Here is a 57,544-nt window from a genome sequence, read left to right on the forward strand (position 1 = left end):
CCCCGAGTACGCGAAGAAGCTCGGCGTCGACATCGACAACCTGATCCTGTCCCAGCCGGACAACGGCGAGCAGGCGCTCGAGATCGTGGACATGCTGGTCCGCTCCGGCGCTCTCGACCTCATCGTCATCGACTCCGTCGCCGCGCTCGTCCCGCGCGCGGAGATCGAGGGCGAGATGGGCGACAGCCACGTCGGTCTCCAGGCCCGTCTGATGAGCCAGGCCCTGCGGAAGATCACCAGCGCGCTCAACCAGTCCAAGACCACGGCGATCTTCATCAACCAGCTCCGCGAGAAGATCGGCGTGATGTTCGGCTCCCCGGAGACCACGACCGGTGGCCGGGCGCTGAAGTTCTACGCCTCGGTGCGCATCGACATCCGCCGCATCGAGACCCTGAAGGACGGCACGGAGGCGGTCGGCAACCGCACCCGCTGCAAGGTCGTGAAGAACAAGGTGGCGCCGCCCTTCAAGCAGGCCGAGTTCGACATCCTCTACGGCCATGGCATCTCCCGCGAGGGCGGCCTGATCGACATGGGCGTGGAGCACGGCTTCGTCCGCAAGGCCGGTGCCTGGTACACGTACGAGGGCGACCAGCTCGGCCAGGGCAAGGAGAACGCCCGCAACTTCCTGAAGGACAACCCCGACCTCGCCAACGAGATCGAGAAGAAGATCAAGGAGAAGCTGGGCGTCGGCGTGCGCCCGGAGGAGCCCGCCGCCGAGCCCGGCGCGGACGCCGCTGCCGCCACCCCCGCGGACGACGCCGCGAAGTCGGTGCCCGCTCCGGCAGCGGCCAAGGCAGCCAAGACCAAGGCCACGGCTGCCAAGAGCTGATCCGTGACACGGCGAACGGACTGGGCCGAGTACACCGACCACCCGGAGGCCCCGCGCGGGTGGGGGAGAGCCGACGAGGGCTCCTCCGGGACGGGCGGGTACACCCCCGCCGGGGACCCGGCCCATGACGCGGTCGGCGGGATCGACAGCGGGGCCCAGAGGGAGGGCGGCACGGCGTACGACGGTGCCGCTGCCTTTGGGGGAGGCTCCCGCCGCGGACGGAACCGCGGCGGGGCATGGGGTTCGGACGGCCCTGAAGGTCCGCGCGGGCGACGCCGGCGCGGACGTACGGAGCCGTCCGGTGAGGACGGTGGCGCCACTTCCTCGTCGAGGGCCGAGGAGGGGACGCCTCCGGGGGACCCGGTCGAGCGGGCACGGGCGATCTGCCTGCGCCTGCTCACCGGGACTCCGCGCACGCGCAAGCAGCTCGCCGACGCCCTGCGCAAGCGGGAGATCCCGGACGCCGCCGCCGAGGAGGTGCTGTCGCGGTTCGAGGAGGTCGGGCTCATCGACGACAGCGCGTTCGCGGACGCCTGGGTGGAGTCCCGGCACCACGGCCGGGGGCTCGCCCGGCGGGCACTCGCCAGGGAGCTGCGCACCAAGGGCGTGGACTCCGCGCTGATCGACGAGGCCGTCTCCCAGCTCGACTCCGAGCAGGAGGAGGCGACCGCCCGCGAACTCGTCGCGCGCAAGCTGCGTTCCACACGCGGACTCGACCGCGACAAGCGCCTGCGCCGCCTCGCGGGCATGCTCGCCCGCAAGGGCTACCCCGAGGGCATGGCCCTGCGGGTGATCCGGCAAGCCCTGGAGGAGGAGGGCGAGGACACCGACTTCCTCGGGGACGCGGGGGCCTGAGGCGAGGCCCGGTGGGACCCCTGACATGCCGGACACGGTGGACGCGCGGGGGCGCCCATCGCGTTCGGGTTCGCGTCCGGCTTCAGGAATCGCCCGGGAGCCGGCCCCGGAGCCGGCCGGGCCGAGGACTCAGGAAGGGCCCTGACCGTCCGCGCCCGGCGTCACCGGCAGCCCCGCCGCGCGCCAGGCCTGGAAGCCGCCGACCAGGTCGGTGGCCCGGTGCAGCCCCAGGCGGTGCAGCGACTCGGCCGCCAGGCTCGACGCGTAGCCCTCGTTGCAGAGCACCACGACCCGCAGGTCGTGGCCCGTGGCCTCGGGGACGCGATGGCTGCCCTGGGGGTCGAGCCGCCACTCCAGCTCGTTGCGCTCGATGATCAGCGCGCCCGGGATCAGACCGTCCCGCTCGCGCAGGGCCGCGTAACGGATGTCGACCAGCAGGGCCTCACCGTCCTCGGCGGCCGCGTAGGCGTCCCGCGGTTCGATCCGCTCGTAGCCGGCGCGCACCCGCTCCAGCAACGTGTCGATACCGACAGGCCGTTCACCCGCGTTCTCCGTACCGCTCATCGTCGTTCGCCTCCGCTCCGCACTCGCTCACTGCCAGTCTTCGGGCTGCTCGACCTGTTCCAGGCGCAGGACCGGGCCGCTGCGGCTGAACCGGCGGATGAGCGGGAGGGGCGGGTAGTAGGCGTGTACGGAGACCGCGTGCCGCTCGGTCGACTCGTTGAGGACCTCGTGCACATGGTGACGGCCGAAGCCGCGGCCCTTGCCGGCCGGCAGCCGGCGTGAGCGGTCCACGTCGTCGGCCAGTTCCAGCGTCTTCCAGCCGCCGGCCGGCAGCCGGACGGCCAGCGAGTGCTCGGTGAGCTCACCGGACGCGGTGACGAACGCCCCGACCGACTCGGCGTGGTCGTGCCAGCCGGTGCCGGTGCCGGGAGGCCAGCCGATCAGCCAGGCCTCGCTGCCACCGGGACCTTCGAGCCGTACCCAGGTGCGGCCCTCGGGATCGAGCGGGAGCGAGGCGATCAACGCGGTGTCGGCGGCGGCGCGCCGGACGAAGTCGAGCAGGTCCGCCTGCGTCGGAGCGGAGGCCGAGGAGGAGGCGTCGGCCGCGGGGTTCTGCCGCGAGGAGGCAACGGCGGCACGGGAGACAGACAAGGAGCACCGTCCTGGAAGGAGTTCGCGAAGAGCGCGCGGCAGCACGAGCGAAGGTCGCGGCGCACGCGGAAGGAGAAGAGGCGAAGTCAGCAGGACGGACGACACACGCAGCCCGCATAGCGGACGAGGTCCATATGGACCCGCCGCCACAGGCGCACACAGGTGTCGGTCACGTTCGGGAGTACACCACGCCGGTCGGGGCCGGTCAACTCACCGTCACTATGCGGACCCGACAGTGACGGTGGGTGTCGCCCCCATGCACGAAGCCGGCATGGCCGAGGATGACTGCGGGACGGCTGAGGCAAGGTTTCAGCGCGAGGCGGCTCCGGCCCGTTCCGCCCCGGCCTGCGTTGGTGCCTGGGCGGTGACCGGTCCGCCCAGGGCCGCCTCGGCCGCCGCGTAGAGATCCGCGGGCCGCACCCCGCCGAGGGCGGTCACGAGATACCCGTCGGGGCGCACCAGCAGGACCGAGTGCGCGGCCGCGCCCGGATAGCTCTCCGCGACCAGCAACTCGGCCCGGTACGGCAACGCCGTCACCGCCGCCGCCAGGCGCGGCATGATGCCGGCGGTCGCCCAGTGCTTGCGGTCCCACACACCCGTGCCCGGCGCGATGAGGACGACCAGCAGCGCACCGCGCCCGAGCCGGTCCCGGAGCCGGGCGAAGGAGCCGTCCTCGGCGGTGACCCGCACGTCCGCGACGGGAGCGCCGCGCGGCGTGTCGACGGGGACCTCGCCCTCCAGCCGGCCTGGGGCGAGCGGGGAGTCGGCGTACGTCCCCGGCGCTCCGACGGGGCCCTGGCCGAGGTGCCCGTCCGTCAGCAGGGCCTCGTGGCCCCGGGCCGAGCCGGGGACGAGCGTCCGCAGGCCGCCACCGGAGCGCAGCAGCGGAAGCGCCTGGTCGGCGGCCCGCAGCCGGGCGGCGACGACCGCGCGCCGCTCGGTCTGGTAGGAGTCGAGCAGCGCCTCGTGTGTGCCGTGGTGCCAGGCCGGTGCCAGTTTCCAGGCGAGGTTGTCGGCGTCGCGCAGCCCCTCGTCGAGGCCGTGGGTGCCGAGGGTGCCGAGGCAGTGCGCGGCGTCGCCCGCGAGGAAGACGCGGCCGGCGCGCCACCGGCGGGCGAGCCGGTGATGGACCGTGTGCACACCGGTGTCGAGCAGGTCGTACGGCGGTGTCGCGCCGTCGCACCAGCCGGCGAGGGTCTCCCGGATGTGCGTCACCAGCAGTTCGGGGGTGACGAGGTCCTTGCCCGGCGGCAGCAGCCAGTCCAGGCGCCACACGCCGTCGGGGAGCGGGCGTCCGGTGATCTCGCCGGCCGACGGGCCGGACATCCGCCAGCGCGGCATCCGGTGGAGCAACGCGCGGCCCTCCCAGGGGAGTTCCACGCGCAGGGCGGCCACGGCGTGCCGTTCGACGGCGGTACGGCCGGGGAAGCGGATGTCCTGGAGCTTGCGGACGGTCGAGCGGGGGCCGTCGCAGCCGACGACGTAACTGCCGCGCCACCAGGTGCCCTGGGGGCCGCGGGTGTGCACGGTGACGCCGGAGGGCTCCTGTTCCATCGCGTCCAGGCGGCTGTCCACGGCGAGCTTGACGAGGGGTTCGTTCGCGAGGGCGGTGCGCAGGGCACCGGTCAGGGCGTGCTGGGCGATGTGCAGCGGGGCGGGGTTCGGGTGGCCCTCGGACGGAGCGGCGGCGTCCTCGAACGAGACCTCGCGCGTCACCTGCTTGCGCCGCATCGACCGCCATCCGGCCCAGCGGGTGCCGAGCGCGCCGAGCGGGGCGCCGGTCAGGCGTTCCACGAGGGCGGTGGTGTCCTCCCGCAGGACGACGGTGCGGGCGAGACGGGGTTCGTCCTTGCCGGGGCCCTCGTCGAGGACGACGCAGGGCACCTCCTGACGGGCCAGTGCCAGGGCGAGGGTGAGCCCGACGGGCCCCGCGCCGACGATGATCACAGGGTCCACGGCGCGGCGCCCCCTGCCCGCAACGGTGTCCCGAGGGACGCGAGTGAACAAGAAGATGGAGCAGGGTGCACGATCACAGAACGTATGCAACCCATTGCCAGTGTTTGCGTCAAGTGACGGAAGGCTGTGGCGATCATGTCATCGCACCCGGGGTGGTTCGGGTGTGGCGCCAGGGTGCGGGAGAGCGGAGAGGGCAGTGGCGATCAAGCCACTGCCCTCTCCGGTACGCCTTGGGCCGGCTAGTGCTCGGCCCCGGTCCCGAAGGTGCCGCCCGTGGCGGCCGGGTTCAGCTCCTCCGTGTCCTCCGCGCTGAGGACCGCGCCCGTGCTCTTCTTGCTGCGCCGGAGCCTGCGCTCCAGCCAGCTCGCGAACGTCGTCAGGGCGAAGTTGATAGCGATGAAGATCAGGGCCACCACAGTGAAGCTGGCGATCGTGTTCGCGCCGTAGTAGGAGCTCATCGGGCTCACGGCCGCGATCAGATCCGGGAAGGTGAGAACGGCGCCGCCGAGCGCGGTGTCCTTCACGATCACGACGAGCTGGCTGACGATTGCCGGCAGCATCGCGGTGACGGCCTGCGGGAGCAGGATGGACGTCATCGTCTGGGTCTTGCGGAGACCGATGGCGTGCGCGGCCTCCGTCTGTCCCTTGGGGAGGGCGAGGATGCCGGCCCGTACGATCTCGGCGAGCACCGAGGCGTTGTAGAGCACCAGACCGGTGATCACCGCGTAGAGCGGACGATCGTCGGAGTTGACGTTGGTGTACGCCGAGTATAGGGCCAGCCCGAAGATCATGAGGATCAGGACCGGAAGGGCCCTGAAGAACTCGACGACGACTGCCGCGGGGACGCGCACCCAGGCGTGGTCCGAAAGGCGGGCGATACCGAGGACGGCGCCGAGCGGGAGTGCGATGATCATGGACAGGGCGGCCGCGATCAACGTGTTCTTCAGGCCGGGCAGGAGGTACGTGGTCCACGCCTCGCTGCCGAAGAAGGGCTTCCACTTCTCCCAGTCCAGCTGGGCCTTCTCCTCGAGGTTCGTGTAGACCCACCAGACGATCGCGGCGAGGGCGACCACGAACAGCACCGTGAAGAGGATGTTGCGCCGCTTGGCGCGCGGTCCCTGGGCGTCGTACAGGACGGAGCTCATCGCTTCACCGCCACCTTCTTGCCCACCCAGCCGAGTATCAGGCCGGTCGGCAGGGTCAGGCACAGGAAGCCGAAGGCGAAGACCGCGGAGATCAGCAGGAGTTGTGCCTCGTTCTCGATCATCTTCTTCATCAGCAGCGCGGCTTCGGCCACACCGATCGCGGCGGCGACCGTGGTGTTCTTGGTGAGCGCGATCAGGACGTTGGCCAGCGGACCGACGACCGAGCGGAACGCCTGCGGCAGCACGATGAGGGTCAGGACCTGTATGAAGCTCAGACCGATGGCGCGGGCCGCCTCCGCCTGGCCGACGGGGACCGTGTTGATCCCGGAGCGGATCGCCTCACAGACGAATGCCGAGGTGTACGCGATCAGGCCGAGTACCGCGAGCCGGAAGTTGATGGTCTCGAAATTGTCCGCGCCCAGCGTGATCTGGAGGGTCTGGTTGAGTCCCAGCGAGGTGAACAGGATGATCACCGTCAGCGGGACGTTCCGTACCACGTTCACGTACGCGGTGCCGAAGCCCCGCATCAGAGGGACTGGGCCGACACGCATGGCGGCCAGAAGAGTTCCCCAAACCAGGGAGCCGGCGGCGGACAGCAGGGTGAGCTGCACCGTCACCCAAAAGGCCCCCAGCAGGTCATAACCTTCAAGAAAGTCGAACACGATCTCCCGCGCTTCCGCGTGTGGACTGGGACCGATGCGCCGCCCTCGCGGGCGGCGCACACGTCATCAGCTCTTGATGTCGCCGATCGCCGGCGCAGGCTCGTTCTGGTAGTTCGCGGGGCCGAAGTTCTTCTTCACGGCCGCGTCCCAGGACTTGTCGGAGACCATGTCCTCGAGGGCCTTGTTGATCTTGCCCTTGAGGTCGCTGCCCTTCTTCACGCCGATGCCGTAGTTCTCGTTGGTCATCTTGAAGCCACCGAGCTTGAACTTGCCCTTGAACTGCTCCTGCGAGGCGTAGCCGGCGAGGATCGAGTCGTCGGTGGTCAGGGCGTCGATGGCCTTGTTCTGCAGACCGGTCAGACACGCGGAGTAGGTGGGGTACTGCTGCAGGTCGGCCTTGGGGGCCAGCTTGTCCTTGACGTTCTGGGCGGACGTCGAGCCCGTCACGGAGCACAGCTTCTTGCTGTTGAGGTCCGAGGGGGACTTGATCGAGGCGTCGTCGGCACGGACCAGCACGTCCTGGTGCGCCAGCAGGTACGGGCCGGCGAAGTCGACCTTCTCCTGACGCTCCGGGGTGATCGAGTAGGAGGCGGCGATGAAGTCGACGTCACCACGCTGGAGCATGGTCTCGCGGTCGGCGCTCTTCGCCTCCTTCCACTCGATCTGGTCCTCGGTGTAACCGAGCTTCTTCGCGACGTAGGTGGCGACGTCGACGTCGAAGCCCGAGTAGCCCTGCGGCGTCTTCTGGCCGATGCCGGGCTGGTCGAACTTGATACCGACGGTGATCTTCTTGTCCCCACCGGAGCCCGACCCGCCGTCACTGTCCCCGTCGCCGCCGCAAGCGGTGGCGGTGAGGGTGAGGACGAGTGCCGTGGCGGCCGCGGCGGAGACCTTGCGGAGCTTCATGTGAACATCCTTTGTGTGGTGAAGAGACACGTGCCCTAGACGGGCCGGCGGGTGACGCGGGGCGTCGGCTGCGGGGCGCAGTCCGTCAGTGGTGCAGGATCTTGGACAGGAAGTCCTTCGCGCGGTCGCTGCGCGGGGCGCTGAAGAACTGGTCGGGCACGGCCTCCTCGACGATCTTGCCGTCGGCCATGAAGACCACCCGGTTGGCCGCCGAACGCGCGAAGCCCATCTCGTGGGTGACCACGATCATGGTCATGCCGTCGCGGGCCAGCTGCTGCATGACCTCCAGGACCTCGTTGATCATCTCCGGGTCGAGCGCCGACGTGGGCTCGTCGAAGAGCATGACCTTGGGGTCCATGGCCAGGGCCCGGGCGATGGCGACCCGCTGCTGCTGACCGCCGGAGAGCTGCGCGGGGTACTTGTCCGCCTGGGTTCCCACGCCCACGCGGTCCAGCAGCTGCCGGGCCTTCTCCTCGGCCTTCTTCTTGTCCGCCTTGCGGACCTTGATCTGCCCCAGCATCACGTTCTCGAGCACGGTCTTGTGCGCGAAGAGGTTGAAGCTCTGGAAGACCATGCCGACGTCGGCGCGCAGCCGGGCCAGCTCCTTGCCCTCCTGGGGCAGCGGCTTGCCGTCGATGGTGATCGAGCCGGAGTCGATCGTCTCGAGGCGGTTGATGGTGCGGCACAGGGTGGACTTGCCGGACCCTGAGGGCCCGATGACGACGACGACCTCGCCACGGGCGATCGTCAGATCGATGTCCTGGAGCACGTGCAACGCGCCGAAGTGCTTGTTCACATCTTTCAGGACCACAAGGTCGCCGGACGCGGCCACGTCGTCCTTGGCCACCGATACTTCGGTCATCGCTCTCAGGCTCCGTCCTCCTCGGTTTCGGAGGACAGTAGTGACCGTTCCCGACCTGCGTCATTACTTCTGAGGTGAATCTGAGCATCACGATCCGATAGCGATCGGACACGTGTCGTAGTACCGGCGAAGGTGCGCGTACCGGCTGCATAACGGAAACAGCGAGCAACCGGAACCCTCTTGACGGCGTCCTCGTCCATCAGCGTGACTGCCATGTGCACGCGCGCGTGCACAACCAGCACCGCGGGTCCGCCCCACAGTCGTATCTGCCCGAACCGTACGCCCGGTGAACCGAAGGAGGCACGGATGAGACTGCTTCTCGTCGAGGACGACAACCACGTCGCCGCCGCGCTGTCCGCGGTCCTCGCCCGGCACGGTTTCGACGTCACGCACGCCCGCAGCGGCGAGGAGGCCCTGCAGGCGTTGGTCCCGGAGGGCAACGGCTTCGGCGTCGTCCTGCTCGACCTCGGCCTGCCCGACCAGGACGGCTACGAGGTCTGCGGCAAGATCCGCAAACGCACCAGCACCCCGGTGATCATGGTGACGGCGCGTTCCGACGTCCGCTCCCGCATCCACGGGCTGAACCTCGGCGCCGACGACTACGTGGTGAAGCCGTACGACACCGGGGAACTGCTCGCCCGGATCCACGCCGTCAGCCGGCGCAGCGTTCCGGAGGACGCCGCGACGGGCGGCGAGGGCGTGCTGCGCCTGGGCGCCGTGCACATAGAGCTGCCCACCCGCCAGGTCAGCGTGGACGGCTCGGTCGTCCAGCTCACGCGCAAGGAGTTCGACCTGCTCGCCCTGCTCGCGCAGCGCCCCGGCGTGGTCTTCCGCCGCGAGCAGATCATCAGCGAGGTCTGGCGGACGAGCTGGGAGGGGACCGGGCGCACCCTCGAGGTGCACGTGGCGTCCCTGCGGGCCAAGCTGCGGATGCCGGCGCTGATCGAGACCGTGCGCGGGGTCGGGTACCGGCTCGTGGCCCCGGCGGCGTAGCGGGCCAGGGTGCGTACTCGGCTTCTCCCGCTGCTGATCGTCCTGATGGCGGCCGTGCTGCTCGCGCTCGGCGTGCCGCTCGCGGTGAGCCTGGCCGCCGCCCAGCAGCAGAAGGTCGTCGTCGACAGGATCGACGACACGGCGTACTTCGCGGCCATCGCGCGCCCCGCCACCGACGCCGCCACGGGCTCCCGCGACGTCCTGCGCGTCCTCAGCCGGGAACTGGAGAACTACTACGAGGTCTACGGCGTCCGCGCCGGCGTCTTCCTGCCCAACGACACCCCGCTGGCCAGCGGCCCGAGCACCTGGTTCCTGCCCGGGACCGGCGAGGTGCGCGACGCCTTCGAGGAGTCACTGCTGAGCCGGCGCAGCCACGACCCGGAGCAGGTCTGGCCCTGGCAGCGCGGCCGGCTGGTCGTCGCCTCGCCGGTGATCCGGGACGGTGACGTCGTCGCCGTCGTGGTCACCGACTCGCCCACCGGGCCGATGCGGTCCCGGATCCTGCACGGCTGGCTGATCATCGGCGCCGGTCTGACCGTGGCCATGCTGGTGGCCGTCTCAGCCGCGCTCCGGCTGACCGGCTGGGTGCTCCGACCGGTGCGGGTCCTGGACGTGACCACGCACGAGATAGCGAGCGGACGCCTGAAGTCCAGGGTCGCGGTGGCCAGCGGCCCGCCGGAACTGCGGCGGCTGGCCCGGTCGTTCAACGAGATGGCCGACAACGTCGAGGACGTCCTGGAACAGCAGCGCGCGTTCGTCGCCGACGCCTCCCACCAGCTGCGCAACCCGCTCGCCGCGCTGCTGCTGCGCATCGAACTGCTCGCCTTCGAACTGCCCGAGGGCAACGAGGAGATCGCCTCGGTCCAGGCCGAGGGCCGGCGTCTGGCGCAGGTCCTCGACGACCTGCTCGACCTGGCCCTGGCCGAGCACACCGAGGCCGACGTCCGGCTGACCGACATCGGCGCGCTGACCGCCGAGCGCGTCGCGGCCTGGGCGCCGACCGCCGAGGCGAAGGGCGTACGGCTGCGGGGGACCTGCCCGGCCACCACCGCCTGGGCCGACCCGGTGGCCCTGTCGAGCGCGCTGGACGCCGTGATCGACAACGCGGTGAAGTTCACACCGCGGGACGAGAAGGTCGAGGTGACCGTCGCGTCCGACGGCGACACGTCGACGATCGAGGTGGCCGACCGCGGACCCGGCCTCACCGACGAGGAGCTCGCCCGCATCGGCGACCGCTTCTGGCGCAGCGGACGCCACCAGAACGTCAAGGGCTCGGGCCTCGGCCTGTCGATCTCGCGGGCCCTGCTCGCCGCGGGCGGCGGCACGATCGCGTACGCCCACCACGAGCCGCACGGCCTGCGGGTGACGGTGACGCTGCCCAGGACCGGCCCGGCCGCGTAGCGACACGGGCGCACGCGCGGGGATGCCCTACGGCTTGACCGACCGGTAGTACCGCCGCGCGCCCTCATGGAGGCCCAGCGGGTCCGTGTAGATCGCCGTGCGCAGGTCCACGAGCTGCGCGGAGTGCACATGCGCGCCGATGCCGTCCCGGCTCTTGATCACCGTCCGGGTCAGCCACTCGGTGAGCCGGGGGTCCATGTCCTCGCGGGTGATCAGCAGGTTGGAGACGGCGATGGTCGGCACCGTGCTGCCGTTCTGGACGGTGGGGTAGGCCGACTCCGGCATGTTCGTCGCCCGGTAGAAGTGGGCCGCGTCGCCCTGGGCGTGCACCTTGGCGACCAGGTCGGCGTCGATGGGCACGAAACGGAACGAGGACGTCTCCGCGATCTTCGCCAGGCCGTCCGTGGGCACCCCGCTCGACCAGAAGAACGCGTCGAGCTCGTGCCCGAGCCGCTCGGGGCCGGTGTCGATGCCGTCCGAGCGGGGCGTGATGTCCTTCGCCGGGTCGATGCCCGCCGCCTCCAGCACCCGGGTGGCGATCAGCCGGACCCCGGAGTCCGGCAGCCCTATGGCCACCCGCTTGCCCTTGAGGTCGGCCACGGAGCGGATGTCCGAGTCCGGCGGCACGACGAGCTGGACGTAGTCGTCGTAGAGGCGGGCCACCCCGCGCAGCCGGTCCATGACGGGCCTGCCGCCGATCCGGAGCGTGTCCACGGCATCGGCGGCGGCGATCGTGAAGTCGGCCTGGCCGGTCGCCACCCGCTGCACGTTCTCCTGCGACCCGTCGCTCGTCAGCAGCCGCACCTTCAGCTGGGGCATGTCCTTGGCCAGCTCCTCGCGCAGCAGCTCGCCGTACTCCTGGTAGACACCGGCGCGCGTGCCCGTGCTGAACGTGATCGTCCCGCTCGGCGGGTCCTCGCCCAGGGGTAGCACCCACCACAGCAGCAGCCCGAGGGCCACGACGCCGGCGGCCGCGCCCTGGAGGGCCCGGCGCCTGCTGATGCGGGTGAGTGCTGAGGACATGTCCGCGATCCTGCCAGCCGGTGCACCCGCTGACCAGCGCCGGGTCCCGGGCGGGGCCCGGATCGGTGCCGGCCGCTCGCTACAGTCGGCCGCATGAGTCCCTCTCCCGCCGACCTGGTCCGCGCGTTCCACCTGGCCTTCGGGCTCGACGCCCGCACCACCCCGACGGAGGTGGCGCCGGAGCTCGCCGCCCACCGGGGAGAGCTGCTCGCCGAGGAGGCCGCGGAGGTCGCCGAGGTCTCGGTCACCGGCCCCCTCGACCGGCTCGCGCACGAACTGGCGGACGTCGTGTACGTGGCCTACGGCACCGCCCTCGTGCACGGCATCGACCTGGACGCCGTCCTGGCCGAGATCCACCGCTCGAACATGACCAAGCTCGGCCTGGACGGCCAGGTCGCCCGCCGGGCCGACGGCAAGGTCCTCAAGGGCGACCACTACGAGGCGCCGGACGTGGGCGCCGTGCTGCGCCGCCAGGGATGGACGCCCGGCCCCCTTGGGGACACCGCACCCGGGGACGGCGGAAAGGGGGGTCCGCACGAGCGCATACCCTTGTCCCATGAGCAGCAGTGACCGGAGCCAGGCCGTGGGCGTCAGGACGTATGAGGTACGCACCTACGGGTGCCAGATGAACGTCCATGATTCCGAGCGATTGTCCGGTCTGCTGGAGGACGCCGGGTACGTCCGCGCGCCCGAGGGCTCCGACGGCGACGCCGACGTCGTCGTCTTCAACACCTGCGCCGTCCGCGAGAACGCCGACAACAAGCTGTACGGCAACCTCGGTCACCTCGCTCCGAAGAAGGCGAGCCGGCCCGGCATGCAGATCGCCGTCGGCGGCTGCCTCGCCCAGAAGGACCGCGAGACCATCGTCAAGCGGGCCCCCTGGGTCGACGTGGTCTTCGGCACGCACAACATCGGCAAGCTGCCCGTCCTGCTGGAGCGCGCGCGTGTGCAGGAGGAGGCGCAGGTCGAGATCGCCGAGTCGCTGGAGGAGTTCCCCTCCACGCTGCCCACCCGGCGCGAGAGCGCCTACGCGGCCTGGGTGTCGATCTCCGTCGGCTGCAACAACACCTGCACCTTCTGCATCGTCCCGGCCCTGCGCGGCAAGGAGAAGGACCGCCGCCCCGGCGACATCCTCGCCGAGGTCGAGGCGCTGGTCGCCGAGGGCGTCAGCGAGATCACGCTGCTCGGGCAGAACGTCAACGCGTACGGCTCGGACATCGGCGACCGCGAGGCGTTCAGCAAGCTGCTGCGGGCCTGCGGGAAGATCGAGGGTCTGGAGCGCGTCCGCTTCACCTCGCCGCACCCCCGCGACTTCACCGACGACGTGATCGCCGCCATGGCCGAGACGCCGAACGTGATGCCGCAGCTGCACATGCCGCTCCAGTCCGGCTCGGACACCGTCCTGAAGGCGATGCGCCGCTCCTACCGCCAGGAGCGCTACCTCGGGATCATCGACAAGGTCCGGGCCGCCATCCCGCACGCCGCCATCACCACGGACATCATCGTGGGCTTCCCCGGTGAGACCGAGGAGGACTTCGAGCAGACGCTGCACGTGGTGCGCGAGGCGCGCTTCGCGCAGGCGTTCACGTTCCAGTACTCCAAGCGGCCCGGCACCCCGGCGGCCACGATGGACGGCCAGATCCCGAAGAAGGTCGTCCAGGAGCGCTACCAGCGGCTGGTCGCCCTCCAGGAGGAGATCTCCTGGGAGGAGAACAAGAAGCAGGTCGGCCGCACCCTGGAGCTGATGGTCGCCGAGGGCGAGGGCCGCAAGGACGGCGCCACGCACCGCCTGTCCGGCCGCGCCCCCGACAACCGCCTCGTGCACTTCACCAAGCCCGACCAGGAGGTCCGCCCCGGTGACGTGGTGACCGTCGAGATCACCTACGCCGCCCCGCACCACCTCCTCGCCGAGGGCCCCGTCCTCGACGTGCGCCGCACGCGCGCGGGCGACGCCTGGGAGAAGCGCAACGCCGCCGCGCAGGCCGAGCCGGCCGGTGTGCTGCTGGGCCTGCCCAAGGTGGGCGTGCCCGAGCCGCTGCCGGTGGTCACCGGGGGCTGCGCGATCGACTGACGGCAGCCCGCGGAAGCCGTCCCCGGCCGCCGTGCGGCCCCGCAGTAGGCTGCCGATCATGCTTGTCGCCGCCGCAGTCTGCCCGTGCCCGCCCCTCCTCGTGCCCGAGGTCGCGGAGGGCGCCGCTCCCGAGCTGGACGCCGCGCGCGCCGCGTGTGCCGACGCGCTCGGGGTGCTCGCCGCCGCCCGGCCCGATCTGCTGCTGGTCGTCGGACCCGCCGAGGAGAGCGGCATCGGCACCCACCCCGAGGGCACACCGGGCTCCTTCCGGGGCTTCGGTGTGGACGTCGGCGTACGCCTGGGCACGGCCGCCGCCGCGGCGGAGTCCGGGCGCGTGCTGCCGCCGTCCCTCGCCGTGGCCGCCTGGTTGCTGGAGCGCACCGGCTGGTCGGACGCCCCGATCGAGGGACTCGGCGTAGGGGAACCGACGACCGCCGAGCGGTGTATCCGAATGGGGAGGGAGATCGCCGCCCGGGCCGGCCGGGTGGCGCTGCTGGTGATGGGCGACGCCAGCGCCTGCCGCACGCTGAAGGCGCCCGGCTACCTGGACGAGCGGGCCGCGCCCTTCGACGCGTCCGTCGCGCGTGCGCTGGGGTCGGCGGACGTGTCAGCCCTCAAGGAGCTCGACATCGCGCTGGCCCAGGAGCTGCAGGCGTCGGGCCGGGCTCCGTGGCAGGTCCTGGCGGGAGCCGCCGAGGGGGCCGGCTTGGCGGGCGCCCTGCTGTACGAGGACGCCCCGTACGGCGTCGGCTACCTGGTCGCCACCTGGTCGTAGGCCGGCCGGGAACGGGGAACGGCCGCGCGCCCGGGGGCTGCGCGGCCGTTCGCGAAGGTGCCGGTCAGGTGGTCGGCGGCGGTGCGCCCGGCGGTGGCGTGCCACCGCCCGTCGCCGGGTCGTCGCCCTTGTGGGCGAGGCGGCCCATGGCTCCGTGCGCCTTGCCCGTCCCCGAGTGGATCTTGTCGCTGTACTTGCCCTTGGTCCGCTCGTCGACGGCCTTGGCGGCCTTGTCGAGGCCCTGGTGCACCTTGTCCTCGTGCCGCTGCGCGAAGTCGGAGACCTTGTCCTTGGCCGGGGCGATCCTGGCTTTCAGATTGTCCATCACACCCATGCTTCACCTTCCCGCGAGGGGCGGTTACCTGCGGGCGCCCTCACCGGCGTCGCTGTCGGCGGCCTCGTCGGCGGACTGCTGCTTCGGGATCTCGACGCCGTCGTCGGTGCCGGTCCCGTCGCTGTCGGCGGCCGCCGCGGGGGCCGCCGCCTCCGCCTCGGCGCGGCCCGAGGACTCCGCCGTCCCCGAGCCCGCCTCGGGCTCGGAGGACGACGCCTCCTCCGAGACCTTCGACCTGCCAAAAATCCGTGCGAAAACGCCCATATCCACTCCATACGGTACTCGTGCGGGCGAAATCCCGCGTCGTCCGGTGCGTCCGTTTGCGCCCCCGGGTGGCCGCCCCCACCGAAACGGCGGCGAAAACCTCGCAACAGGCAACGACCTCGCACACGCGCCGTCACGTAACTCGTTCGAGAGCACCCCCGGAGGTTTGCGAGACTGGGGCGGTGAGCAGTGCACCCCCCTCCCCGCGCGTCATCGCCGTCGTCGGACCCACCGCGGCCGGAAAGTCCGATCTGGGCGTCTTCCTGGCGCAGCGACTCGGCGGTGAAGTCGTCAACGCCGACTCCATGCAGCTCTACCGGGGGATGGACATCGGCACCGCCAAGCTGACGCCCGAGGAGCGCCAAGGGGTCCCGCACCACCTGCTGGACATCTGGGACGTCACGGTCACCGCCTCGGTCGCCGAGTACCAGCGCCTGGCTCGCGCGCGCATCGACGCCCTGCTCGCCGAGGGGCGCTGGCCCGTCCTGGTCGGCGGATCGGGACTGTACGTCCGGGGCGCCGTGGACAACCTCGAGTTCCCCGGCACCGACCCCGAGGTCCGGGCCCGGCTGGAGGAGGAGCTGGCCCTGCGCGGCTCCGGAGCGCTGCACGCCCGCCTGGCCGCCGCCGACCCCGACGCCGCCCAGGCGATCCTGCCCGGCAACGGCCGCCGTATCGTGCGGGCCCTGGAGGTCATCGAGATCACCGGCCGGCCCTTCACCGCCAACCTCCCCGGCCACGACTCGGTGTACGACACCGTCCAGATCGGCGTCGACGTCGCCCGCCCCGAGCTCGACGAGCGCATCGCCCGCCGCGTCGACCGGATGTGGGACGCCGGGCTCGTCGACGAGGTGCGCGCACTGGAGGCGAAAGGGTTGCGAGAGGGGCGTACGGCCTCGCGCGCGCTCGGCTACCAGCAGGTGCTCGCGGCGCTCGCCGGAGAATGCACCCTCGACGAGGCCCGCGCGGAGACCGTCCGTGCCACCAAACGCTTCGCGCGCCGTCAGGATTCGTGGTTCAGACGCGACCCGCGGGTGCACTGGCTCAGTGGGGCTGCGGCAGATGTCACAGAACTTCCGCAGCTGGCCCTGGCGTTGGTCGAACGACCGGTTACAGCCTGATCACGTGATGGCATCGGGACGCTCCGGTCGTCATCCGGGCCTGCGTCACCGTGCCATCATCGAGCTTCGATCGACCAAGTGGAGTCCGAGTTGGGAGGGCGCGTGGCGATGGAGGCCGGCCCTCGCGACACCGCACACGGCACGGGGAACCGCACCACCGGCACCGGTGAGCGGGAGCCCGGCGGCGAGCGGCTGAACCCGGACGGACCCGATGACACCGACGTCGACGGCGGTGTGACCGACGACGGTCCCACGCCGGAGGAGATGTACACCGGCGGCCCCGAGGTCGAGGTCGAGCTCCGCCCGCAGCGCAGGCTTCGGCTGTGGCAGCTCGCGCCCATCGTGGGCCTGGCCGCGATCGGTTCCCTGATGTTCGCCTTCCCCCTCGCCTTCGACTTCGGCGACAGCGGCGCCGTGATCGCCATGCTGGGGCTGCTGATCTGCCTCTGCGCGGCCGGCTGGGGCATGACGGCCGCCCGCCGCGTGGGCTACACCTGGCCCGGCCTGCCCCAGCGCGGCTCCGGCCGCAGACCGGACTGGCGCGTCGTCGGGGCCTACTGCCTGCTGGTCGCGGCGGTCGTTGCGCTGGCCGTGTGGCGCGTGGCACGCCTGCGCTGAGCCGGGCCGCCGCCGTACGGGATGTCGGACCGGCGCCGTACGATCGAGGAATGAGCACGCGGATCGCCTTCCTCAAGGGTCACGGCACCGAGAACGACTTCGTGATCGTCCCCGACCCGGAGAACGTCATCGAGCTGCCCCCGGCCGCCGTCGCCGCCCTGTGCGACCGCCGCGCGGGCATCGGCGGCGACGGCCTGCTGCACGTCGTGCGGTCCGCGGCGCACTCCGAGGCCCGGCACTTGGCGGCCGAGGCCGAGTGGTTCATGGACTACCGCAACGCGGACGGCTCGATCGCGGAGATGTGCGGGAACGGCGTCCGGGTCTTCGCCCGCTACCTCCAGCGGGCCGGCCACACCGGCGAGGGCGACCTCGCGGTGGCCACCCGCGGCGGTGTGAAGACCGTGCACATCGACAAGGACGGCGGCATCACCGTCGGCATGGGCAGGGCCCGCCTCCCCGAGGGCGAGGTCACGGTCGGTGTCGGCGACCACAGCTGGCCCGCCCGGAACGTGAACATGGGCAACCCGCACGCCGTGGCCTTCGTCGACGACCTCGCCGACGCCGGGCCGCTGACCGAGGCGCCGCCCTTCAGCCCGGCCTCCGCCTACCCCGACGGCGTCAACGTCGAGTTCGTCGTGGACCGCGGCCCCCGGCACGTGGCGATGCGCGTCCACGAGCGGGGCTCCGGCGAGACCCGCTCCTGCGGCACCGGCGCCTGCGCGGTCGCCGTGGCCACCGCCCGCCGCGACGGCGCCGATCCGGCCGTCACCGGCGCCCCGGCGACGTACACCGTCGACGTCCCCGGTGGCACCCTGGTCATCACCGAGCGGCCGGACGGCGAGATCGAGATGACCGGCCCCGCGGTGATCGTGGCCGAGGGCGAGCTCGACGCGGAATGGCTGGAATCGTTCGGCCGCTGAGGGGTACCCGTAGCTCCGGTGGCCGGGCCGGGAGGTCCTCGCCCCCGCCGTTCCCGGGAATGCGGCGTCCCGCCGCGTTCGACGGCGGGAACCGGCCCCGGCCGGATGGCGCAAACCGTAAACCCGCAACGCCTCGCTCGAATGGGTGATCCGTTTCACGCTCGGCCGGAGGCGGCCGGAAGCACGTGATGGGCTCGGTAGCATCAAGCACCGGCCCGGACGGGGAGAAGTCGCCATCCCCTGTGCCGAGTCCGTCATGGGGAACCCCGTCCGCCGGTCCACGCAGCCGGAGGTGCCCATGAGTGCGGAGGCCACGAATTCCGCGACGCCAGGCCCGGTATCGGGCGCCGTGACGCCTGCCGTGCCCCGCAGGAAGTCCCGCGCCCGCATCGACCTGCGCCGCCTCGGCCGGGCCGCGCTGCTCGGCCCCACCGCGCGCGGCCGGCTGCCCGACGCCATCGGCCACGTCGTGGACGCGCACCGGGCCCACCACCCCGACGCCGATCTCGACCCGCTGCGCCGCGCCTATGTGCTGGCCGAGTCGTCGCACCGCGGCCAGATGCGCAAGAGCGGTGAGCCGTACATCACCCACCCGCTCGCCGTGACCCTCATCCTCGCCGAACTCGGCGCCGAGACCACGACATTGACCGCGTCCCTGCTCCACGACACCGTCGAGGACACCGACGTGACCCTCGATCAGGTCGGCGAGCAGTTCGGCGAGGAGGTCCGCTTCCTCGTCGACGGCGTCACCAAACTGGAGAAGGTCGACTACGGCGCCGCCGCCGAACCCGAGACCTTCCGCAAGATGCTCGTCGCCACCGGCAACGACGTGCGCGTGATGTCGATCAAACTCGCCGACCGGCTGCACAACATGCGCACCCTCGGCGTGATGCGCCCCGAGAAACAGGCCCGGATCGCCAAGGTGACCCGCGACGTGCTCATCCCGCTCGCCGAGCGGCTCGGCGTCCAGGCGCTCAAGACCGAGCTGGAGGACCTGGTCTTCGCGATCCTGCACCCCGAGGAGTACGAGCACACCCGGGACCTGATCGCCGAGAACGCAGCCCAGGCCGACGACCCGCTCACCGAGATGGCCGACGAGATGCGCACGGTCCTGCGCGACGCCGGCATCCAGGCCGAAGTCCTCATAAGGCCACGGCACTTCGTCTCCGTGCACCGCGTCTCCCGCAAACGCGGCCGGCTGCGCGGCACCGACTTCGGGCGGCTGCTGGTCCTGGTGAACGAGGACGCGGACTGCTACGGCGTCCTCGGCGAACTGCACACCTGTATGACCCCGGTGGTCTCGGAGTTCAAGGACTTCATCGCCGTCCCCAAGTTCAACCTGTACCAGTCGCTGCACACCGCCGTGGCCCTCGCGGACGGACAGGTCGCCGAGGTCCTCATCCGCACCCACCAGATGCACAAGGTCGCCGAGGCCGGAGTGGTCGCGCTCGGCAACCCCTACGCCGGTCCGGCTGAGGAGCAGACCGCCGGCGACGGCGAGCGCGCCGACCCCACCCGCCCCGGGTGGCTCTCCCGCCTCCTGGACTGGCAGGAGGCCGCACCCGACCCCGACACCTTCTGGTCGACCCTGCGCGAGGACCTCGCCCAGGACCGCGAGATCACCGTCTTCCGGCCCGACGGCGGCACCTTGGGCCTGCCCGAGGGCGCCACCTGCGTGGACGCCGCCTACGCCCAGTACGGCGAGGACGCGCACGCGTGCATCGGCGCCCGCGTCAACGGCCGGCTGGCCACCCTCAGCACCGTCCTGCGCGACGGCGACAGCGTGCAGCTCCTCATGGGGCAGGACCCCGCCTCCGAGCCGTCCCGCGAGTGGCTGGAGCACGCCCACACGCCCGGCGCCCGTATCGCCATCCAGCGGTGGCTCGCCTCCCATCCCGCGCCGGGCGAGTCCGGTACCGAGGAAGGCGAGCAGGGGGCGCCCTTCCGGCAGCCCGCCGAAGGAGCCGGGAGCCAGGCGGGTCCGGCGTTCCGGCCCGGCGCCGAGGGACCGGGCGGCCGTCCCGCCGCCGCCGGTGTCCTGGCCGACCGGCCCGGCGCCGCCGTACGCCTCGCCGGGTGCTGTACGCCCGTACCGCCCGACGAGATCGCCGGATTCGCCGTGCGCGGGGGAGCGGTCACCGTCCACCGTGCCGGGTGTTCCGCCGTGGCGCGGATGCGGGGCGCCGGTCGCGCCGAGGTCGGCGTGCGCTGGGGGGACACCGCGGAGTGCCGGGTCACCCTGGTCGCCGAATCGTTCGTCCGTCCGCATCTGCTGGCGGACCTCACCGAGGCGATGGCGCAGGAAGGCGCGGAGATCGTCTCGGCGACCGTGGAGCCTCCGACCCAGCAGCGCGTCCGCCACACCTACACCGTCGAGCTCCCGGACGCCGGCCGGCTCCCCGGCCTGATGCGCGCCATGCGCGACGTCGCCGGCGTCTACGACGTCAGCCGGGCGCACGCCCGGGCCCAGCGGGCCTGAGGAGAGAACGGGCCACCCGTTCGGGTGGGGCGGTCGCGCGCCGTCCACGTCCCGTCGCCGAGCGCTGATAGCCGTGGTCCATGCTGCTCTCCCCCCGCAGCGAGGCTCAGCGACCGGCCCCTGGCGCTCCTCGCCCCCGATCCGGACCCCGTCGGCGCCCGAAGGTGCCCGCCCTGCTCATCCCCGTCGTCTCCCTCTGCCTGCTCGCCGCGAGTGCCCCCGCCACCCCGCTCGGCGTCGGCGACCGGCTCTACCCCCACCTGGGCAACCCCGGCTACGACGTGGCGTCGTACGACCTCTCCTTCACCTACTCCGGCGCCAACGACAAGCCCCTCAAGGCCGTCACCACCATCGACGCCCGGACGACCGCCGACCTCGAGCGGGTCAACCTGGACTTCGCGCACGGCAAGGTCGACTCGGTCGTCGTCGACGGCGAGCCCGCGACCTTCAGGAGCGCGGGCGAGGACCTCGTCGTCACCCCCGCCGAGGAGGTGCCCGAGGGCAGCTGGATGCGCATCACCGTCCGGCACAGCAGCGACCCCGTGTACGGGCGGAAGCGCGAGGGCGGCTGGGTGCGCACCGCCGACGGCCTCGCCATGGCCAATCAGGCCGACGCCGCGCACGTCGTCTTCCCCTGCAACGACCACCCCTCCGACAAGGCGAGGTTCACCATCCGGGTCACCGCGCCCACCGGTTACACCGCCGTGGCCAACGGCCTGCGGACCGACGTGGACCGGGCGGGGAAGTCGACCACCTGGACGTACCGCACCCGGCACCCCATGGCCACCGAGCTCGCCCAGGTGTCCATCGGCCGCTCCAAGGTCCTGCACCGCACCGGCCCGCACGGTCTGCCCGTACGGGACGTCGTGCCCGCCAAGGACGCGAAGCTGCTCGAACCCTGGCTGAAGAAGACACCCGGCCAGATCGCCTGGCTGGAGGGCAAGGTCGGCCGCTACCCGTTCGAGACGTACGGGCTGCTCATGGCGCACGCCAGCACCGGTTTCGAGCTGGAGACACAGACGCTGTCCCTCTTCGAACGGGATCTGTTCACCCAGCCCGCCTTCCCCAAGTGGTACGTCGAGTCGATCATGGTGCACGAGCTGGCGCACCAGTGGTTCGGCGACAGCGTCAGCCCGCGCACCTGGTCCGACCTGTGGCTCAGCGAGGGCCACGCCACCTGGTACGAGGCCCTGTACGCGGCCGAGAAGGCGAACCGCTCGCTGGAGGCGCGGATGAAGGCCGCCTACGCGGCCTCCGACCGCTGGCGCGCGGCGGGCGGACCACCCGCGGCCCCGAAGGCACCCGACCCGGGCAAGAAGATCAGCATCTTCCGCCCCAACGTGTACGGCGGCGCGGCCCTCGTTCTGTTCGCCCTGCGCGAGGAGATCGGCGCCTCCGCGTTCGACCGGCTGGAGCGCGCCTGGGTGAGCCGAAACCGCGACGGTTCCGCCTCGACCGCGGACTTCGTCGCCCTCGCCGAGGACGTCTCCGGACGGCATCTGAAGGGCTTCATGCAGCCCTGGCTGTACGGCGAGAAGACGCCGCCGATGCCCGGCCGGCCCGACTGGAAGGCCGCCGACCCCGCCGAGCCGGAGGCCAAGGACAAGGGGGCCGCCGGCCGGCGGCCCGGCGCCCACCCGAAGGCCGGGAGATCAGCCGGGCGATAAGCCGGTGACGAGACGGCCCGTGCCGTGCGACCATCGTCCGGTCGGCGCGGCACGGGCCACGGGAATCTCCCGGGGTACCCGTGCGTTGTGACACGTGACGGAACAGCTCTCCGGCGTACCGCTGAGCGTGATGTCCGGGCCGCTGCCCCGTCGCCGCACCACGGAATCCCCAACGACGTAAGGACCCAATGACCTCCTCTTCTTCCTTTTCCCAGGACTCGAAGCGCCTCGCGCACACCTACCCCGACGGTCTTCGGGCCGATGCCCTGATGGAAGAGGACGTCGCCTGGAGCCACGAGATCGACGGAGACCGGGACGGCGACCAGTTCGACCGCTCCGACCGCGCGGCCCTGCGCCGTGTCGCGGGCCTCTCCACCGAGCTCGAGGACGTCACCGAGGTCGAGTACCGCCAGCTCCGCCTGGAGCGGGTCGTCCTCGTGGGCGTCTGGACCTCGGGGACCGTGCAGGACGCGGAGAACTCCCTCGCGGAGCTCGCCGCCCTCGCGGAGACCGCGGGCGCCCTTGTGCTCGACGGCGTGATCCAGCGCCGCGACAAGCCCGACGCGGCCACCTACATCGGCTCCGGCAAGGCGGAGGAGCTGCGGGACATCGTCCTGGAGACCGGCGCCGACACCGTCATCTGCGACGGTGAGCTCAGCCCGGGCCAGCTCATCCACCTCGAGGACGTCGTCAAGGTCAAGGTCATCGACCGTACGGCGCTGATCCTCGACATCTTCGCCCAGCACGCCAAGTCCCGAGAGGGCAAGGCGCAGGTCGCGCTCGCGCAGATGCAGTACATGCTGCCGCGGCTGCGCGGCTGGGGTCAGTCCCTGTCCCGGCAGATGGGCGGCGGCAAGGGCGGCGGCCTCGCCACCCGTGGTCCCGGTGAGACCAAGATCGAGACGGACCGGCGGCGCATCCGCGAGAAGATGGCGAAGATGCGCCGGGAGATCGCGGAGATGAAGACCGGCCGCGACATCCAGCGCCAGTCCCGCCGACGCAACAAGGTGCCCTCGGTCGCGATCGCGGGTTACACCAACGCCGGCAAGTCCTCCCTGCTCAACCGCCTCACCGGCGCGGGCGTCCTGGTCGAGAACGCCCTGTTCGCGACCCTCGACCCGACCGTGCGCCGGGCCGAGACGCCGAGCGGACGGCTCTACACGCTGGCCGACACGGTCGGCTTCGTCCGGCACCTGCCGCACCACCTGGTCGAGGCGTTCCGCTCCACGATGGAGGAGGTCGGCGACTCCGACCTGATCCTGCACGTGGTCGACGGCTCGCATCCGAACCCGGAGGAGCAGCTGGCCGCCGTGCGCGAGGTGATCAGGGACGTCGGCGCCACCGGCGTACCCGAGATCGTCGTGATCAACAAGGCCGACGCGGCCGACCCGCTGACCCTCCAGCGGCTGATGCGGATCGAGAAGCGGTCCATCGCCGTCTCGGCCCGCACCGGCCGGGGCATCGCCGAGCTGCTGGCCCTGATCGACAACGAGCTGCCGCGCCCGTCCGTCGAGGTCGAGGCACTCGTGCCGTACACCCACGGCAAGCTCGTCGCCCGCGCCCACACCGAGGGCGAGGTGATCTCCGAGGAGCACACCCCGGAGGGCACGCTGCTCAAGGCGCGGGTGCACGAGGAGCTGGCGGCGGACCTCGCGCCGTACGTTCCCACACCGGCCGGCTGAGCCGTCCGGCACCGGACAGGCGGAAGGCCCGCTCCCCCTCGGGGGGAGCGGGCCTTCTTCGTGCCGGGATCAGCGGCCGGCGAACTTGTCGCTGACCCCGTCGAAGACGGTCTCGGCCTCCTTGCCCAGCCGCGGGCCCGCGAGCCAGCCCGACTCGACCGGGCCGATCGAGGTGTTGGACACCAGCGCGGGCCGGCCGTCGTTGCCGGTGGCGACCCAGCCACCGCCCGAGGAACCACCCGTCATGGTGCAGCCGATGCGGTACATCGTCGGGTCCGACGCACGCAGCGACAGCCGGCCCGGCCGGTCCTGGCACTGGTACAGCTTCTGCCCGTCGTAGGGCGCGGCGGCCGGGTAGCCGATCGCCCTGATGCTCTTCACCCGCGGTACTGCGGGAGCGTCGAACTCGACCGGGAGAGCCGAACCGACCGTCTCCTCCAGGGACTTGCCGCCCCCGTTCTCCGGCTTCACATGCAGCACGGCGAAGTCGTACGGGGCACCGTCACCGCCGGTCGCGCCGCCCTGCGCGATCCACTGGTCCGAGGTCTGCGCCCAGTCGGCCCACCAGATGCCGTAGGGAGTGACCTCCTCCTTGGCGACACCCTCCAACTCGGCCTCGCTGCGGCCCGCGTCGTTGTACGACGGCACGAACGCGATGTTCCGGTACCAGCCGCCGCTCTTGCCCGCGTGCACACAATGCCCCGCCGTCCACACCATGTTGGACTTCCCGGGGTGGGCGGGGTCCTTCACGACGGTCGCCGAGCACACCATCGTGCCCTCGGGGGAGTCGAAGAACACCTTGCCCGCCTCCGGCACGCTCGCGTGGTACCGCGGCGCCACCGCCTGCGCGTCCACCGGGTCCGGCGTCGGGTCGGTCACGCCCTGGTCGCCCGACAGGTCGTTCTCGTCGAGCCCCCGGTCCGGGTCCTCGGCGTCCCGCATACGCTCCGGGTCCCAGAGGTCCTTGATGATCGGGTTGATGTAGTCCTTGGCCTCGCGCAGCCAGTCGTCGCGATTCCAGTTCTTCCAGTCGCCGTCCCGCCACTTGTCGATGTCGATCCCGTGTTCGCGGAGCCTGTCCCTGATGTCGTCCGGAATCGTGATCGTGCCCTCGCCCCCGGCCGCGGCGGACGCGGTCGCGGAGCCCCCGGCGTCGGCGTCCCCGGACTCACAGGCGGTGACCGTGAGGGCCAGGGCGGCGGCGAGCGCGACCACCGGCAGCGGGGAGACACCGCGGCGCGCGCCCTTCTCCCTGCGGGCGGTGAACGACGGCCGTATGGATCGCATGGTGTGACTCCCCCTGAGGTGACGGTACTTGTGCCGCTCTCCCATACGCGCGCCGGCCGCTGTCCGATCACTCGTCCGGCCAGCGGGCCGATCGTCCGCCACACGGCGTGCGCGTACGGCTCGCGGCTCGGTGGAACGGCACCACACACTATGCGGTCGCTGTGAGCGACTTCTGACGGAACGGCAACGGTTCAGCCACAGCCCGCCGAGCCGGGCAGGTCACAGCGCCGGGACGGCGTCCGGCCGTCGCCGCCGGGCGCGGGGAACGCCGCTTCGGGGCCCCGCCGGGCGGAGATTGTGCGCCAACCCGTAACCCGGTGCGTGTCCCGCTCTTTTTAGCGGTGGGGGCCGGCCGTGCGTGCGCGGTCCCCGGTCCCCGGTTCCCCGCAGTTTCGAGTGGACGCTCGCGGGGCTGCGTATGTCGGGACGGGCGAGGACACGCAACACCCGCTCGCCCCTGGACAGCGGGAGGACAGGGAGCCATGGCCGTGATCGAATCCGTGCGCGGGGGATCGCCCGGTACCGAGGACGCGCGCACCGCGCACGAGGGGATCCTGCGGCGGCAGTCGGCCCGGGAGTCGGCGGCCCGCACCTATGCCCGCGCCCTGCCGATCGTGCCGGTCCGGGCCCGGGGCCTGACCATCGAGGGCGCGGACGGCCGCCGTTATCTCGACTGCCTGTCCGGCGCCGGCACCCTCGCCCTCGGCCACAACCACCCCGTGGTCCTGGAGGCCATCCGCGGGGTCCTGGACTCCGGGGCGCCCCTGCACGTCCTGGACCTCGCCACCCCGGTCAAGGACGCCTTCGTCACCGAGCTGTTCCACACGCTGCCGCCCGGACTCGCCGACCACGCGCGCGTGCAGTTCTGCGGACCGGCCGGCACCGACGCGGTCGAGGCCGCCTTCACCCTCGTCCGGGCCGCCACCGGACGCGACGGCATCCTCGCCTTCAGCGGCGCCTACCACGGGATGACCGCCGGGGCGCTCGCCGCCTCCGGGGGCGCCCCGGACGTACGGGTCGCGCGCCTGCCGTTCCCGCAGGACTACCGCTGCCCCTTCGGCGTCGGCGGGGAACGCGGCGCCGAACTCGCCGCCCGCTGGACCGAGTCCGTCCTCGACGACCCCAAGTCGGGCGTGCCCGACCCGGCCGGGATGATCCTCGAACCCGTCCAGGGGGAGGGCGGTGTGCTGCCCGCGCCGGACGCCTGGCTGCGGCGCATGCGGCGGATCACCGCCGACCGATCCATCCCGCTGATCGCCGACGAGGTGCAGACCGGCGTCGGACGCACCGGCGCCTTCTGGGCCGTGGAGCACAGCGGTGTCACCCCCGACGTCATGGTCCTGTCCAAGGCCATCGGCGGCAGCCTGCCCCTGGCGGTCATCGTCTACCGCGACGAACTCGACGCCTGGCAGCCGGGGGCCCACGCCGGCACCTTCCGCGGCAACCAGCTCGCCATGGCCGCCGGTACGGCGACCCTCGCGTACGTCCGTGAGAACCGGCTCGCCGAGCGGGCCGCCGACCTGGGCGCGCACATGCTGCGCCGGCTGCGCCGGCTCATGGGGGAGCACGCGTGCATCGGGGACGTGCGGGGGAGGGGGCTGATGATGGGCGTCGAGGTGGTGGATCCGCAGGCCCCGGCCACGAGCGGCGAGCGGATCGTCACCCTCGCGGCGACCGCCCGCTCGCCCGAGGAGCAGCCCCGGCCCGCCGCTCCCGGTCTCGCGGCCGCCATTCAGCGGGAGTGCCTGCGCCGCGGACTGATCGTCGAACTCGGCGGACGCCACTCCAGCGTCGTACGGCTGCTTCCGCCGCTGACCATCACGGACGAGCAGGCGGCCGCGGTGCTGGACCGGCTCGCCGACGCGGTGGACGCCGTGTCCGGTGACCGGGCCCTCGCCGCTCAGCGGCCCCCCGGCCCCGGACGGCAGGACGACCGGCCCGCGCACGCCGACTGAGGACGCCCGCACCCGATTCACCAGGCCGTGACAGGCCACCGGCACACCCGCCCCCACCTCACACGGCACCCACCACCCGGCGGCGGCCCCCATCACAGGGCCACCCCAGCCACGTCACGCGGCACGGCTCACCCCCGCCTCCCGCACCACCACAGTCGCACCACGCGCCCTGGCTCACCCCAAGGCGCCCCCCACACCCCAGAGCCACCGCAGAGGACCATCGTGACGACCACCCCCCTCTCCCTCCCCGACAGCCGGCCCGCGAGAGCCCAGGGCCCGGACAGCGCCCCGCCCGACCTCCTGAATCACCCCGACCCGCGGCAGGCGGCCGAGGCCGCCGCCGTGGAGAACCTGCTCCGCTGCCACGTACGCGAGACCCGGATCCCGGCACCGCCGGACGGTGTCCTCCGCGTCCCGCTGCCCGCCACCGGCACGGCCCTGGTGGTCCCGGTCCACCACTGGTCGCCGACGGGGTGGCACCGCTTCGGCCCGCCCCGCCCGGCCGGCACCCCGGAGGGGACCCCGCCGCTCGACGCGGTCACCCTCGCCGCACTGCTCACCCGGGAGGCCGCGGCAGCGCGCCCCGCGGCGGCCGACCACACCACCGACCTCGTCGGCCGTGTCGCGGACTCCGTCCGCCGCACGGCCGTCTTCATCCAGGACCGCCGCGCCCACCCGGCCGACGCGACCGACCGCTTCCTGGCCGCCGAGCAGGCCCTCGTCCTCGGGCACCCGCTCCACCCCGCCCCCAAGAGCCGCGAAGGACTGTCCGACGCCGAGGCCCGCATCTACTCACCGGAGACACGCGGCGCCTTCCCGCTCGCCTGGCTCGCCGTCGCCCCGGGCATCGTCGCCACCGACTCGGCGTGGACGGAAGCGGGGCGCCCCGTCACCGCCCCCCAGCTCACGGCCCGGCTCGCCGGCCCAGGGCTGCCGCTGCCCGACGGATACGCCGCACTGCCACTGCACCCCTGGCAACTGCGCGAGATCCGGCAGCGCCCCGATACGGCGGCCCTGTTCGACGCCGGTCTGCTCCGCGACGCCGGCACCCACGGGCCCGCGTGGCACCCCACCTCGTCCGTCCGCACGGTCTACCGCTCCGGTGCCCCCGCCATGCTCAAGCTCTCCCTCGGCCTGCGCATCACCAACTCCCGCCGCGAGAACCTCCGCAAGGAACTGCACCGGGGCGTGGAGGTGCACCGGCTGCTGCGCGGCGGCCTCGGGACGCGGTGGCAGGCCGCGCACCGGGGCTTCGACATCGTGCGCGACCCGGCCTGGCTCGCCGTCGACGGACCGGACGGCTCCCCGGTGACCGGGCTCGACGTGATGATCCGGCACAACCCCTTCACCCCCACGGACGACGTGTCCTGCGTGGCCGGCCTGGTGTCCCCCCGGCCGCACGGCCCGGCCTCCGCGGACGCGCGACCGGCGCCGTCCCGGCTGGCCGCGGTCGTCACCCGGCTCGCCGCCCGGACCGGACGGTCACCGGGCGCGGTCGCCGCCGAGTGGTTCCTGCGGTACCTCGACCAGGTCGTCCGGCCCGTGCTGTGGCTGGACTCCGAGGCGGGGATCGCCCTGGAGGCCCACCAGCAGAACACGCTGCTCCTGCTGGACGCCGACGGCTGGCCCGCGGGCGGCCGCTACCGCGACAACCAGGGCTACTACTTCCGCGCGTCCCGGCGCGCGGAACTCGACGCCCGGCTCCCCGGCATCGGCGAACTCAGCGACACCTTCGTCCCGGACGAGGTCACCGACGAACGGTTCGCCTACTACCTGGGGATCAACAACATCCTCGGGCTCGTCGGCGCGTTCGGCTCCCAGGGACTGGCCGACGAGCGGCTGCTGCTCGCCGCGCTCCGCCGCTTCCTCGGCGAGATCGCCTCCGGTCCCGCCCGGCTGCGGACCCCGCTCCCCGCGCTGCTGCTCGACTCCCCGGTGCTGCGCTGCAAGGCCAACCTGCTGACCCGGGTGCACGGCCTGGACGAACTCGTCGGCCCAGTCGACACCCAGTCCGTGTACGTCGGCATCCCCAACCCCCTGCACCTCTGACGGCGACGACCCGCCCCACCTCCCGAGAGGACCTCGTCGTGCCCCCCACCGACACGAGCGCCCACACCGACCCCGCCCCGCCGCCCGACACCGACGCCGAGGACACCCTGGACCTGGAACTGCCCGACGAACTCGTCACCCTCATCGCCTCGGACACGGGGAGAGGCGATGCCGGGGACGCGGTCCCCGGGGCCCGGCCCGGGGAACCGCTCGCCGGGATGTCCGACCTCCTCGACCAGGTGGCCGACTGGGGGCCGGTCAGTACCCCCGCCGGGGTGTTCCATCTGGTCCCGGTCCGCATCGAACGCGACCTGACGCTCCTCAGCCGCTGGATGAACGATCCGGCCGTCGCGGAGTTCTGGGAGCTCGCCGGGCCCGAGGACATCACGGAGCGGCATCTGCGGGCCCAGCTCTCGGGCGACGGACGGAGCGTCCCGTGCGTCGGCCTGCTGGACGGCACACCGATGAGCTACTGGGAGGTCTACCGGGCCGACCTCGACCCCTTGGCCCGGTACTACCCCGCCCGGCCGCACGACACCGGGGTCCACCTCCTCATCGGCGGGCCCGGCGACCGCGGGCGCGGCCTGGGGCGGACGCTGCTGCGCGCGGTCGCGGACCTCGCGTTCGGCAGGCGCCCGGCGTGCGGCCGGGTCGTGGCGGAACCCGACCTGCGCAACACGCCGTCGGTCGCGGCCTTCCTCGGCGCCGGTTTCCGGTTCTCCTCGGAGGTCGAACTGCCGCACAAACGGGCGGCCCTCATGGTCAGGGACCGGAACCTGCGGCATCTGCTGTGACGGCCGTCACCCGCCGCGGTGCCGGTGACGGGCCGGGCGACGACGGGCCGGCATCGGAGGCGGTCGGATCCGGTCCGATGCCGACCGGCTCCGACCGCCTTCCGTGCACAGTCGAACCGTCATCGCACCACCCCGGCCCCATTCGGTCGCGGCCGATCCCGAGAGGCAACGGCCCCGGTCCTGATCCCGTCCCTCTCCCCGACCGTGATCGCCCGATTGTCAGTGCCGGGCCGTAGGGTGGTCGCGCTATGACGAAGCCCTCCCTCCCCGAACTCCTGCATGCCGCCGTCACCGCCGTCGGCGGCACGGAGCGCCCCGGCCAGGTGACCATGGCCGAATCCGTCGCCGAGGCGATCGACGGCGGTTCCCATCTGCTGGTCCAGGCCGGCACCGGCACCGGTAAGTCGCTCGGCTATCTGGTGCCCGCGCTCGCACACGGGGAGCGGGTCGTGGTGGCCACGGCCACCCTGGCCCTGCAGCGGCAGCTCGTGGAGCGGGACCTCCCGCGCACCGTGGACGCGCTGCATCCGCTGCTGCGCCGGCGCCCCGAGTTCGCCATGCTCAAGGGGCGGTCGAACTACCTCTGTCTGCACCGCCTGCACGAGGGCGTCCCGCAGGACGAGGAGGAGGGCCTGTTCGACCAGTTCGAGGCGGCAGCGCCCACCAGCCGGCTCGGGCAGGACCTCCTGCGGCTGCGCGACTGGTCGGACGACACCGAGACCGGCGACCGGGACGACCTGACGCCGGGTGTGTCGGACCGCGCCTGGGCGCAGGTGTCGGTGTCGTCGAGGGAGTGCCTGGGCGCGACCAAGTGCGCGTACGGCGCCGAGTGCTTCGCCGAGATGGCCCGGGAGCGGGCCAAGCTCGCCGAGGTCGTCGTCACCAACCACGCCCTGCTCGCGATCGACGCCATCGAAGGCGCCCCCGTGCTCCCGCAGCACGAGGTGCTGATCGTCGACGAGGCGCACGAGCTCGTCTCCCGGGTCACCGGCGTGGCCACCGGCGAGCTCACCCCGGGGCAGGTCAACCGCGCGGTGCGCCGCGCGGCGAAGCTCGTCAACGAGAAGGCCGCCGACCAGCTCCAGACCGCCGCCGAGGGCTTCGAGCGGCTGATGGAGCTCGCGCTGCCGGGACGTCTGGAGGAGATCCCCGAGGACCTCGGGTACGCGCTCATGGCGCTGCGCGACGCCTGCCGCACGGTCATCTCGGCCATCGGCGCCACCCGAGACAAGTCCGTGCAGGACGAGGACGCGATCCGCAAGCAGGCGCTGGCCTCGGTGGAGTCCGTGCACGACGTGGCCGAGCGGATCACGAACGGCTCCGAGTGGGACGTCGTCTGGTACGAGCGGCACGACCGGTTCGGCGCGTCGCTGCGCGTGGCCCCCATGTCGGTGTCGGGTCTGCTGCGCGAGAAGCTCTTCGCCGACCGCTCGGTCGTCCTGACGTCGGCGACGCTGAAGCTGGGCGGGGACTTCAACGGCGTCGGCGCCTCCCTCGGACTCGCGCCCGAGGGAACCAAGGGCGACGACGTCCCGGAGTGGAAGGGCGTGGACGTCGGCTCCCCGTTCGACTACCGCAAGCAGGGCATCCTCTATGTCGCCAAGCATCTGGCGCGCCCCGCGCGGGACGGCGACCGCGCGGACATGCTGGACGAGCTGACGGAGCTGATCCAGGCGGCCGGAGGCCGCACGCTCGGGCTGTTCTCCTCGATGCGGGCCGCACAGCTGGCCGCGGAGGAGCTGCGCTCGCGTCTCCCCGAGTTCCCGATCCTCCTCCAGGGCGAGGAGACGCTCGGCGAGCTGATCAAGAACTTCGCGGCCGACCCGAAGACCTGTCTGTTCGGCACGCTGTCGCTCTGGCAGGGCGTCGACGTCCCGGGCGCGAGCTGCCAGCTGGTCGTCATGGACAAGATCCCGTTCCCGCGGCCGGACGACCCGCTGATGAGCGCCCGCCAGAAGGCCGTGGAGGACGCCGGGGGCAACGGCTTCATGGCGGTGGCCGCCACTCATGCCGCGCTGCTCATGGCGCAGGGCGCCGGCCGTCTCGTACGGGCCACCGGGGACCGTGGCGTCGTCGCGGTCCTGGACCCGCGGCTGGCCACCGCGCGCTACGGGAGCTATCTCAAGGCGTCCCTGCCCGACTTCTGGTACACGACGGACCGTAACCAGGTGCGCCGGTCGCTGTCGGCGATCGACGCGTCCGCGCGGCACACGGAGGCGGCCGGGGCCGGCACGGAGCCGGTGGAGGCCGACGGGACGGAGTGATCGTGGTTAGCCTGTCGCGGGCCCGCGACAGGCTAACCACTGACCAGGGGCGGATTCGCACCGGGTCCCCCCGACGGCCCGGGGTCCGGACAGCACAGGGCCCCGGAACCGGCGCAGAGGTCCCGGGGCCCGGTCAGGGGGGCCGCCGCATGCGGCTATGCCCGCCGCGGCCGTCACACGCGGCGCAGCACCGCCACCACCTTGCCCAGGATGGTCGCGTCGTCACCGGGGATCGGCTCGTAAGCGGCGTTGTGCGGGAGGAGCCAGACGTGCCCGTCCTCGCGCTTGAAGCGCTTGACGGTGGCCTCGCCGTCCAGCATGGCGGCCACGATGTCGCCGTTCTCGGCGACCGGCTGGCGGCGGACCGTGACCCAGTCGCCGTCGCAGATCGCGGCCTCGATCATCGAGTCGCCGACGACCTTGAGGACGAACAGCTCACCGTCGCCGACCAGCTGCCGGGGGAGGGGGAAGACGTCCTCGACGGACTCCTCGGCGAGGATCGGGCCACCGGCGGCGATCCGGCCGACCAGGGGGACGTAGGAGGCGGCGGGCTTGCCGGCGGTGTCGGTGGGCTGCACCGAGGCGGCCTGGTCGGAGCCGCGGACCTCGTACGCGCGCGGGCGGTGCGGGTCGCGGCGGAGGAAGCCCTTGCGCTCGAGCGCCATCAGCTGGTGGGCGACCGAGGACGTGCTCGACAGGCCGACCGCCTGACCGATCTCCCGCATCGACGGCGGGTACCCCCGCCGCTGCACGGAATCCCTGATGACCTCGATCACTCGGCGCTGGCGGTCCGTGAGCCCCGAGCTGTCGGCCCGGATGCCTGGAGGTCGGCCCGGAAGCGAGCGCTTCTGGACCTCGGGATTCACGGTTTCGTTCATCGCATGCACCGGCTCGAGTCGGCCCTGGGAGCGGTCCTGGGCAGTGATGGTGGCACTGTCTGCGGTGGTGGTCACGTCGGCCCCTCTCGATGGTCTCCCTGCTGCACAACGGTAGTTGCTTTCGAAAGGTTGCGCCAAACACACGTTCGAGTGAAAAATCGCGGATCGTCTTACGTGATCACAAAGTGGGGTGTATGGCTGGCAGGCTTTCCCGGCGGGCGTAGGGGCCCCTTGTTGTACTCTTCACCGCCGGGGCCACGGCCTCGTCGGTGGTTGCCCAGTCTGCCATCCGGGGCCGTCCGTCTCGTGGATCGACCCCCATGTGCGCGGGAGTCCCACCTCCCCTCCGTGCGGCGCTCACGCTATCTCCGTATGTGCCGGGGCGATACGGCCGTGCACCCGAATGTGCGGGCGTGACGGCCCCGCGACGGGGCACACGGCGTGGGGCGCGACCCCGTCGGCACCCGCTTCCGCACGACACGCGCTATGGCGTGGGTGTATGGGCCAAGCCCCACATCTAGTGGTTGGATTGCGGGAGCGGCCCAGAAGTTGTGGTGACCCGGGTCTTCGAACGCTCGGAGATCGCCTATGCTGGGGGCTGCTTCGCGGGGCCCATGTGGCCCAGTGAGGCCATTGAGTCTGCTGTGAGGAGGGTTCGGAGTCATGCACTGCCCCTTCTGCAGGCACCCCGACAGCCGCGTCGTCGACAGCCGTACGACCGACGACGGCACGTCGATCCGCAGGCGCCGTCAGTGTCCCGACTGCTCCCGTCGTTTCACGACCGTGGAGACGTGCTCACTGATGGTGGTCAAGCGGTCCGGAGTCACCGAACCGTTCAGCCGTACCAAGGTCATCAACGGTGTGCGCAAGGCATGCCAGGGACGGCCCGTCACCGAGGACGCCCTCGCCCAGCTCGGCCAGCGGGTCGAGGAGGCGGTGCGGGCCACCGGAAGCGCCGAGCTGACCACCCACGACGTGGGTCTGGCCATACTCGGCCCGCTGCAGGAGCTCGACCTCGTCGCCTATCTGCGGTTCGCCTCCGTGTACCGGGCGTTCGACTCGCTCGAGGACTTCGAGGCCGCGATCGTGGAACTGAGGGAAGCGACGGGGTGCCGCGCCACGGACGACGACGCCGGTGAGGCGCGCGCGGACACGGGGGGCCAGGAGGACGACGGCGGGACCGCGGGGGCCGTACCGGTGCCCGTGCCCGCCGAAGCCGCCGACTGAGAGCCGGCCGGACCGGCGTCGACAGACCGGATCCGGCCGGGAAAGCGGCGGGGAAAAGACGTGCTGCGGGCGGCGACCAGAGGGTGCCCGTAGCGAAGGACAGAACACGTGCCACGGGGAACATCGGGGCACTTCAGGGCGTTTTCGCCCGTACAGGGAGGCGGCATGACAGAGACGGCGAGCGGTCCGGCACGGAGTTCCCGCGCCAAGGGCGGCAAGACGGCCAAGGGGCTGCGTATCGAGCGCATCCACACCACCCCCGGCGTGCACCCGTACGACGAGGTGGCCTGGGAGCGCCGTGACGTCGTCATGACCAACTGGCGCGACGGCTCGGTCAACTTCGAGCAGCGCGGCGTCGAGTTCCCCGACTTCTGGTCGGTGAACGCGGTCAACATCGTCACCAGCAAGTACTTCCGGGGTGCCGTCGGCACCCCGCAGCGCGAGGTGAGCCTGAAGCAGCTCATCGACCGCATCGTGAAGACGTACCGGAAGGCCGGCGAGGACTACAGGTACTTCGCGTCGCCCGCCGACGCCGAGATCTTCGAGCACGAGCTCGCCTACGCCCTGCTCCACCAGATCTTCAGCTTCAACAGCCCCGTGTGGTTCAACGTGGGCACGCCGCAGCCCCAACAGGTCTCCGCCTGCTTCATCCTGTCCGTCGACGACTCCATGGAGTCGATCCTCGACTGGTACAAGGAAGAGGGCATGATCTTCAAGGGCGGCTCCGGCGCCGGCCTGAACCTCTCCCGCATCCGCTCCTCCAAGGAACTGCTGTCCTCCGGCGGCAACGCCTCGGGTCCGGTCTCCTTCATGCGCGGCGCCGACGCCTCCGCGGGCACCATCAAGTCGGGCGGCGCCACCCGCCGGGCCGCCAAGATGGTCATCCTCGACGTCGACCACCCCGACATCGAGGACTTCATCGAGACCAAGGTGAAGGAGGAGGAGAAGATCCGCGCCCTGCGCGACGCGGGCTTCGACATGGACCTGGGCGGCGACGACATCACGTCCGTCCAGTACCAGAACGCCAACAACTCGGTCCGCGTGAACGACACGTTCATGAAGGCCGTCGAGACGGGCGGCAAGTTCGGCCTGACGTCCCGTATGACCGGCGAGGTCATCGAGGAGGTCGACGCCAAGTCGCTCTTCCGCAAGATGGCCGAGGCCGCGTGGGCCTGTGCCGACCCCGGCATCCAGTACGACGACACCATCAACCACTGGCACACCTGCCCGGAGTCCGGCCGCATCAACGGCTCGAACCCGTGCAGCGAGTACATGCACCTGGACAACACGTCCTGCAACCTCGCCTCGCTGAACCTGATGAAGTTCCTCAAGGACGACGGCCTGGGCCACCAGTCCTTCGAGATCGAGCGCTTCGCCAAGGTCGTCGAGCTCGTCATCACCGCGATGGACATCTCCATCTGCTTCGCGGACTTCCCGACGCAGAAGATCGGTGAGAACACGCGCGCGTTCCGCCAGCTCGGCATCGGCTACGCCAACCTCGGCGCCCTGCTGATGGCGACCGGCCACGCCTACGACTCCGAGGGCGGCCGCGCCCTCGCCGGTGCCATCACCTCCCTGATGACCGGCACCTCGTACAAGCGCTCCGCCGAACTCGCCGCGGTCGTCGGCCCGTACGACGGCTACGCCCGCAACGCGCAGCCGCACCTGCGCGTCATGAAGCAGCACGCCGACGCCAACGCCGTGGCCGTCCGCGTGGACGACCTGGACACGCCGATCTGGGCCGCCGCCACGGAGGCCTGGCAGGACGTTCAGCGCCTCGGCGAGAAGAACGGTTTCCGTAACTCGCAGGCGTCCGTCATCGCCCCGACCGGCACCATCGGTCTCGCGATGTCCTGCGACACCACCGGCCTCGAGCCCGACCTCGCGCTGGTCAAGTTCAAGAAGCTGGTCGGCGGCGGCTCGATGCAGATCGTCAACGGCACCGTCCCGCAGGCCCTGCGCCGCCTGGGCTACCAGGAGGAGCAGATCGAGGCGATCGTCGCCCACATCGCCGAGAACGGCAACGTGATCGACGCCCCCGGTCTCAAGCCCGAGCACTACGAGGTGTTCGACTGCGCCATGGGCGAGCGCGCCATCTCCCCGATGGGCCACGTCCGCATGATGGCCGCGATCCAGCCGTGGATCTCCGGCGCCCTGTCCAAGACGGTCAACATGCCGGAGACGGCGACCGTCGAGGAGGTCGAGGAGATCTACTTCGAGGCCTGGAAGATGGGCGTCAAGGCGCTCGCCATCTACCGCGACAACTGCAAGGTCGGCCAGCCCCTCTCCGCGAAGACCAAGGAGAAGGAGAAGACCGAGATCACGGAGAAGGCCGAGGCCACCATCCGTGAGACGGTCGAGAAGGTCGTCGAGTACCGCCCGGTCCGCAAGCGCCTGCCCAAGGGCCGTCCCGGCATCACGACGTCCTTCACCGTCGGCGGCGCCGAGGGCTACATGACCGCCAACTCCTACCCGGACGACGGTCTCGGCGAGGTCTTCCTGAAGATGTCCAAGCAGGGCTCGACCCTCGCCGGCATGATGGACGCCTTCTCCATCGCGGTCTCCGTCGGCCTTCAGTACGGCGTGCCGCTGGAGACGTACGTCTCGAAGTTCACCAACATGCGCTTCGAGCCGGCCGGTATGACCGACGACCCGGACGTGCGGATGGCGCAGTCGATCGTCGACTACATCTTCCGCCGCCTGGCGCTGGACTTCCTGCCCTTCGAGACGCGCTCCGCGCTCGGCATCCACTCCGCCGAGGAGCGTCAGCGCCACCTGGAGACCGGCTCGTACGAGCAGTCCATCGACGACGACGAGGTCGACGTCGAGGGCCTGGCGCAGTCGGCGCCGCGCGCCCAGGAGCTGAAGGCCGTCGCCACGCCGACGTCCGAGGTGGAGGCGGCCAAGCCCGCCCCGAAGCAGGCCCACACCAGCGCCGAGCTGGTGGAGATGCAGCTGGGCATCCAGGCCGACGCCCCGCTGTGCTTCTCCTGCGGTACGAAGATGCAGCGGGCCGGTTCCTGCTACATCTGCGAGGGCTGCGGATCGACCAGCGGTTGCAGCTGACCCGCTGTGAGTGACGCGTGACGAGAGGGGCGCCGGCGATCGTGCCGGCGCCCCTCTCCCGTGTCCGCCTGCCGACTGCCCTCAGGTGCGGCGGCGGCCCATGATCTGCGTGAAGTCCGCCGGATCGTCCTCGAAGCCGTGTACGCCGGGACGGAAGTCCCAGGTCGTCGAGCCGTCCCGGACGAACTCCGCGACCGTCGCCGCCGTCGCGCCGAGGACCCCGCCGAAGTCGTCCTCGGCCAGGACCGTGTAGCCCTCGCGGATCCGCAGGGCCGGCTTGACGACACTCACGAAGGTCCGCTGCGCCGGGTGCTGCTGGATGACCACACCGACCAGCACACGCGCGTACCGTGCGTCGAGCCGGTCGAGCTCCACGGTCAGCACCTCGTCCCAGCCGAAGCCCTGGCCGTCCTTGCTGTCCCGGTTCAGATGGATCGTGCCGTCGGGGGAGCGGCTGTCGAAGTGGACCACGTAGACGGGATCGCCGTAGGGATCGCTCGCCGCGTAGGTGGCGGCCACTATGTCCAGGTCGGTGGGCGGCTGCCCTGCCGGACTCGGATCCCATTTGACCGAGATCTCGACCTTCCGGAAGCTCTTGCTGATGGCGTTCACCAGGTTTCCCCTTCCCCGTACCGCGCATGCCTCGACCCGAACTGCCCGGCGGACAAGGCCGGTTGTCCATCCTGCCACGCGAGGCGGAACCTGTGCCGCAGAGCACTGCCGCCGACCGTGACCGGCGCCACGCCCCCTGGCCTTACGATGGCGCGGTGCTGGTCAAGTGGATTCGCTGCACCGTGGTGGACCGCCGCGGTTTCGAGCGGGGGCAGCGGAAATGGGCGGGGCTTCTGGGGGAGCCGGGGTTCAGGGGGCAAGGCGGTGGGTGGAGCCGGGGGCGGCAGGGGGTGGCGCACGTCTTCTCGTTCTGGGAGAGCCGTTCCTTCTACGACTCCTTCATGGCCCGCTCCCACGACCGGCTGGCCGCCACCCAGTCGGGCACCTTCAAGGACGCGCAGGTCAAGCTCTTCGACTACCGCTTCGACGTGAAGACGGGCTTCGAGCCGCGCTTCACCGACGCGGACCTCGTCCGGGTGGCGCACTGCCGGGTCCACGAAGAGCGGGCCGAGCACTTCACGCTCATGCAGGAGAAGGTCTGGAACCCCGCGATGGCCGGGTCGCCGGGCATGATCCGCGGGCTGTTCGGCGAGGCGCCGGGACCCGAGTTCCTGGTGCTGTCCATGTGGCGGTCGGCGGCCGAGCACGGAAAGTACCGTACCGAACGGGTGGAGCGGCTGGCCCTGCGGGCCCAGACGGAGGCGGACGTGGCCGCCCTCACCGGTGACATCGTGCAACTGGAGCCCACCTGGACGGTGTGACATCACCCCTCGTCCACGCGTCCCGATGTGACCCGTGAGGCGGAAAATGTGTGACCTACGCCGTATGGAGCCCCCAGGAGTGCTCGATCAGCCGTCACCCGATCTAGGGTTTTGGCATGGCACGACCACGGCGCATCGTCCTTGTCCGGCACGGGGAGTCAACCGGCAATGTTGATGACACCGTGTACGAGCGTGAACCCGACCATGCTCTCGCCCTGACCGAGCGGGGCTGGCAGCAGGCGGCGGAGACCGGCAAACGGCTGCGGGAGGTCTTCGGCCGCGAACGCGTCAGCGTGTACGTCTCCCCCTATCGCCGCACGCACGAGACGCTGCGTGCCTTCCACCTCGACCGTGAGCTCGTACGGGTCCGCGAGGAGCCCCGCCTGCGGGAACAGGACTGGGGGAACTGGCAGGACTGCGACGACGTCCGCCTCCAGAAGGCGTACCGGGACGCCTACGGCCACTTCTTCTACCGCTTCGCGCAGGGCGAGTCCGGCGCCGACGTCTACGACCGGGTCGGCGGCTTCCTGGAGAGCCTCTTCCGAAGCTTCGAGGCCCCCGACCATCCGCCGAACGTGCTGCTCGTGACCCATGGGCTGGCCATGCGGCTGTTCTGCATGCGCTGGTTCCACTGGACGGTCGCGGAATTCGAATCCCTGTCCAATCCGGGGAACGCGGAGATGCGGATGCTCGTTCTGGGGGACGACGGCAAGTACACCCTGGACAGGCCGTTTCACCGCTGGCGTGACCCGGAGCCGTACGGGATCACCGGATAGAGTGGCAGTGCGATGACCGCTGATTCCTCCCCCGACGAGCGCCTGGAGCGCGCCCTGGCCAGCCTGCGCGGACTGGCGGTCGGGGACGCGCTGGGCTCGCAGTTCTTCGTCCCGGTGAACTACCCGCTGCTCAAGCGCCGCGAGCTGCCCCCGGGCCCCTGGCAGTGGACGGACGACACGGAGATGGCCGGTTCGGTGGTGGCCGTGCTGAGCACCCACCACCGGATCGACCAGGACGCCCTCGCCCGCTCCTTCGCCGAGCACCATGACTTCGACCGGGGCTACGGGCCCGCCGTCAACCGGCTGCTGCGCCTGGTCAGGGAGGGCGGCGACTGGCGCGAGCTGTCCGCCGCGCTGTTCAACGGACAGGGCTCCTGGGGCAACGGCGCGGCGATGCGGATCGCCCCCCTCGGCGCCTGGTACGCCGACGACCCCGAGCAGGCCACGCACCAGGCCGAGATCTCGGCCTACCCCACGCACCAGCACCGTGAGGCGGTCGTCGGGGCCATGGCCGTCGCCGCCGCGGCAGCCCTGGCCGCCGCTCCCGGCGGGCCGCCACGCCCCGAGTCGCTCCTGGACGACGTCGTCGCCCTCGTCCCGAAGAGCGCGGTCGCCGCGGGACTGCGCCGCGCCCGGGACATGCTCGACTACGGCGACGCGGCCACCGTGGCGGCCGTCCTGGGCTGCGGCCGGCGGACGACGGCCCATGACACGGTGCCGTTCGCGCTCTGGTCGGCCGCGCGCGCCCTCGGTGACTACGAGGAGGCGTTCTGGACGACCGCCCAGGTCGGCGGCGACATGGACACGACCTGCGCCATCGTGGGCGGCGTGATCGGCTCCGGCAAGGCCGGGTCGGTCCCCGCCGAGTGGCTGCGCCGGACCGAGGCGCTTCCGGAGTGGGTGCACGCCCCGGTGTAGCGGGAGGGCGTTCCACGGCGCCGGGGCGTACGGATGACCGGCCCGGGGTCCTCGTCACCTGTCTCCGGACCCGAGCCGGTCGTCCGCCGCGCGGTGCGGGCCCCGTCCGTCATCCGGCCAGGGGACCCGCCGTCCCGGAGAGGGCGTCCAGGTCGCTCCGGCGGACCCGCACCACGACCGCGGCGACGACGAACGCCAGGACGGCCATGGCGGCGGCCGGGATGAACGCCGTGGAGATGCCCTGGGACAGCACCTCGTGGCCCCAGGGCGCCGGCAGCTGACCCGACTCGGCGAACGCGGCCTTCTGTTCCGGCGTGGCCCGGGCCATGAACGACGCGGCCTGCTCGGTCGCCTCGTCGCGGCTGGCGGAGCCGAAGACGGTCGTGAGGATGGACAGACCGAGCGCGCCGCCCACCTGCTGCGTGGTGTTGAGCAGGGCGGAGGCCGCGCCCGCCTCGCGCGGGGCGACACCGGACACGGCGGTCACGGTGAGCGTGACGAAGTTGAGGCCCATACCGAGGCCGAAGATCAGCATCGGGCCGAGCACCCCGCCCACGTACGAGCTGCCCGAGTCGACCAGGGACTGCCAGGCGAGACCGATGGCCGCGAGCGTGGTACCGGCCATCAGGAACGGCTTGGGGCCGAGCACCGGCAGCAGCCGCTGCGAGATCCCTGCGCCCACGGCGATCACCACGGTGACCGGCAGGAAGGCCAGTCCGGCGCGGATCGGGGAGTAGCCCAGTACGTTCTGCACGAACAGCACGATGTAGAAGAACATGCCGAACATCGCCGCGGCGAGGCTGATCATGATCAGGTACGTGCCCGAGCGGTTGCGGTCGGCGAACATCCGCAGCGGGGTGATCGGTTCCTTGGCCCGGCTCTCGACGTACAGGAAGGCGGCGAGCAGCACCAGGGCCGCGCCGAACGCGCCGACCGTCAGGGAGTCCCGCCAGCCGTCGGACGCCGCGCGGATGAAGCCGTAGACCAGTGCGACCATGCCGAGCGTGGAGGTGAGCGCGCCGGTCAGGTCGAAACGGCCGGGGTGGCGCTCGGACTCGTTGATGTAGCGCGGCGCGACGGCCGCGATGAGAACGCCGATGGGCACGTTCACGAAGAGCACCCACCGCCAGTCGAGCCAGTCGGTGAGCAGCCCGCCGGCCAGCAGCCCGATGGCGCCGCCGCCCGCGGAGACGGCGGCGAAGATGCCGAACGCCCGGTTGCGCTCGGGGCCTTCGGGGAACGTCGTGGTGATCAGCGCGAGCGACGTGGGTGAGGCGATGGCGCCGCCCATGCCCTGCAGGACGCGCGCGGCGAGCAACTGCCAGGGCTCCTGGGCGAGGCCGCCGAGCAGCGAGGCGAAGGTGAACAGCAGGATGCCGGTGATGAAGACCCGGCGGCGCCCGAGGATGTCACCGGCTCGCCCGCCGAGCAGCAGCAGGCCGCCGAAGGTGAGCGTGTAGGCGCTGACGACCCAGGTCAGGTCGGTCGTGGAGAAGTTGAGCGCGGTCTGGATGTCGGGCAGGGCGATGTTGACGATGGTGGCGTCGAGGACCACCATCAGCTGGCACGCGGCGATGACCGCGAGGGCGATGCCCGGATGCGACGGGCGGGAGGCCGGGCCCGGTGGAGCGGGCGCGGGTGAGTGGGTCTGTATCTGATCATGCGTCACAGAGCGTCCCCCAAAGACGAAGTAGTGAACGTGCGCGTTCACTAGTGGGGACGATAGCGAGTCCTCCTTAGTGAACACAAGCGTTCTCTAAGGGGGTCCTTCCAGGCGTCCGTCGTCGTGCTGGTCAGCGGGGTGCCGGGGCGAGCGGACGGCCCCGTCCGTCCCTGACGGTTCCAGCCGTTTCGGTGCCGGGGGCATCGAAAGAGCGGCCGTCGCCTGACATGCTGGGGGAGGGCGTGGTCACGCGGCGCGTCCCCCTTCGGTCGCCGCGCGGCGCTCGCGCCTCCCGTGCCCCGCTTCGCTCGTTCGTTGGAGACGCTCAGATGGTTACCTCGCGCCGGACGGCCGCTCCCGCTCGGCCCGCCTCCCCGCGCCGGCGCGGCGCGGTGCTCGAACAGGCGATCCTGGACGCCGCGTTGGAGCAGCTCAGCACCGTCGGCTGGAAGGGTCTGACGATGGAGGGCGTCGCGGCCTCCGCGCAGACCGGGAAGGCCGCCGTCTACCGTCGCTGGCCCTCCAAGGAGGACCTCGTCGCCGACGCGCTGCGGGCCGGACTGCCGCCGCTGGAGTCGGCTCCCGACGTCGGATCCGTGCGCGGGGACCTGCTCGCCCTGTGCCGGCTGGCGCGCGACGCGATGTTCTCGCGCCCGGGGCACGCACTTCGCGCAGTCATTCACGAGTGTGAAGACATCCAGGCCGAACGCTTCCATACCGTGATCTTCGAGGGGCTGGTCGAGCCGACGATCAGACTGCTGCGTGAGGTCATCGTCCGGGGAATCAAGCGGGGTGAAGTGCGTGAAGACGCGGCGAACGGCTACGCCTACGACGCCATCCCGGCGATGATGATGTACCGGTCGAAGATGTGCGGAAGCGAATGGGAGGATCGAGATCTGGAGGAGATGATCGACCAGTTCATGATCCCGCTGCTCCGCAGGCCGGGCTCCTGACCGGGCGCTCGTCCGGGCGTGGTCCGCGTGCGGTGAACCGGGTGTCGGAGGCCGCTGCGGGCGGCGTAGGCTAAGGGCGCCATGCCGTACGAACCGCCTACCCACACCGTCGAGCGCTCCCTCCGAGCCACGACCGGAGCGAAGATAATTGCCGGTGTCGACGAGGTCGGGCGTGGTGCCTGGGCCGGTCCCGTCACCGTCTGTGCCGCGATCACCGGACTGCGCAGGCCCCCGGAAGGGCTCACGGACTCCAAGCTGCTCACCGTCAAGCGCCGCACCGAACTCGCGGAGACACTGCGGACCTGGGTGACCTCGTACGCCCTCGGGCACGCCTCCCCGGAGGAGATCGACGAGCGGGGGATGACGGCCGCGTTGCGGCTCGCCGCGGTGCGCGCCCTGGAGGCCCTGCCGGTCCGGCCCGACGCGGTCATCCTCGACGGCAAGCACGACTACCTCGGGACCCCCTGGCGGGTCCGTACGGTGATCAAGGGCGACCTGTCGTGCGTGGCGGTGGCCGCGGCCTCGGTGATCGCCAAGGTCCAGCGCGACAAAATGATGGCCGAACTGGGTATCGACCATGCAGACTTCGGTTTTGCGGACAACGCCGGGTATCCGTCGCCCGTGCACAAGGCCGCACTGGCGGAGCGGGGACCCACCCCGTACCACCGGTTGTCGTGGGCGTATCTTGATGCGCTGCCCCAGTGGCGGCACCTCAAGAAGGTCCGCACGTGGGTGGAGGGAAGCGTTCCGGCGATCGAGGGCCAGCTCGGCTTCGACTTCTGACGTTTCCGCTCGCACTTGTGTGCCACCCGCCGGCGCCAGCCGGACCAGCGTTTGATAAAAATCAGCTCATGCCTCTCATTCCCGAGGAGCCTCAGATTCACGAGAGTGCCCAGGGTCCCCGCGCCACTTCGGCCAGTGGCCGTACCGCGCCGACCCCCCGCCCCGTCCCCGGCCCACGCCCCGCGGCTCCGTCGCGTCCCGGCCGCCCCGGGCCCCTGCGGCCCACGCCGCCGGCGCAACGCACCCCGCGTGACGTGGCCGTTGCCAAGCCCGGCCCGTCGGCTCCGGCCGTTGCCGCGGTCTCCGCCCCGACCCCGGCCGCCCCGCAGATCCAGCTGATCCCGGCCTCGCCCGAGGGTGCGCTCGACGCCGCCGAGGAAGCCGTCGACCTGCTCCTCGACTCGGGGCGTGCCCCCGGTGAGGTGCTGGTGATCACGACCGGCGAACAGCACCCGTGGGCCGCCCACGAACTGTCGTTCGGCGAAGCCGCCTACTGGGCGCAGCACGACGCGGGAGACGACGTCTTCTACGCCGACGCCTCCGCGGCCGGCCGTGCGGCGCCGCGCCAGGTGGTCGTCGTGGCGCTGAACGGCGGGACCGATGCGGTGGCCGCCGCGACCCTGCCGCTGGCCCTCGGCCGGGCCGGTGCCCTGCTGATCGTCTGCGGCGACCCGCAGCGCATCAACTCGGTGCTGGGCGCGGGCGTCTGAGCCCTCACCGGCTCGCCCGCCCGGCACGGTCGCCGACCAGCACCCGGGCGGGGCGCTTCATGGTGAGAGGGCGCGTACGACGCCGGTGTGCGGCCGGGCAGGCCGGACTCCCCGCGTACGTGCGTCTCGTCGCGGCGCCGAGCGCCGGGGCGGTCCTTGTCCCTGCTGTGCCCGTGGGCCATTCGTGATGCCGGGTCGTACCCGATCGGGCTCACGGCGCCCGGTGGTGGCCGGGACCGGGCACCGGGGCCGTTCGCCGGCTCGGCCTCAGCGCGCCGCCGCGCGCCGCAGGACCTCCGACGCCGCGCCGCCGGTGCGGGGCATCGGCAGCGGGGACCCGGACGTGGCGAACGGCTCCGGCGTCGAGTCGGTGCTCGGGCGGCGGCCGCCACGGCCCTCCCCGAGGACCTGCCAGCCGTCGCGGGTCAGCGTGATATACGCCCCGCAGCGCAGGCCGTGCAGCGTGCAGGCGTCCCGCAGCCCCCACATCCACGCGCCATCCTCCTCCGTCCAACGCCCGTCGCCCTCGCGGCAGTAGAGCAGGACCGCGGTGCGCACCGGGGTGCGGCGCCGCAGGTCGTGCGGGATGACGCGGCGGAGCTGGGACAGCAGGGCGTTGCGGAACATCCAGCCGTCCGCGGGCGCCGGGCGGCGGACGAACGACGCGCTCGCCCGCAGCCGCTCGTCCGGATCGAGGACGGCCACGATCGCGGTCGACGGCTTGGGGCGATGCCGGGAGTGGAGTCCGCTGACGACCTCGCGGGGATTGCGCAGCAGCGGGATGCCCGCGGCGGCCCATTCGGCGGGTTCGAGCATGCGGGCCAGAGGGTTGGCGGATGCGGCGGGCAGGTCGGCTGACGTCGACGTGGATGCCGCGGAGGACGGAGCGAATCCGAAGGTCACGGTCCTCCCTTCGGCTACGCGCCCACACGGAGGGCGAGGTCGGATTCGGGGGAGCGCGCACCGCAGCAGAGCCCTACCGGACCACGGACGAGCCGTGCGGGGAGCGGACTTCAATTCTTCCTGGCGAACCTGGTTGCGGCAACGAGCAATTGGCGTCGCCGACCGATATCGGATGGCTCGGGAGTTATATCCCTACCCGGAAATGCCGGCCGCGACGCATGGGCGGACCGCCGGAAGACCGTCGGCAGTGACCCGGGGCGGCGACGGAACCGCACGTGAGAGGGTTGTCACCTGCTGTGAGTGGCTGATCCGCCCGGTCTTCGGGTTGCATGGAGACATGGACGACCTGGAGCTGCACACCGAAGCCGATGCCATCCTCGCCGAGCTCGTGGGGACCCCCGGGGCACGCCTGCGGGAGGACCAGTGGCAGGCGGTGGCGGCGCTGGTGCGCGAGCGCCGGCGGGCCCTGGTGGTCCAGCGGACCGGCTGGGGGAAGTCCGCGGTGTACTTCGTCGCGACGGCGCTGCTGCGCCGGCGCGGCGCGGGACCGACGGTGATCGTCTCGCCGCTGCTCGCGCTCATGCGCAACCAGGTCGAGTCGGCGGCGCGGGCCGGTATCCGCGCGCGGACCATCAACTCGGCCAACCCCGAGGAGTGGGAGACGATCCACGGCGAGATCGAGCGCGGGGAGACCGATGTGCTCCTCGTCAGCCCCGAGCGCCTGAACTCCGTCGACTTCCGCGACCAGATGCTGCCCAAGCTGGCGGCCACGACCGGTCTGCTCGTGGTCGACGAGGCGCACTGCATCTCCGACTGGGGCCATGACTTCCGCCCCGACTACCGGCGGCTGCGCGCCATGCTCGCCGAGTTGTCACCCGGTGTCCCCGTGCTGGCCACGACGGCGACGGCCAACGCGCGCGTGACCGCCGACGTGGCCGAGCAGTTGGGCACCGGCGCCGGGGAGGCCCTGGTGCTGCGCGGACCGCTGGAGCGGGAGAGCCTGCGGCTGGGCGTGGTCCGGCTGCCGGACGCCGCGCACCGCCTCGCATGGCTCGCGGAGCACCTGGACGAGCTGCAGGGCTCGGGCATCGTCTACGCGCTGACGGTCGCCGCGGCCGAGGAGGCCACCGCGTTCCTGCGGCAGCGAGGCTTCGCCGTCGCGTCCTACACGGGCCGTACGGAGAACGCGGACCGGCTGCAGGCCGAGAACGATCTCCTGGCGAACCGCGTCAAGGCGCTGGTCGCGACCTCCGCCCTGGGCATGGGCTTCGACAAGCCCGACCTGGGCTTCGTGGTGCACCTCGGTTCGCCCTCCTCGCCGATCGCCTACTACCAGCAGGTCGGACGGGCCGGCCGTGGCGTCGAGCACGCCGACGTGCTGCTGCTGCCGGGGCAGGAGGACGAGGCCATCTGGCGCTACTTCGCGGACACCGCCTTCCCGCCCGAGCCGCAGGTCCGCCAGACCCTCGCCGCGCTCGCGGACGCCGGACGGCCCCTGTCCGTGCCCGCCCTGGAGGCGTCGGTGGACCTGCGCCGCAGCAGGCTGGAGACGATGCTGAAGGTGCTCGACGTCGACGGCGCGGTCAAGCGGGTCAAGGGCGGCTGGACGGCGACCGGCGCCGAGTGGGTGTACGACGCCGAACGCTACGCGCGCGTGGCGCGTCAGCGGGCGGCCGAGCAGCAGGCCATGCGCGACTACGTCGGCACGTCCCAGTGCCGGATGGAGTTCCTGCGCGGGCAACTGGACGACGAGGGGGCCGCCCCGTGCGGCCGCTGCGACAACTGCGCCGGCCCCTGGGCCGACGCCTCCGTCTCGCCGGAGACGCTGACCGGCGCGGCCAAGGAGCTGGACCGCCCCGGCGTGGAGATCGAACCGCGCCGGATGTGGCCGACCGGGATGCCCGCGCTGGGAGTCGAACTCAAGGGCCGCATCCCGGCCGGTGAGCAGTGCGCGACGGGACGCGCCCTGGGGCGGCTCTCGGACATCGGCTGGGGCAACCGGCTGCGCCCGCTGCTCGCCGAGAACGCGCCCGACGGCCCGGTCCCCGACGACGTGCTGAAGGCCGTGGTGGCCGTCCTCGCCGACTGGGCGCGCTCCCCGGGCGGCTGGGCCCCGGACGTCCCCGACGCCGTGGACCGGCCGGTGGGCGTCGTCGCCGTCCCGTCGCTGACCCGTCCCGAGCTGGTGGGCTCCCTCGCGCGCGGTGTCGCGTCCATCGGCCGGCTGCCTTTCCTGGGCGCGCTGACGTACGCCGGGCAGGACGGTGCCCACGTGGCCCGGCGCAGCAACTCCGCACAGCGGCTCAAGGGGCTGACCGAAGCCTTCACCGTCTCCGGTGACCTGGCCGGTGCGCTGGCCGGCACGCCCGGTCCCGTGCTGCTGGTGGACGACTTCACCGACACCGGCTGGACGCTAGCGGTCGCCGCCCGGCTGCTGCGCAGGGCGGGCAGCGGGGAGGTGCTTCCGCTGGTGCTCGCGGCCAGCGGGTGACAGGGGCCGGGTGACGGGTTACGGGGGGCCGGGCGGAGGGCGGCGAGGGTCGGGCAGGGAGCGGTCGGATGCCGGGCGGGCCGCTCGTTGTTGTCGTGTCCCTGGTCGGACTTATCCACAGGCTCAAGCGGACTTTTGAGTTCCGCGAGATCGTCGGCGCATGACGAACCACAGCGGAACGACCGGAACCCCCGACAACGACGACACCGTCGGCTGCGAGCGGCAGCACGCCCGGCGAACGACCGGCCCGGACCGGATGCCGGCGGTGCGGGACCGCCCGCTCCCGGAGCACCAGGTCACCCTGCGCACCCCCGACGAGCTGGCCGACGCCCTGCCGTATCTGCTGGGGTACCGCCCGGAGGACAGCATCGTGCTGGTCGCGCTGCACGACGCGGGTGGCCGGGGCCGCTTCGGCGGCCGGGCCCGCCTCGGTATCCCCGCGAGCGCCGACGACTGGGAATCCGCCGCCGGTCAGCTGGCCCTCGGCCTTGTGACCGGCAGTGAGCGCAGGGGCGCGAAGCCGGAGCAGATGGTCGCCTTCCTCTGCCAGGAACCGGCGAAGGGGGAGACCGGCCGGCAGGTCATGGAGCGGCTCCGTCCGCTGGCCCAGAAGACCCGCCTCGCGTGCGGCAGCCTGGACGTCCCCGTCGTCGAGGCCCTGTGCATCTCGGACGGCCGCTTCTGGTCCTACTGCTGCGACCGGGGCGAGTGCTGCCCGCCCGAGGGCCGGCCCATGGGCCTCCCGGGCACGTCCGTCCTGGCGGCGGCCGCCGCCTACGCGGGGATGCAGGTCCGCGGCTCCCTCCGTCAGCTGAGGGCGCGGCTGCAGCCCCTGGAGACCGGGGCGGCCCTGGAGCAGGAGGTCGCCCTCGACACCGTGGCCCTGCAACTGGTGCCCAGGGTCCTCGACGAGGCCACGCGGGCCGGCGTCGCGGCGGAGACGCTGGAGCTGGCCGAGCGGACGCTGCGCCGGTTCGCCGAGGCCCCGCTCGTGTCCGGGACGCTCATCGCGGACCTCCGCGACGACGAACTGCTCGCACACGATGAGGCGGCGCGGCTCATTCTGGGCCTCCAGGACCGTGCGACCCGGGACCGCGTGGCCGAGTGGATGGAGGGCGGCGAGGCCGCGCCCGCCCTGCGGCTGTGGCGGGCGCTCGCCCGCCGCTGCGTGCGGCCCTACCAGGAGCATGCGGCAGCGCCCCTGACACTGGCCGGCTGGGTCGCCTGGTCGAGCGGCGACGACCTGGAGGCACGCGAGGCCTTCGCCATGGCCCTCGCGGCCGACCCCGACTACCTCTTCGCCCGCCTGCTCCACCAGGCCTGCAACGAGGGACTCGACCCGGAGTCGATCCGCCGCTGCCTCCGGGCGGAACGCACCGGGCGGAGCAGGGGGAGCGCGGGAGTGGCGGACCTCGCGGGAGCGGCGGAGCCGTCGGGGGAGGGGAGCGGGGACGCGGGCCGGCGGTTGGCCGGCGCGGCGCAGGAGGCACCGGACGAGCCGGATACTGCCTCCGAGGAACGCCGCCTGGCCCGGTCCCGCCACCCGTCGAGCGCCTCCCGCGGCGCCTCCCGCGCGGGGAGGAGCCCGGGACGGGAGCGACGGGCCAGGATCCCCCGCCCGCGTACTGCGGCTGGTACGCACCCGGGGCCCGCGCGACCGGGGACGCCCTCTCCCGACGCCACGAAGGGCACGGCTGACCGCGCGCCGAGGAAGAGGCCCGCTCGTGGGACGACGGCCCGTCCGGACGGAGGGTGCGACGGGGGTGGCGGTACGGCCGAGTGAGGAGGCGCAGGCGAATCCGGACGTGACCCCGAGCCGCGATCACCCCGCCCACGGAAGGGAGTGTTTATCGTCAGGCAGACGACTATGATCGCCGCATGCCCTACGACCCGTCAGCCTTTCCGCCCTTCGCCGTCACCGTGGACCTGGTCGTGCTGACCGTGCGCCGTCACGCCTTGTGCGCGCTGGCGGTCCGCAGGGGTGAGCCCCCGTTCCAGGGACGCTGGGCGCTTCCCGGCGGGTTCGTGCGGGCCGACGAGGATCTGGCGCAGGCGGCGGCGCGCGAGTTGGCCGAGGAGACCGGTCTGCGGGCGCACGATCCGGGCGCCCCGGCCCAGGATCACGGGGCTCACCTGGAGCAGCTCGCGACCTACGGCGACCCCGATCGGGACCCCCGGATGCGGGTCGTCAGCGTGGCCCACCTGGCGCTCGCCCCCGACCTGCCCGCGCCGACGGCGGGAGGCGACGCGAGCAACGCGCGCTGGGCGCCGGTCGACGAGCTGCTGCAGCAGGGCGGCTACGGCCGGGACGGCGAGCCCGTCGCACCGCTCGCCTTCGACCATGCGCAGATCCTCTCCGACGGAGTGGAACGCGCCCGGTCCAAGATTGAGTACTCGTCGCTGGCCACGGCGTTCTGCCCCGCCGAGTTCACCGTGGGCGAGCTGCGCCGTGTGTACGAGGCGGTGTGGGGCGTGGCGCTCGACCCGCGCAACTTCCACCGCAAGGTGACGGGCACACCAGGGTTCCTCGTCCCGACCGGCGGCACCACCACCCGCCAAGGGGGGCGCCCGGCACAGCTCTTCCGGGCCGGCGGGGCGACGCTGCTCAACCCCCCGATGCTGCGCCCCGAGGTCTGACGCGGCGGCCCGCACGGCGTTCCGGCGCGGGCGTGGCCGAAGGGCGGGGAGCCGGGCCCGGGCCGGCCGCGTGGAGAGGGTCCCGGAAGCGGGCCTTGCCCTACCCGAAAAAACGGACATAGCGCGCTATCTTGCTGCGGGTGATCCAGGCCATCGGATTGACCAGCGACCCTCGCAAGGACCTTCCCCCCGCCGTCGACGACGTCTCGTTCGAGGCGCGCGCGGGGCGCGTCACCGCGTTGCTCGGGGGGCCGGGTGCGGGCAAGACCACGGTGCTCAGACTCATGCTCGAACTCCAACGGGGCCGTGGCGTCACCTACTTCAGGGGCCGTCCCCTGCACCGCATCGCCCATCCCTCGCGCGAGGTGGGTGTGGTCCTCGGGGACGTGCCGGGACATCCGGCCCGCACGGTCCGCGGTCATCTGCGCATGCTCTGCGCGGCGGCCGGCGTCCCCGCCCGGCGCGCCGACGAGGTGCTGGAGGTGGTCGGCCTCGTCAGCCTGCGCGACGAACGGCTCTCCACGCTCTCGCGCGGCATGGACCGCCGCCTCGGGCTGGCCTGCGCCCTGCTGACCGATCCGCACACCCTCGTGCTCGACGATCCCGCCGGTGGCCTCTCGACGCGTGAGAAGCGCTGGCTGCACGGCATGCTGCGCGCGCACGTCGCCCAGGGCGGCACGGTCCTGTTCAGCACGGCGGACCCCAAGGAGGCCGCCGGCACCGCCGACCAGGTCGTCACCCTGGAGCGGGGCCGGATCGTCGCCGACCAGGAGGCCGCCGACTTCGCCCGCACCCGGCTGCGTCCCCGGGTCGCCGTCCGCACCCCCCACGCCCCCCGACTCGCCACCCTGCTCGCCAAGGAGGCCCGCGCCACGCACCGCTCGGTCGAGGTCGTGCGCGAGAGCGGCAACCGGCTGTCGGTGTACGGCAGTACATGCGCCGACATCGGGGAGACGGCGTTCCGGCACGGCATCCCGGTCCACCAACTCGCCGACGAGATCGGGGACATGGGGCCGGCCGCGGCGGCCGACCGGTCCGCGGGCGAGGCGGCGCGCGCCGATGTGGCGCCGCAGCGCAAGGCCGCCGCGGCGCGCTCCGCCGGCTCCCGCGAGCAGACGGCGACACGCGCCCGCCGCGGCGGCCCGACCGGCGCCGAGTCCTCGTCGGCGACGGAGGCCGCGCAGTCGTCCGCCACCGCGTCGGAACCGGCGCGCAAGCGGCGTGAGCGGCCCGCCGCGTCACAGGAGTCCGCGGACCGCTCCCCGCAGAAGACCGCGGCCCGCACCCCGCAGGCGCGCTCCGGCGGCCGGAAGCGGACCGCGACCGAGGCCGATGCCGAGGCCGAGGCGGCGGAGGATGCTCCCAGGCAGCGGGCCGCCGAGGCGCCCTCCGCCGGTCTCGACGCGCTTCCCGAGCTCCCGCCCCCCATCTCCGTCCGCCCCGCCCCCAGCCCGCTCCGCCCTCTGCGCTACGAGCTGCGGCGCGCCGCCGGTGTCGGCACCGGGTTCGTCACCTGCGGGGTCGTGCTCCTCGTGTCCGCCGTCACCGCCGTCCTGCTCGCGCGGATCGGTCACACCCCGCGGCCCCGGCTGATGGCCGGGTGGCCCGTGCAGCTGCCGCTGCCGCCCGCGGCGCTCGGGGCCGGGCTGCTCGGCGCCATCGCCTTCGGCGACGAGTTCCGCCATCCCGCGCTGGCGGCCGACCGCGGCACCGTCCCGCGCCGGCTGGGGCTGCTCACCGCGAAGCTCCTGGTCACCACCGCCACCGCCCTGCTGCTCGCGGTGCTCACCCTGGGCTGCGACATCGAGATGCTCTATCTCGTGTACGGCCGGGAGCTCGCGGAGGTTCCTTCGGACTGGCTGCGGCTGAGTGCCAGTTGGTTCGGGCTCGTCGTGGGGTGCGCGTGGGCCGGGGTGCTCGCGGCCGGGCTGTTCCGGTCCACCACGGCGGGGCTCGCGGCGGTGGTCGCCGTGCCCGTGGCCGTCGTACCCGTCGTACAGAAGGTCGTGGAGGGACCGTCTGTACGGACCGCGGCCGGGTTCCCGCTGCGCATGCGGGAGCTGCTGCTGAACCAGTGGCCGTTCGGCGGGGAGCGGTACGTGGAGGCCGTGGCGCGCCTGGTCGCCCAACCCGTGGGTGGCGCGCTGACGTTGTCCCTCGCCGCTCTGCTGGGCGCTTTTCTTTTCACGACCCTACGCGGCAAGGTCCGATGACGACTCTTCCCGCCCTATTCTGAATGGCGTTGAGCGCAACTCCCCGGGGATAGCTCATTTCTTTCCGATAAGGCGTCAATTGCGACGGGGTGAGCGATCACCCTTTCGTGTGCTTTTCACCAAAGACCTCAAGGGAGTTGGAAACGACGCCGACAAAGGATGCGTGAGTACCCTTGCGCACACCATGATGACCGCCGCCCGCGCCGCCGACTCCGGACTCGTCGGCCCGGGCGAACTCGACCGCTACCCCTACGCCGAGGCATCCGTCGCCGACCGCGTCGGAACCCCCACCTGGGAGGGTGCGGATCCCGAACTCGGCCGCGTTGGCCGCCGTGCGGCGGGCAGCCGCGGACGCGGGCTGCACGGCCAACTCGTTCAGCAGCTCGGACAGATGATCGTGTCCGGAGACCTGGGCGCCGACCGTCCGCTCGTGCCCGAGGAGATCGGCCAGCGCTTCGAGGTCTCCCGGACCGTCGTGCGGGAGTCGCTCCGCGTCCTGGAGGCGAAGGGCCTGGTCAGTGCCCGTCCGAACGTCGGTACGAGGGTGCGCCCCGTCAGTGACTGGAACCTCCTCGACCCGGACATCATCGAGTGGCGGGCCTTCGGGCCCCAGCGCGACGACCAGCGCCGGGAGCTGAGCGAGCTGCGCTGGACGATCGAGCCGCTCGCCGCCCGTCTTGCCGCCGGGCACGGGCGCGACGACGTTCAGCAGCGCCTCGCCGACATGGTCGAGATCATGGGGCACGCGATGGGGCAGGGCGACGCCCTGACCTTCTCCCGCGCCGACTCCGAGTTCCACTCGTTGCTCATCCAGATGGCGGGCAACCGCATGCTCGAGCACCTCTCCGGCATCGTCTCGGCCGCTCTCCAGGTCTCCGGCGGCCCGGTGACCGGCTGTGACCGGCCGAACGAGACGTCGCTCACCCAGCACGGCAGGATCGTCGACGCCCTCGCGGCCGGCGACGGCGCCGCCGCCGAGGCGGCCATGCGCCAGCTACTCACCGTCCACCCCGAGGTGGAGCGCGTGGTGCCCGCGCCTCGCGAGCACTGACTCCACCCCCCCGCGTGCCGCGCCCGGGTGATGCCTCCCCCTCCTGGGCATCCCCCGTTCGCGCACCCTTCCCCGTCGGACCCGCAGGATCCACGACGGATCCTGCGGGTCCGACGGTGCGAAGAGGGGCCTCGACAGCCGTGACCGCGCCGGGGCGGGCCTCAGGATGAACTCTTATATTGGTCTATGTCTGCTTTTGGTCGGTTATGGGATGTGACTCGGGCCACGCAGATTGGGCGTAACGCTCGGGGAAACAGCGCGATGACCTAAGAGGTGACAGCCGAGGAAGGAATACGGACGCCGTTCGAGGCGCTGTGCATCTTCCCGGCTCCCGCCCGCACCGTCGGTCGAATCCCCAGGCCGGTGGTCGGCTCCTGTCCGCATCGGACGGGGCCGGAAGCCGCTTTCCAACGTTCCGAGAGGTTGTTCGTGTCGGCCAGCACATCCCGTACGCTCCCGCCGGAGATCGCCGAGTCCGTCTCTGTCATGGCTCTCATCGAGCGGGGAAAGGCTGAGGGGCAGATCGCCGGCGACGATGTGCGTCGGGCCTTCGAAGCTGACCAGATCCCGGCCACTCAGTGGAAGAACGTACTGCGCAGCCTCAACCAGATCCTCGAGGAAGAGGGTGTGACGCTGATGGTCAGTGCCGCGGAGCCCAAGCGCACCCGAAAGAGCGTCGCAGCGAAGAGTCCGGCCAAGCGCACCGCCACCAAGACGGTCGCGGCGAAGACGGTGACCGCGAAGAAGGCCACCGCCACCGCCGCCACACCCGCGGCGCCGTCCTCGGAACCCGCCGTCGAGGACGAGGCTCCCGCGAAGAAGGCGGCCGCCAAGAAGACGACGGCCAAGAAGGCCGCGGCGAAGAAGACGACCGCCGCCGCGAAGAAGACCACGGCCAAGAAGACCGCCGGCAAGAAGGACGACGCCGAGCTCATCGAGGAAGAGGTCCTCGAAGAGGCGAAGCCCGGCGACGAGCCCGAGGGCACCGAGAGCGCCGGTTTCGTGCTCTCCGACGAGGACGAGGACGACGCGCCCGCGCAGCAGGTCGCCGCGGCCGGCGCCACCGCCGACCCCGTCAAGGACTACCTGAAGCAGATCGGCAAGGTCCCCCTGCTCAACGCCGAGCAGGAGGTCGAGCTCGCCAAGCGCATCGAGGCGGGCCTGTTCGCCGAGGACAAGCTGGCCAACGCCGACAAGCTCGCCCCCAAGCTCAAGCGCGAGCTGGAGATCATCGCCGAGGACGGCCGCCGCGCCAAGAACCACCTGCTGGAGGCCAACCTCCGCCTCGTGGTCTCCCTGGCCAAGCGCTACACCGGCCGCGGCATGCTCTTCCTGGACCTGATCCAGGAGGGCAACCTCGGTCTGATCCGCGCGGTCGAGAAGTTCGACTACACCAAGGGCTACAAGTTCTCCACGTACGCCACCTGGTGGATCCGGCAGGCGATCACCCGCGCCATGGCCGACCAGGCCCGCACCATCCGTATCCCGGTGCACATGGTCGAGGTCATCAACAAGCTCGCCCGCGTGCAGCGCCAGATGCTCCAGGACCTGGGCCGCGAGCCCACCCCGGAGGAGCTGGCCAAGGAACTCGACATGACCCCGGAGAAGGTCATCGAGGTCCAGAAGTACGGCCGCGAGCCCATCTCCCTGCACACTCCGCTGGGCGAGGACGGCGACAGCGAGTTCGGTGACCTCATCGAGGACTCCGAGGCCGTCGTCCCGGCCGACGCGGTCAGCTTCACGCTGCTCCAGGAGCAGCTGCACTCCGTGCTCGACACCCTGTCCGAGCGCGAGGCCGGCGTCGTCTCCATGCGCTTCGGCCTCACTGACGGGCAGCCGAAGACCCTCGACGAGATCGGCAAGGTCTACGGCGTGACGCGTGAGCGCATCCGCCAGATCGAGTCGAAGACGATGTCGAAGCTGCGCCACCCATCGCGCTCGCAGGTCCTGCGCGACTACCTCGACTAGGTCGCCTCGACGTCCGAGAAGGGCCCGGCACCCCTCAGGGTGCCGGGCCCTTCTGCGTTCCGCGGGTGCGGGGGTGGACCGGCTGAATCACTCTGGGTGTGCCATGACCACCCGAGAGTGAGGAGCGTCATGCGTCGTACCTTTGTCCGGGCGCTGGCCCGGCCGCTGGTTCTCGCGGCTGCGGCGGCCGCCATACCGCTGGTCACAGCCGCTCCGGCGGCCGCCGACCGTGTCGTCGTGGGCGGGTTCCCCGTCGATGTGTCCCAGAGTCCCTGGACGGTGGCGCTGTCCAGTCGTGACCGGTTCGGGGGTACCCGGGCCGGGCAGTTCTGCGTGGGCGTCGCCGTGGGGCGCTCCACCGTGCTCACGGCGGCCCACTGTCTCAGCTCGGAGGTCCTGGGCTCCGCGCCGGACCAGGTGAGCGACCTCAGAGTGATCGCGGGGCGCACCGATCTGACGTCCACGCGCGGCAAGGAGATCCCCGTCAGCGGCGCCCGGGTGAACCCGGACTACGACGGTGACACCAACGACGGCGACTTCGCCGTGCTCTCGCTCGCCGAGGCCCTGCCCGCCGCCGCGGTCATCCGTATGGCGGGCGCCGGCGACCCCGCCTACAGGCCGGGCACCCAGGCCCTCGTCTACGGCTGGGGCGATGCCACGGGAGCGGGGGACTATCCGCGGGGACTGCGGGCCGCGCGGGTGCGGGTGCTGCCGGACGCGTTCTGCGAGGAGGCGTATCCGGGCGGTGGCGAGGGGCGGTACATGGCCGACAGCATGGTGTGCGCCGGGGAGCGCGCAGGAGGCCGGGACGCCTGTCAGGGGGACAGCGGAGGGCCTCTGGTCGCGCAGGGGAAGCTGATCGGACTGGTGTCCTGGGGCAATGGCTGCGGGCGTGCGGGGAGCCCCGGTGTCTACACACGGGTGTCCGACGTCATCGGGGCCGCGGGCCGGCGCTCCGCGGCGCGGGGGAGTGCGGGAAGCGGCTGAGCGCCGCTGGGAAGAGCGCGGGCGGTCCCCCCTGAGGATTCAGGGGGGACCGCCCGTCTACCGGCCTGTGCCGATGCTGGCTCGTCGTGATGCGAGGTGTCAGCGCTCTTCTTCGGTCGCCGTCCCGGGAACGGTCGTGAGCCGCTCCGTCTCATCCTGTATCTCGGCGGCGATCTTCTTGAGTTCCGGCTCGAACTTGCGACCGTGGTGGGCGCAGAAGAGCAGTTCTCCGCCGCTGAGCAGGACGACGCGCACGTACGCCTGGGCGCCGCAACGGTCGCAGCGGTCAGCGGCCGTCAGGGGGCTCGCGGGGGTCAGAACAGTAGTCACGTCGCCTCTTCTCTAGCTCGACGAGCTGTCGTACCAGGGTCAACATCCAACCAGCCCCAAAACGTTCCCGCTCGTGGCTTCTCCCAGAGAGAAATTTTTCGGGGGGTGGTGGGCTGCTGCCGGTGTGGCGGCGAATGTGCCGTATCGCGTGCTGTCGTGCTTACGGTTTCGCGCTCTCGGTCATGGTCGGTCCTCCCCGGCCGGGTTGCCGGTTTGTTCATGAGGACGTGCCCGGAGCCTAAATGGTTCATGCCTGGAAGGGAACGTGATATGTGCTTCACTCCTCCGAGGGATCGAACATCCATACGAGTCTGGACTAGGGTGACTTCCTACGAGGGTGGCGTTACAACGGCTCTACCAGGCCTCGGTACCCTCTGAGCGGCAACCGAAGCCACGCCCGTACCCACCAGGGCGCACATTGAAATTCAGCGAGGAGCGAACCGCGTGACCGCCGATACGTCCGTGCCGTCCACAGCGCTGCTGGCAGGAGCAGACCGGGACGGTTCCAACTACACCGCGCGGCACCTGCTCGTCCTCGAGGGCCTCGAAG

At 71.9% G+C, this 57,544-nt stretch carries 50 protein-coding genes (2 of these 50 only partly in view); 33 read left to right on the forward strand and 17 right to left on the reverse strand.

Annotation, left to right across the window (positions count from 1 at the left end; translation table 11 throughout):
* Both recA and recX read left to right on the forward strand, forming a co-directional pair.
* Window positions 1–829, forward strand: the 3' portion of a protein-coding gene (recA, locus tag ABZ899_RS17235) for a recombinase RecA (protein ID WP_361346366.1). Its footprint begins 299 nt before the window's first position; only the last 829 of its 1,128 coding nucleotides appear in the window; the start codon falls outside the window, past its left edge; its stop codon occupies window positions 827–829.
* 3 nt (window positions 830–832) lie between these two features.
* Window positions 833–1,684 carry a recombination regulator RecX gene (gene recX, locus ABZ899_RS17240; protein WP_361346368.1) on the forward strand — a complete coding sequence of 284 codons (852 nt, stop codon included), beginning with the start codon at window positions 833–835 and terminating at the stop codon, window positions 1,682–1,684.
* Window positions 1,685–1,813: 129 nt separating this feature from the next.
* On the opposite strand, the gene ABZ899_RS17245 is transcribed toward recX, so the two are convergent.
* From ABZ899_RS17245 to ABZ899_RS17280, 8 genes are all read right to left on the reverse strand, one after another.
* Entirely contained in the window at window positions 1,814–2,248 is a 435-nt protein-coding gene (locus ABZ899_RS17245) for a rhodanese-like domain-containing protein (protein WP_361346370.1), read from the reverse strand.
* 27 nt (window positions 2,249–2,275) lie between these two features.
* The gene (locus ABZ899_RS17250) at window positions 2,276–2,839 is read right to left on the reverse strand and encodes a cysteine dioxygenase (protein WP_361346371.1); all 564 of its coding nucleotides are present in this window, start codon (window positions 2,837–2,839) and stop codon (window positions 2,276–2,278) included.
* An 86-nt stretch (window positions 2,840–2,925) separates the two neighbouring features.
* Window positions 2,926–3,012 carry a putative leader peptide gene (locus ABZ899_RS17255; RefSeq protein WP_313960178.1) on the reverse strand — a complete coding sequence of 29 codons (87 nt, stop codon included), beginning with the start codon at window positions 3,010–3,012 and terminating at the stop codon, window positions 2,926–2,928.
* 136 nt (window positions 3,013–3,148) lie between these two features.
* Window positions 3,149–4,795, reverse strand: coding sequence for an FAD-dependent monooxygenase (locus ABZ899_RS17260; protein ID WP_361346373.1), 1,647 nt, complete (start codon window positions 4,793–4,795; stop codon window positions 3,149–3,151).
* A gap of 239 nt (window positions 4,796–5,034) precedes the next feature.
* On the reverse strand, window positions 5,035–5,940 hold the full coding sequence (locus tag ABZ899_RS17265; RefSeq protein WP_361346375.1) for an amino acid ABC transporter permease: 906 nt from the start codon (window positions 5,938–5,940) through the stop codon (window positions 5,035–5,037).
* Window positions 5,937–6,602, reverse strand: coding sequence for an amino acid ABC transporter permease (locus tag ABZ899_RS17270; RefSeq protein ID WP_361346704.1), 666 nt, complete (start codon window positions 6,600–6,602; stop codon window positions 5,937–5,939). Before ABZ899_RS17270 ends, ABZ899_RS17265 begins: the two co-directional genes overlap by 4 nt.
* A 66-nt stretch (window positions 6,603–6,668) precedes the next feature.
* Window positions 6,669–7,508 (reverse strand): glutamate ABC transporter substrate-binding protein, encoded by an 840-nt coding sequence (locus tag ABZ899_RS17275; RefSeq protein WP_361346377.1) that lies wholly within the window; start codon window positions 7,506–7,508, stop codon window positions 6,669–6,671.
* Between the two features lie 85 nt (window positions 7,509–7,593).
* Window positions 7,594–8,370 carry an amino acid ABC transporter ATP-binding protein gene (locus tag ABZ899_RS17280; RefSeq protein ID WP_055622141.1) on the reverse strand — a complete coding sequence of 259 codons (777 nt, stop codon included), beginning with the start codon at window positions 8,368–8,370 and terminating at the stop codon, window positions 7,594–7,596.
* 306 nt (window positions 8,371–8,676) lie between these two features.
* On the opposite strand from ABZ899_RS17280, the gene ABZ899_RS17285 reads away from it, so the two are divergent.
* Window positions 8,677–9,363 (forward strand): response regulator transcription factor, encoded by a 687-nt coding sequence (locus ABZ899_RS17285; protein ID WP_055622140.1) that lies wholly within the window; start codon window positions 8,677–8,679, stop codon window positions 9,361–9,363.
* Between the two features lie 9 nt (window positions 9,364–9,372).
* Window positions 9,373–10,764, forward strand: a complete 1,392-nt coding sequence (locus ABZ899_RS17290) for a HAMP domain-containing sensor histidine kinase (protein ID WP_361346380.1) — start codon at window positions 9,373–9,375, stop codon at window positions 10,762–10,764.
* A 27-nt stretch (window positions 10,765–10,791) separates the two neighbouring features.
* Here the strand turns inward: ABZ899_RS17290 and ABZ899_RS17295 are convergent, their stop codons facing one another.
* A complete protein-coding gene (locus ABZ899_RS17295; protein ID WP_361346382.1) occupies window positions 10,792–11,787 on the reverse strand; it encodes a TAXI family TRAP transporter solute-binding subunit in 996 nt (331 codons plus the stop codon).
* Window positions 11,788–11,880: 93 nt separating this feature from the next.
* Here ABZ899_RS17295 and ABZ899_RS17300 point away from each other — a divergent pair, with 93 nt between their 5' ends.
* Genes ABZ899_RS17300 through ABZ899_RS17310 form a run of 3 tightly spaced genes read left to right on the forward strand, consistent with a single transcriptional unit; the run spans window position 11,881 to window position 14,633 of the window.
* Window positions 11,881–12,357 (forward strand): MazG nucleotide pyrophosphohydrolase domain-containing protein, encoded by a 477-nt coding sequence (locus ABZ899_RS17300; RefSeq protein ID WP_361346384.1) that lies wholly within the window; start codon window positions 11,881–11,883, stop codon window positions 12,355–12,357.
* Window positions 12,344–13,858, forward strand: coding sequence for a tRNA (N6-isopentenyl adenosine(37)-C2)-methylthiotransferase MiaB (gene miaB / locus ABZ899_RS17305; RefSeq protein WP_361346386.1), 1,515 nt, complete (start codon window positions 12,344–12,346; stop codon window positions 13,856–13,858). The genes ABZ899_RS17300 and miaB overlap by 14 nt, the downstream gene beginning before the upstream one ends.
* A 58-nt stretch (window positions 13,859–13,916) precedes the next feature.
* Window positions 13,917–14,633, forward strand: a complete 717-nt coding sequence (locus tag ABZ899_RS17310) for a class III extradiol dioxygenase subunit B-like domain-containing protein (protein WP_361346388.1) — start codon at window positions 13,917–13,919, stop codon at window positions 14,631–14,633.
* A gap of 64 nt (window positions 14,634–14,697) precedes the next feature.
* Here the strand turns inward: ABZ899_RS17310 and ABZ899_RS17315 are convergent, their stop codons facing one another.
* Window positions 14,698–14,967: an antitoxin gene (locus ABZ899_RS17315; protein ID WP_361346390.1), complete on the reverse strand. Its 270-nt coding sequence runs from the start codon at window positions 14,965–14,967 to the stop codon at window positions 14,698–14,700.
* A 24-nt stretch (window positions 14,968–14,991) separates the two neighbouring features.
* Window positions 14,992–15,231, reverse strand: a complete 240-nt coding sequence (locus ABZ899_RS17320; protein ID WP_361346392.1) for a hypothetical protein — start codon at window positions 15,229–15,231, stop codon at window positions 14,992–14,994.
* A gap of 182 nt (window positions 15,232–15,413) precedes the next feature.
* Between ABZ899_RS17320 and miaA the strand changes: the two genes are divergently transcribed.
* The 6 genes from miaA to hflX all read left to right on the forward strand — a co-directional run bounded on the left by miaA (window position 15,414) and on the right by hflX (window position 23,718).
* A complete protein-coding gene (miaA, locus tag ABZ899_RS17325) occupies window positions 15,414–16,352 on the forward strand; it encodes a tRNA (adenosine(37)-N6)-dimethylallyltransferase MiaA (RefSeq protein WP_361346394.1) in 939 nt (312 codons plus the stop codon).
* A gap of 108 nt (window positions 16,353–16,460) precedes the next feature.
* Complete coding sequence (locus tag ABZ899_RS17330) at window positions 16,461–16,970, forward strand: hypothetical protein (RefSeq protein ID WP_361346396.1); 510 nt, start codon at window positions 16,461–16,463, stop codon at window positions 16,968–16,970.
* A 50-nt stretch (window positions 16,971–17,020) separates the two neighbouring features.
* On the forward strand, window positions 17,021–17,890 hold the full coding sequence (dapF, locus tag ABZ899_RS17335) for a diaminopimelate epimerase (RefSeq protein WP_361346398.1): 870 nt from the start codon (window positions 17,021–17,023) through the stop codon (window positions 17,888–17,890).
* Window positions 17,891–18,188: 298 nt separating this feature from the next.
* Window positions 18,189–20,369 (forward strand): HD domain-containing protein, encoded by a 2,181-nt coding sequence (locus ABZ899_RS17340; RefSeq protein WP_361346400.1) that lies wholly within the window; start codon window positions 18,189–18,191, stop codon window positions 20,367–20,369.
* An 80-nt stretch (window positions 20,370–20,449) separates the two neighbouring features.
* Window positions 20,450–22,036, forward strand: a complete 1,587-nt coding sequence (locus tag ABZ899_RS17345) for a M1 family metallopeptidase (protein WP_361346402.1) — start codon at window positions 20,450–20,452, stop codon at window positions 22,034–22,036.
* 188 nt (window positions 22,037–22,224) lie between these two features.
* Window positions 22,225–23,718: a GTPase HflX gene (gene hflX, locus ABZ899_RS17350; RefSeq protein WP_361346404.1), complete on the forward strand. Its 1,494-nt coding sequence runs from the start codon at window positions 22,225–22,227 to the stop codon at window positions 23,716–23,718.
* 69 nt (window positions 23,719–23,787) lie between these two features.
* Here hflX and ABZ899_RS17355 read toward each other — a convergent pair whose 3' ends face one another.
* A complete protein-coding gene (locus ABZ899_RS17355; RefSeq protein WP_361346406.1) occupies window positions 23,788–25,005 on the reverse strand; it encodes a hypothetical protein in 1,218 nt (405 codons plus the stop codon).
* Window positions 25,006–25,487: 482 nt separating this feature from the next.
* Between ABZ899_RS17355 and ABZ899_RS17360 the strand changes: the two genes are divergently transcribed.
* From ABZ899_RS17360 to ABZ899_RS17375, 4 genes are all read left to right on the forward strand, one after another.
* Complete coding sequence (locus ABZ899_RS17360; RefSeq protein WP_361346408.1) at window positions 25,488–26,960, forward strand: diaminobutyrate--2-oxoglutarate transaminase family protein; 1,473 nt, start codon at window positions 25,488–25,490, stop codon at window positions 26,958–26,960.
* A 300-nt stretch (window positions 26,961–27,260) separates the two neighbouring features.
* Window positions 27,261–29,009 carry an IucA/IucC family protein gene (locus tag ABZ899_RS17365; RefSeq protein WP_361346707.1) on the forward strand — a complete coding sequence of 583 codons (1,749 nt, stop codon included), beginning with the start codon at window positions 27,261–27,263 and terminating at the stop codon, window positions 29,007–29,009.
* A gap of 38 nt (window positions 29,010–29,047) precedes the next feature.
* A complete protein-coding gene (locus tag ABZ899_RS17370) occupies window positions 29,048–29,803 on the forward strand; it encodes a GNAT family N-acetyltransferase (protein ID WP_361346410.1) in 756 nt (251 codons plus the stop codon).
* 248 nt (window positions 29,804–30,051) lie between these two features.
* The gene (locus ABZ899_RS17375) at window positions 30,052–32,067 is read left to right on the forward strand and encodes an ATP-dependent DNA helicase (RefSeq protein ID WP_361346412.1); all 2,016 of its coding nucleotides are present in this window, start codon (window positions 30,052–30,054) and stop codon (window positions 32,065–32,067) included.
* Between the two features lie 173 nt (window positions 32,068–32,240).
* On the opposite strand, the gene lexA is transcribed toward ABZ899_RS17375, so the two are convergent.
* Window positions 32,241–33,020: a transcriptional repressor LexA gene (lexA, locus tag ABZ899_RS17380; RefSeq protein ID WP_361346414.1), complete on the reverse strand. Its 780-nt coding sequence runs from the start codon at window positions 33,018–33,020 to the stop codon at window positions 32,241–32,243.
* 588 nt (window positions 33,021–33,608) lie between these two features.
* Here lexA and nrdR point away from each other — a divergent pair.
* Both nrdR and ABZ899_RS17390 read left to right on the forward strand, forming a co-directional pair.
* Window positions 33,609–34,172: a transcriptional regulator NrdR gene (gene nrdR, locus ABZ899_RS17385; protein WP_361346416.1), complete on the forward strand. Its 564-nt coding sequence runs from the start codon at window positions 33,609–33,611 to the stop codon at window positions 34,170–34,172.
* 165 nt (window positions 34,173–34,337) lie between these two features.
* Complete coding sequence (locus ABZ899_RS17390; protein ID WP_361346418.1) at window positions 34,338–37,238, forward strand: vitamin B12-dependent ribonucleotide reductase; 2,901 nt, start codon at window positions 34,338–34,340, stop codon at window positions 37,236–37,238.
* Between the two features lie 81 nt (window positions 37,239–37,319).
* On the opposite strand, the gene ABZ899_RS17395 is transcribed toward ABZ899_RS17390, so the two are convergent.
* A complete protein-coding gene (locus tag ABZ899_RS17395) occupies window positions 37,320–37,850 on the reverse strand; it encodes a TerD family protein (RefSeq protein WP_361346419.1) in 531 nt (176 codons plus the stop codon).
* Window positions 37,851–38,005: 155 nt separating this feature from the next.
* Here ABZ899_RS17395 and ABZ899_RS17400 point away from each other — a divergent pair, with 155 nt between their 5' ends.
* From ABZ899_RS17400 to ABZ899_RS17410, 3 genes are all read left to right on the forward strand, one after another.
* Complete coding sequence (locus ABZ899_RS17400) at window positions 38,006–38,611, forward strand: YdbC family protein (protein ID WP_361346421.1); 606 nt, start codon at window positions 38,006–38,008, stop codon at window positions 38,609–38,611.
* Between the two features lie 116 nt (window positions 38,612–38,727).
* The gene (locus ABZ899_RS17405; protein ID WP_361346423.1) at window positions 38,728–39,387 is read left to right on the forward strand and encodes a histidine phosphatase family protein; all 660 of its coding nucleotides are present in this window, start codon (window positions 38,728–38,730) and stop codon (window positions 39,385–39,387) included.
* A 12-nt stretch (window positions 39,388–39,399) separates the two neighbouring features.
* Window positions 39,400–40,305 (forward strand): ADP-ribosylglycohydrolase family protein, encoded by a 906-nt coding sequence (locus ABZ899_RS17410; protein WP_361346425.1) that lies wholly within the window; start codon window positions 39,400–39,402, stop codon window positions 40,303–40,305.
* Between the two features lie 109 nt (window positions 40,306–40,414).
* Here the strand turns inward: ABZ899_RS17410 and ABZ899_RS17415 are convergent, their stop codons facing one another.
* Window positions 40,415–41,959: an MFS transporter gene (locus ABZ899_RS17415; RefSeq protein WP_361346710.1), complete on the reverse strand. Its 1,545-nt coding sequence runs from the start codon at window positions 41,957–41,959 to the stop codon at window positions 40,415–40,417.
* Window positions 41,960–42,297: 338 nt separating this feature from the next.
* On the opposite strand from ABZ899_RS17415, the gene ABZ899_RS17420 reads away from it, so the two are divergent.
* The 3 genes from ABZ899_RS17420 to ABZ899_RS17430 all read left to right on the forward strand — a co-directional run bounded on the left by ABZ899_RS17420 (window position 42,298) and on the right by ABZ899_RS17430 (window position 44,414).
* Window positions 42,298–42,921 (forward strand): TetR/AcrR family transcriptional regulator, encoded by a 624-nt coding sequence (locus ABZ899_RS17420; protein WP_361346427.1) that lies wholly within the window; start codon window positions 42,298–42,300, stop codon window positions 42,919–42,921.
* 81 nt (window positions 42,922–43,002) lie between these two features.
* Entirely contained in the window at window positions 43,003–43,704 is a 702-nt protein-coding gene (locus ABZ899_RS17425; protein ID WP_361346428.1) for a ribonuclease HII, read from the forward strand.
* Window positions 43,705–43,772: 68 nt separating this feature from the next.
* Window positions 43,773–44,414, forward strand: a complete 642-nt coding sequence (locus tag ABZ899_RS17430; protein ID WP_361346429.1) for a hypothetical protein — start codon at window positions 43,773–43,775, stop codon at window positions 44,412–44,414.
* A gap of 267 nt (window positions 44,415–44,681) precedes the next feature.
* Here ABZ899_RS17430 and ABZ899_RS17435 read toward each other — a convergent pair whose 3' ends face one another.
* Window positions 44,682–45,317, reverse strand: a complete 636-nt coding sequence (locus ABZ899_RS17435; RefSeq protein WP_361346431.1) for a hypothetical protein — start codon at window positions 45,315–45,317, stop codon at window positions 44,682–44,684.
* 337 nt (window positions 45,318–45,654) lie between these two features.
* Here ABZ899_RS17435 and ABZ899_RS17440 point away from each other — a divergent pair, with 337 nt between their 5' ends.
* The 7 genes from ABZ899_RS17440 to ABZ899_RS17470 all read left to right on the forward strand — a co-directional run bounded on the left by ABZ899_RS17440 (window position 45,655) and on the right by ABZ899_RS17470 (window position 56,664).
* Window positions 45,655–47,808: a RecQ family ATP-dependent DNA helicase gene (locus ABZ899_RS17440; RefSeq protein WP_361346432.1), complete on the forward strand. Its 2,154-nt coding sequence runs from the start codon at window positions 45,655–45,657 to the stop codon at window positions 47,806–47,808.
* A gap of 160 nt (window positions 47,809–47,968) precedes the next feature.
* Window positions 47,969–49,591, forward strand: a complete 1,623-nt coding sequence (locus tag ABZ899_RS17445) for a DUF4192 family protein (RefSeq protein ID WP_361346434.1) — start codon at window positions 47,969–47,971, stop codon at window positions 49,589–49,591.
* A 95-nt stretch (window positions 49,592–49,686) separates the two neighbouring features.
* Window positions 49,687–50,445 carry an NUDIX hydrolase gene (locus ABZ899_RS17450; RefSeq protein WP_361346436.1) on the forward strand — a complete coding sequence of 253 codons (759 nt, stop codon included), beginning with the start codon at window positions 49,687–49,689 and terminating at the stop codon, window positions 50,443–50,445.
* Between the two features lie 140 nt (window positions 50,446–50,585).
* Window positions 50,586–52,658, forward strand: coding sequence for an ATP-binding cassette domain-containing protein (locus tag ABZ899_RS17455; RefSeq protein WP_361346437.1), 2,073 nt, complete (start codon window positions 50,586–50,588; stop codon window positions 52,656–52,658).
* 163 nt (window positions 52,659–52,821) lie between these two features.
* Window positions 52,822–53,709 carry an FCD domain-containing protein gene (locus tag ABZ899_RS17460; protein WP_361346439.1) on the forward strand — a complete coding sequence of 296 codons (888 nt, stop codon included), beginning with the start codon at window positions 52,822–52,824 and terminating at the stop codon, window positions 53,707–53,709.
* Between the two features lie 429 nt (window positions 53,710–54,138).
* Window positions 54,139–55,677 (forward strand): RNA polymerase sigma factor, encoded by a 1,539-nt coding sequence (locus tag ABZ899_RS17465; protein ID WP_361346440.1) that lies wholly within the window; start codon window positions 54,139–54,141, stop codon window positions 55,675–55,677.
* A gap of 129 nt (window positions 55,678–55,806) precedes the next feature.
* On the forward strand, window positions 55,807–56,664 hold the full coding sequence (locus tag ABZ899_RS17470; protein WP_361346442.1) for a serine protease: 858 nt from the start codon (window positions 55,807–55,809) through the stop codon (window positions 56,662–56,664).
* Between the two features lie 99 nt (window positions 56,665–56,763).
* Here the strand turns inward: ABZ899_RS17470 and ABZ899_RS17475 are convergent, their stop codons facing one another.
* Window positions 56,764–56,994 (reverse strand): hypothetical protein, encoded by a 231-nt coding sequence (locus ABZ899_RS17475; RefSeq protein ID WP_361346444.1) that lies wholly within the window; start codon window positions 56,992–56,994, stop codon window positions 56,764–56,766.
* 444 nt (window positions 56,995–57,438) lie between these two features.
* On the opposite strand from ABZ899_RS17475, the gene ABZ899_RS17480 reads away from it, so the two are divergent.
* Window positions 57,439–57,544: the start of a DNA topoisomerase IV subunit B gene (locus tag ABZ899_RS17480; protein WP_361346446.1), read on the forward strand. Its footprint extends 2,018 nt past the window's final position; the window shows 106 of its 2,124 coding nt (coding positions 1–106); the start codon lies at window positions 57,439–57,441; the stop codon falls past the right edge of the window.

Source organism: Streptomyces sp. NPDC046859 (assembly GCF_040645135.1).
Classification (GTDB): Bacteria; Actinomycetota; Actinomycetes; order Streptomycetales; family Streptomycetaceae; genus Streptomyces.

Coding starts and splice junctions, on each gene's coding strand:
- ABZ899_RS17430 (WP_361346429.1), top strand. CDS start 43,773: ATGCCTCTCATTCCCGAGGAGCCTCAGATTCACGAGAGTGCCCAGGGT.
- nrdR (WP_361346416.1), top strand. CDS start 33,609: ATGCACTGCCCCTTCTGCAGGCACCCCGACAGCCGCGTCGTCGACAGC.
- ABZ899_RS17345 (WP_361346402.1), top strand. CDS start 20,450: ATGCTGCTCTCCCCCCGCAGCGAGGCTCAGCGACCGGCCCCTGGCGCT.
- ABZ899_RS17445 (WP_361346434.1), top strand. CDS start 47,969: ATGACGAACCACAGCGGAACGACCGGAACCCCCGACAACGACGACACC.
- ABZ899_RS17280 (WP_055622141.1), bottom strand. CDS start 8,370: ATGACCGAAGTATCGGTGGCCAAGGACGACGTGGCCGCGTCCGGCGAC.
- ABZ899_RS17410 (WP_361346425.1), top strand. CDS start 39,400: ATGACCGCTGATTCCTCCCCCGACGAGCGCCTGGAGCGCGCCCTGGCC.
- ABZ899_RS17320 (WP_361346392.1), bottom strand. CDS start 15,231: ATGGGCGTTTTCGCACGGATTTTTGGCAGGTCGAAGGTCTCGGAGGAG.
- ABZ899_RS17315 (WP_361346390.1), bottom strand. CDS start 14,967: ATGGGTGTGATGGACAATCTGAAAGCCAGGATCGCCCCGGCCAAGGAC.
- ABZ899_RS17310 (WP_361346388.1), top strand. CDS start 13,917: ATGCTTGTCGCCGCCGCAGTCTGCCCGTGCCCGCCCCTCCTCGTGCCC.
- ABZ899_RS17450 (WP_361346436.1), top strand. CDS start 49,687: ATGCCCTACGACCCGTCAGCCTTTCCGCCCTTCGCCGTCACCGTGGAC.
- ABZ899_RS17420 (WP_361346427.1), top strand. CDS start 42,298: ATGGTTACCTCGCGCCGGACGGCCGCTCCCGCTCGGCCCGCCTCCCCG.
- ABZ899_RS17340 (WP_361346400.1), top strand. CDS start 18,189: ATGAGTGCGGAGGCCACGAATTCCGCGACGCCAGGCCCGGTATCGGGC.
- hflX (WP_361346404.1), top strand. CDS start 22,225: ATGACCTCCTCTTCTTCCTTTTCCCAGGACTCGAAGCGCCTCGCGCAC.
- ABZ899_RS17375 (WP_361346412.1), top strand. CDS start 30,052: ATGACGAAGCCCTCCCTCCCCGAACTCCTGCATGCCGCCGTCACCGCC.
- ABZ899_RS17265 (WP_361346375.1), bottom strand. CDS start 5,940: ATGAGCTCCGTCCTGTACGACGCCCAGGGACCGCGCGCCAAGCGGCGC.
- ABZ899_RS17355 (WP_361346406.1), bottom strand. CDS start 25,005: ATGCGATCCATACGGCCGTCGTTCACCGCCCGCAGGGAGAAGGGCGCG.
- miaB (WP_361346386.1), top strand. CDS start 12,344: ATGAGCAGCAGTGACCGGAGCCAGGCCGTGGGCGTCAGGACGTATGAG.
- ABZ899_RS17390 (WP_361346418.1), top strand. CDS start 34,338: ATGACAGAGACGGCGAGCGGTCCGGCACGGAGTTCCCGCGCCAAGGGC.
- ABZ899_RS17470 (WP_361346442.1), top strand. CDS start 55,807: ATGCGTCGTACCTTTGTCCGGGCGCTGGCCCGGCCGCTGGTTCTCGCG.
- ABZ899_RS17275 (WP_361346377.1), bottom strand. CDS start 7,508: ATGAAGCTCCGCAAGGTCTCCGCCGCGGCCGCCACGGCACTCGTCCTC.
- ABZ899_RS17330 (WP_361346396.1), top strand. CDS start 16,461: ATGGAGGCCGGCCCTCGCGACACCGCACACGGCACGGGGAACCGCACC.
- ABZ899_RS17425 (WP_361346428.1), top strand. CDS start 43,003: ATGCCGTACGAACCGCCTACCCACACCGTCGAGCGCTCCCTCCGAGCC.
- ABZ899_RS17360 (WP_361346408.1), top strand. CDS start 25,488: ATGGCCGTGATCGAATCCGTGCGCGGGGGATCGCCCGGTACCGAGGAC.
- ABZ899_RS17405 (WP_361346423.1), top strand. CDS start 38,728: ATGGCACGACCACGGCGCATCGTCCTTGTCCGGCACGGGGAGTCAACC.
- ABZ899_RS17245 (WP_361346370.1), bottom strand. CDS start 2,248: ATGAGCGGTACGGAGAACGCGGGTGAACGGCCTGTCGGTATCGACACG.
- dapF (WP_361346398.1), top strand. CDS start 17,021: ATGAGCACGCGGATCGCCTTCCTCAAGGGTCACGGCACCGAGAACGAC.
- ABZ899_RS17285 (WP_055622140.1), top strand. CDS start 8,677: ATGAGACTGCTTCTCGTCGAGGACGACAACCACGTCGCCGCCGCGCTG.
- ABZ899_RS17440 (WP_361346432.1), top strand. CDS start 45,655: ATGGACGACCTGGAGCTGCACACCGAAGCCGATGCCATCCTCGCCGAG.
- ABZ899_RS17295 (WP_361346382.1), bottom strand. CDS start 11,787: ATGTCCTCAGCACTCACCCGCATCAGCAGGCGCCGGGCCCTCCAGGGC.
- ABZ899_RS17300 (WP_361346384.1), top strand. CDS start 11,881: ATGAGTCCCTCTCCCGCCGACCTGGTCCGCGCGTTCCACCTGGCCTTC.